The sequence below is a fragment of the Streptomyces sp. NPDC019443 genome, assembly GCF_044389785.1.
Classification (GTDB): domain Bacteria; phylum Actinomycetota; class Actinomycetes; order Streptomycetales; family Streptomycetaceae; genus Streptomyces.
Genome location: NZ_JBIRYJ010000015.1, coordinates 112,620 through 170,290 on the forward strand (window position 1 = coordinate 112,620; position 57,671 = coordinate 170,290).

Annotated in this window: 44 protein-coding genes and 3 pseudogenes (2 of these 47 cut by a window edge); 23 read left to right on the top strand and 24 right to left on the bottom strand. The window is 68.5% G+C overall.

Going from position 1 to position 57,671, the window contains the following annotated elements; all coding sequences use genetic code 11:
• Positions 1-636, bottom strand: the 5' end (the start) of a protein-coding gene (locus ACH492_RS32630; protein ID WP_398991865.1) for a hypothetical protein. Its footprint begins 744 nt before the window's first position; the window shows 636 of its 1,380 coding nt (coding positions 1-636); the start codon lies at positions 634-636; its stop codon lies off the left edge, out of view.
• Positions 637-1,390: 754 nt separating this feature from the next.
• On the opposite strand from ACH492_RS32630, the gene ACH492_RS32635 reads away from it, so the two are divergent.
• The 4 genes from ACH492_RS32635 to ACH492_RS32650 are packed head-to-tail and all read left to right on the top strand — an operon-like array spanning position 1,391 to position 4,804.
• Positions 1,391-1,729: an antibiotic biosynthesis monooxygenase family protein gene (locus ACH492_RS32635; RefSeq protein WP_398991867.1), complete on the top strand. Its 339-nt coding sequence runs from the start codon at positions 1,391-1,393 to the stop codon at positions 1,727-1,729.
• A complete protein-coding gene (locus tag ACH492_RS32640; protein WP_398991869.1) occupies positions 1,726-2,610 on the top strand; it encodes an NAD(P)-dependent oxidoreductase in 885 nt (294 codons plus the stop codon). Before ACH492_RS32635 ends, ACH492_RS32640 begins: the two co-directional genes overlap by 4 nt.
• On the top strand, positions 2,607-3,563 hold the full coding sequence (locus ACH492_RS32645; protein ID WP_398991871.1) for an amidohydrolase family protein: 957 nt from the start codon (positions 2,607-2,609) through the stop codon (positions 3,561-3,563). Before ACH492_RS32640 ends, ACH492_RS32645 begins: the two co-directional genes overlap by 4 nt.
• Positions 3,560-4,804, top strand: a complete 1,245-nt coding sequence (locus ACH492_RS32650) for a cytochrome P450 (RefSeq protein WP_398991873.1) — start codon at positions 3,560-3,562, stop codon at positions 4,802-4,804. The genes ACH492_RS32645 and ACH492_RS32650 overlap by 4 nt, the downstream gene beginning before the upstream one ends.
• A 280-nt stretch (positions 4,805-5,084) precedes the next feature.
• Here ACH492_RS32650 and ACH492_RS32655 read toward each other — a convergent pair whose 3' ends face one another.
• Both ACH492_RS32655 and ACH492_RS32660 read right to left on the bottom strand, forming a co-directional pair.
• Positions 5,085-5,543: an SRPBCC family protein gene (locus ACH492_RS32655; RefSeq protein ID WP_398991875.1), complete on the bottom strand. Its 459-nt coding sequence runs from the start codon at positions 5,541-5,543 to the stop codon at positions 5,085-5,087.
• A 105-nt stretch (positions 5,544-5,648) separates the two neighbouring features.
• Positions 5,649-6,314, bottom strand: coding sequence for a UdgX family uracil-DNA binding protein (locus ACH492_RS32660; protein WP_398991877.1), 666 nt, complete (start codon positions 6,312-6,314; stop codon positions 5,649-5,651).
• Between the two features lie 195 nt (positions 6,315-6,509).
• Here ACH492_RS32660 and ACH492_RS32665 point away from each other — a divergent pair, with 195 nt between their 5' ends.
• The 4 genes from ACH492_RS32665 to ACH492_RS32680 are packed head-to-tail and all read left to right on the top strand — an operon-like array spanning position 6,510 to position 8,749.
• A complete protein-coding gene (locus tag ACH492_RS32665) occupies positions 6,510-7,589 on the top strand; it encodes a YihY/virulence factor BrkB family protein (protein WP_398991879.1) in 1,080 nt (359 codons plus the stop codon).
• Between the two features lie 46 nt (positions 7,590-7,635).
• The gene (locus tag ACH492_RS32670; RefSeq protein ID WP_398991881.1) at positions 7,636-8,058 is read left to right on the top strand and encodes a phage holin family protein; all 423 of its coding nucleotides are present in this window, start codon (positions 7,636-7,638) and stop codon (positions 8,056-8,058) included.
• The gene (locus ACH492_RS32675; protein ID WP_398991883.1) at positions 8,055-8,483 is read left to right on the top strand and encodes a DUF3618 domain-containing protein; all 429 of its coding nucleotides are present in this window, start codon (positions 8,055-8,057) and stop codon (positions 8,481-8,483) included. Before ACH492_RS32670 ends, ACH492_RS32675 begins: the two co-directional genes overlap by 4 nt.
• Complete coding sequence (locus ACH492_RS32680; RefSeq protein WP_398991885.1) at positions 8,483-8,749, top strand: DUF4235 domain-containing protein; 267 nt, start codon at positions 8,483-8,485, stop codon at positions 8,747-8,749. Before ACH492_RS32675 ends, ACH492_RS32680 begins: the two co-directional genes overlap by 1 nt.
• A gap of 60 nt (positions 8,750-8,809) precedes the next feature.
• Here the strand turns inward: ACH492_RS32680 and ACH492_RS32685 are convergent, their stop codons facing one another.
• Positions 8,810-9,556: a TetR/AcrR family transcriptional regulator gene (locus ACH492_RS32685; RefSeq protein WP_398991887.1), complete on the bottom strand. Its 747-nt coding sequence runs from the start codon at positions 9,554-9,556 to the stop codon at positions 8,810-8,812.
• Between the two features lie 152 nt (positions 9,557-9,708).
• On the opposite strand from ACH492_RS32685, the gene ACH492_RS32690 reads away from it, so the two are divergent.
• Complete coding sequence (locus ACH492_RS32690; protein WP_398991889.1) at positions 9,709-10,932, top strand: saccharopine dehydrogenase family protein; 1,224 nt, start codon at positions 9,709-9,711, stop codon at positions 10,930-10,932.
• 19 nt (positions 10,933-10,951) lie between these two features.
• On the opposite strand, the gene ACH492_RS32695 is transcribed toward ACH492_RS32690, so the two are convergent.
• The gene (locus tag ACH492_RS32695; RefSeq protein WP_398991892.1) at positions 10,952-12,004 is read right to left on the bottom strand and encodes a chitinase; all 1,053 of its coding nucleotides are present in this window, start codon (positions 12,002-12,004) and stop codon (positions 10,952-10,954) included.
• Between the two features lie 239 nt (positions 12,005-12,243).
• On the opposite strand from ACH492_RS32695, the gene ACH492_RS32700 reads away from it, so the two are divergent.
• Positions 12,244-12,786 carry a hypothetical protein gene (locus tag ACH492_RS32700; protein ID WP_398991893.1) on the top strand — a complete coding sequence of 181 codons (543 nt, stop codon included), beginning with the start codon at positions 12,244-12,246 and terminating at the stop codon, positions 12,784-12,786.
• Positions 12,787-13,210: 424 nt separating this feature from the next.
• On the opposite strand, the gene ACH492_RS32705 is transcribed toward ACH492_RS32700, so the two are convergent.
• The 3 genes from ACH492_RS32705 to ACH492_RS32715 all read right to left on the bottom strand — a co-directional run bounded on the left by ACH492_RS32705 (position 13,211) and on the right by ACH492_RS32715 (position 16,331).
• Positions 13,211-13,636 carry a VOC family protein gene (locus ACH492_RS32705; protein ID WP_398991895.1) on the bottom strand — a complete coding sequence of 142 codons (426 nt, stop codon included), beginning with the start codon at positions 13,634-13,636 and terminating at the stop codon, positions 13,211-13,213.
• A gap of 43 nt (positions 13,637-13,679) precedes the next feature.
• Positions 13,680-15,782 (bottom strand): SpoIIE family protein phosphatase, encoded by a 2,103-nt coding sequence (locus tag ACH492_RS32710; RefSeq protein WP_398991897.1) that lies wholly within the window; start codon positions 15,780-15,782, stop codon positions 13,680-13,682.
• A 225-nt stretch (positions 15,783-16,007) separates the two neighbouring features.
• A complete protein-coding gene (locus tag ACH492_RS32715) occupies positions 16,008-16,331 on the bottom strand; it encodes a MerR family transcriptional regulator (RefSeq protein WP_398991899.1) in 324 nt (107 codons plus the stop codon).
• A gap of 112 nt (positions 16,332-16,443) precedes the next feature.
• Here ACH492_RS32715 and ACH492_RS32720 point away from each other — a divergent pair.
• Positions 16,444-16,875, top strand: a pseudogene (locus ACH492_RS32720) (excinuclease ABC subunit UvrA); the annotation flags it as partial.
• On the opposite strand, the pseudogene ACH492_RS32725 reads toward ACH492_RS32720, so the two are convergent.
• Positions 16,869-17,717 (bottom strand): annotated as a pseudogene (locus ACH492_RS32725) (FAD-dependent monooxygenase); the annotation flags it as partial. The pseudogenes ACH492_RS32720 and ACH492_RS32725 sit on opposite strands and share 7 nt — an antisense overlap.
• 272 nt (positions 17,718-17,989) lie before the next feature.
• Here ACH492_RS32725 and ACH492_RS32730 point away from each other — a divergent pair.
• A complete protein-coding gene (locus ACH492_RS32730) occupies positions 17,990-19,675 on the top strand; it encodes a lysyl oxidase family protein (protein WP_398991901.1) in 1,686 nt (561 codons plus the stop codon).
• A gap of 118 nt (positions 19,676-19,793) precedes the next feature.
• Here the strand turns inward: ACH492_RS32730 and ACH492_RS32735 are convergent, their stop codons facing one another.
• From ACH492_RS32735 to ACH492_RS32765, 7 genes are all read right to left on the bottom strand, one after another.
• A complete protein-coding gene (locus tag ACH492_RS32735; protein ID WP_398991903.1) occupies positions 19,794-20,822 on the bottom strand; it encodes an alpha/beta fold hydrolase in 1,029 nt (342 codons plus the stop codon).
• Between the two features lie 185 nt (positions 20,823-21,007).
• The gene (locus ACH492_RS32740) at positions 21,008-21,229 is read right to left on the bottom strand and encodes a hypothetical protein (protein ID WP_398991906.1); all 222 of its coding nucleotides are present in this window, start codon (positions 21,227-21,229) and stop codon (positions 21,008-21,010) included.
• Positions 21,229-21,630 carry a hypothetical protein gene (locus tag ACH492_RS32745; RefSeq protein WP_398991909.1) on the bottom strand — a complete coding sequence of 134 codons (402 nt, stop codon included), beginning with the start codon at positions 21,628-21,630 and terminating at the stop codon, positions 21,229-21,231. Before ACH492_RS32745 ends, ACH492_RS32740 begins: the two co-directional genes overlap by 1 nt.
• Positions 21,631-21,708: 78 nt before the next feature.
• Complete coding sequence (locus ACH492_RS32750; protein ID WP_398991912.1) at positions 21,709-23,202, bottom strand: sensor histidine kinase; 1,494 nt, start codon at positions 23,200-23,202, stop codon at positions 21,709-21,711.
• Positions 23,199-23,981, bottom strand: a complete 783-nt coding sequence (locus ACH492_RS32755) for a response regulator transcription factor (RefSeq protein ID WP_398991914.1) — start codon at positions 23,979-23,981, stop codon at positions 23,199-23,201. Before ACH492_RS32755 ends, ACH492_RS32750 begins: the two co-directional genes overlap by 4 nt.
• Positions 23,982-24,115: 134 nt before the next feature.
• Complete coding sequence (locus tag ACH492_RS32760; protein WP_398991916.1) at positions 24,116-25,078, bottom strand: DUF3048 domain-containing protein; 963 nt, start codon at positions 25,076-25,078, stop codon at positions 24,116-24,118.
• Between the two features lie 214 nt (positions 25,079-25,292).
• Positions 25,293-25,973 carry a DUF4389 domain-containing protein gene (locus ACH492_RS32765; RefSeq protein ID WP_398991918.1) on the bottom strand — a complete coding sequence of 227 codons (681 nt, stop codon included), beginning with the start codon at positions 25,971-25,973 and terminating at the stop codon, positions 25,293-25,295.
• Between the two features lie 335 nt (positions 25,974-26,308).
• On the opposite strand from ACH492_RS32765, the gene ACH492_RS32770 reads away from it, so the two are divergent.
• Positions 26,309-26,701: a hypothetical protein gene (locus ACH492_RS32770; RefSeq protein WP_398991920.1), complete on the top strand. Its 393-nt coding sequence runs from the start codon at positions 26,309-26,311 to the stop codon at positions 26,699-26,701.
• A 3-nt stretch (positions 26,702-26,704) separates the two neighbouring features.
• Here ACH492_RS32770 and ACH492_RS32775 read toward each other — a convergent pair whose 3' ends face one another.
• Positions 26,705-27,172, bottom strand: a complete 468-nt coding sequence (locus tag ACH492_RS32775; RefSeq protein WP_398991964.1) for an FAD:protein FMN transferase — start codon at positions 27,170-27,172, stop codon at positions 26,705-26,707.
• Between ACH492_RS32775 and ACH492_RS32780 the strand changes: the two are divergent.
• Together ACH492_RS32780 and ACH492_RS32785 are read left to right on the top strand one after the other, a co-directional pair.
• Positions 27,072-27,586 (top strand): annotated as a pseudogene (locus ACH492_RS32780) (sensor histidine kinase); the annotation flags it as partial. The gene ACH492_RS32775 and the pseudogene ACH492_RS32780 overlap by 101 nt on opposite strands.
• Before the next feature lie 70 nt (positions 27,587-27,656).
• Positions 27,657-27,815, top strand: a complete 159-nt coding sequence (locus tag ACH492_RS32785; protein ID WP_398991922.1) for a hypothetical protein — start codon at positions 27,657-27,659, stop codon at positions 27,813-27,815.
• Positions 27,816-27,967: 152 nt separating this feature from the next.
• On the opposite strand, the gene ACH492_RS32790 is transcribed toward ACH492_RS32785, so the two are convergent.
• Positions 27,968-28,990: an asparaginase gene (locus tag ACH492_RS32790; protein WP_398991924.1), complete on the bottom strand. Its 1,023-nt coding sequence runs from the start codon at positions 28,988-28,990 to the stop codon at positions 27,968-27,970.
• 208 nt (positions 28,991-29,198) lie between these two features.
• On the opposite strand from ACH492_RS32790, the gene ACH492_RS32795 reads away from it, so the two are divergent.
• Positions 29,199-29,654, top strand: coding sequence for an Lrp/AsnC family transcriptional regulator (locus ACH492_RS32795; RefSeq protein WP_398991926.1), 456 nt, complete (start codon positions 29,199-29,201; stop codon positions 29,652-29,654).
• A gap of 45 nt (positions 29,655-29,699) precedes the next feature.
• Here ACH492_RS32795 and ACH492_RS32800 read toward each other — a convergent pair whose 3' ends face one another.
• On the bottom strand, positions 29,700-30,863 hold the full coding sequence (locus ACH492_RS32800; RefSeq protein ID WP_398991928.1) for an acyltransferase family protein: 1,164 nt from the start codon (positions 30,861-30,863) through the stop codon (positions 29,700-29,702).
• 211 nt (positions 30,864-31,074) lie between these two features.
• On the opposite strand from ACH492_RS32800, the gene ACH492_RS32805 reads away from it, so the two are divergent.
• Entirely contained in the window at positions 31,075-31,527 is a 453-nt protein-coding gene (locus tag ACH492_RS32805) for a lamin tail domain-containing protein (protein ID WP_398991930.1), read from the top strand.
• A 78-nt stretch (positions 31,528-31,605) separates the two neighbouring features.
• On the opposite strand, the gene ACH492_RS32810 is transcribed toward ACH492_RS32805, so the two are convergent.
• Positions 31,606-31,791 carry a hypothetical protein gene (locus ACH492_RS32810; RefSeq protein ID WP_398991932.1) on the bottom strand — a complete coding sequence of 62 codons (186 nt, stop codon included), beginning with the start codon at positions 31,789-31,791 and terminating at the stop codon, positions 31,606-31,608.
• Positions 31,792-31,931: 140 nt separating this feature from the next.
• Between ACH492_RS32810 and ACH492_RS32815 the strand changes: the two genes are divergently transcribed.
• Both ACH492_RS32815 and helR read left to right on the top strand, forming a co-directional pair.
• On the top strand, positions 31,932-33,167 hold the full coding sequence (locus tag ACH492_RS32815; protein ID WP_398991934.1) for a glycosyltransferase: 1,236 nt from the start codon (positions 31,932-31,934) through the stop codon (positions 33,165-33,167).
• Between the two features lie 189 nt (positions 33,168-33,356).
• A complete protein-coding gene (gene helR, locus ACH492_RS32820; RefSeq protein ID WP_398991936.1) occupies positions 33,357-35,504 on the top strand; it encodes an RNA polymerase recycling motor ATPase HelR in 2,148 nt (715 codons plus the stop codon).
• On the opposite strand, the gene ACH492_RS32825 is transcribed toward helR, so the two are convergent.
• Positions 35,491-35,790, bottom strand: a complete 300-nt coding sequence (locus ACH492_RS32825; RefSeq protein WP_398991938.1) for a hypothetical protein — start codon at positions 35,788-35,790, stop codon at positions 35,491-35,493. The genes helR and ACH492_RS32825 overlap by 14 nt on opposite strands.
• Here ACH492_RS32825 and ACH492_RS32830 point away from each other — a divergent pair.
• Positions 35,789-36,367, top strand: a complete 579-nt coding sequence (locus ACH492_RS32830) for a hypothetical protein (protein ID WP_398991940.1) — start codon at positions 35,789-35,791, stop codon at positions 36,365-36,367. The two genes, ACH492_RS32825 and ACH492_RS32830, sit on opposite strands and share 2 nt — an antisense overlap.
• Positions 36,368-36,392: 25 nt before the next feature.
• Here the strand turns inward: ACH492_RS32830 and ACH492_RS32835 are convergent, their stop codons facing one another.
• Positions 36,393-38,243, bottom strand: coding sequence for a sulfatase (locus tag ACH492_RS32835; protein ID WP_398991942.1), 1,851 nt, complete (start codon positions 38,241-38,243; stop codon positions 36,393-36,395).
• A 401-nt stretch (positions 38,244-38,644) separates the two neighbouring features.
• Here ACH492_RS32835 and ACH492_RS32840 point away from each other — a divergent pair, with 401 nt between their 5' ends.
• Positions 38,645-39,223, top strand: a complete 579-nt coding sequence (locus ACH492_RS32840) for a hypothetical protein (protein ID WP_398991944.1) — start codon at positions 38,645-38,647, stop codon at positions 39,221-39,223.
• 436 nt (positions 39,224-39,659) lie between these two features.
• On the opposite strand, the gene ACH492_RS32845 is transcribed toward ACH492_RS32840, so the two are convergent.
• Positions 39,660-40,850 carry an ABC transporter permease gene (locus ACH492_RS32845; protein WP_398991946.1) on the bottom strand — a complete coding sequence of 397 codons (1,191 nt, stop codon included), beginning with the start codon at positions 40,848-40,850 and terminating at the stop codon, positions 39,660-39,662.
• The gene (locus ACH492_RS32850) at positions 40,847-41,776 is read right to left on the bottom strand and encodes an ABC transporter ATP-binding protein (protein WP_398991948.1); all 930 of its coding nucleotides are present in this window, start codon (positions 41,774-41,776) and stop codon (positions 40,847-40,849) included. The genes ACH492_RS32845 and ACH492_RS32850 overlap by 4 nt, the downstream gene beginning before the upstream one ends.
• A gap of 681 nt (positions 41,777-42,457) precedes the next feature.
• Between ACH492_RS32850 and ACH492_RS32855 the strand changes: the two genes are divergently transcribed.
• Positions 42,458-43,795: a cytochrome P450 gene (locus ACH492_RS32855; protein ID WP_398991950.1), complete on the top strand. Its 1,338-nt coding sequence runs from the start codon at positions 42,458-42,460 to the stop codon at positions 43,793-43,795.
• 182 nt (positions 43,796-43,977) lie between these two features.
• Positions 43,978-57,671 carry the 5' portion of an SDR family NAD(P)-dependent oxidoreductase gene (locus tag ACH492_RS32860; RefSeq protein ID WP_398991952.1) on the top strand. Its footprint extends 2,398 nt past the window's final position, so the window shows 13,694 of its 16,092 coding nt (coding positions 1-13,694); its start codon is at positions 43,978-43,980; its stop codon lies beyond the right edge, outside the window.

Here is a 57,671-nt window from a genome sequence, read left to right on the forward strand (position 1 = left end):
GATCCGCAGGCTGCCCAGGGGCACCTTCGCGCCCTCGGGGCCCACATGGATGTTCCCGGCCTTTGCCCAGGAGACCTTCACGCCCTGGACCAACGGCTCGACGTCGACGCTCGCCGGGTCCACCGGTACGGTCCCGTCTGCCTTGTCGTCGCCGAGCAGCGCGCCGAGCGTCGCAGGCTCGGTTCTGACCTCGGTGCCCTTCCCGGTCTTTCCGGCCACGTCGGTGACCTTGGCGAGCAGCCCGTTGGGAGCCCCGGGCGCGGGCCCGCTGGCGATGACGTCCCCGACGGCGGGGACGTCATCGGCGGAGGCGGTCGCGGATTGCGCCTTCTCCGCAACGGATATGACGGCCCGTCGGCTGCTGCGGTCGTAGGACGCGACCTTGAGCGGCGACTTCTTCGCCTTCCCGTCCTCGCCCGCACGGGCGACGGCGGTCGGCGCCCCCTTGCGCGTCCCGGCCACGGCGAGCTGCCGCGCGGGGTCGGGGGCGGAACTCACGATGCTGGTGGGACGCGGCGCATCGGCGCCGGCCGCGGCCGGGGACGAAGCCCCGGTCTCGGTCGAACACCCGGTGGTGAGCAGGGAAACGGTGGCCAGAGCCGCCAACAGGGCATGCCTGGCAGACAACTTACGCACGTGGGAAACCTCAGGGCGTGTGGTGGGGGGTACGCGCAACAGGAAGGAACTCGCGAATACCAGCGAGTAACAACTGGCCCTGACGATCCCACACGACCATGCCCACCGCGGAGACTCTCCACAACCTCGCCCATGACGTACGTCACACCGGCACCACGCTGTGAACGGACGGTCAGGGGACGCCGGTTGGGCATCGTCCGGGCAACTCGACGAGAGCTGCCCGTCGCCTGGAGAACGCCGCCTCCGTCATCTCGAGGACGCCGCCTCCGTCGTCTTGAGGGGCGGCGGAGGCGTTGTCTCGCTGATGGTGGGCGTGGCTCGACCGAGCGAATGAGCAGAGCTGCGGTCGACTGTCCGGCCTGAGTTCCTGGGGCGGCAGAGCCCGGCGCCGCGTCGGCAGAGCGCGCCGAGCTCGTCGCCGCGCCGCGCCGTGGTGACGCCGACCGTGGCGGACGCTCCGCGGTTCTAGGGGCGCAGCACGGCTGCCCCCGGGCTGCCGTTCTCCGGGACGCGCCGGCGTCGCAGCAGTGTGGCCGTTACCGATCCTCAAGGCCCAAGAGGCCCCCCGTTGGTGTGACGTGAGGCGTCCGGAATCACCTCCGAAAGGGGCCCTTCGACTCTCACCCGTACGGGCTAGCAAACGCGGCGGAGCCCTTGTCTCCATTGGGCTGTACCCACGTCGGAGTTGCGTGGCCACGGGAGCCATGAGTCGGTTGGAGTCGTGTTCTGCCAGATCTCACCATCAGGAGGAGACATGAGCACTGCGCAGAAGGGCCAAACGGCCGAGAGGCTGTCCGTGGTGTACGCAGTCCACGTCATCGAGGGCGGCGAGCAAGGGTTTCGGGATGTGTACGAGCGGATACGCAAGTCCGTCGCCCGTGTACCCGGACACCTCGTCGACCGACTGGGAGAACCCCTCGACGACTCCCGGCAGTGGGTGATCACCAGCGAGTGGGAGACGCCCGAGCACTTCTTCGCATGGCAGCAGGGCGAGGACCATCGCGCACTGGTGGCTCCGCTGCGCGAGTGGGTCGACCAGACCCAGTCGCTGCGGTTCCGGGTCATTCAGGAGACCGTGGGAGGGAAGGCATGACGCGCCCCAGCGGCCCTGTCGCCGTCCTCGGTCTCGGCACGATGGGCACCGGCCTGGCCACCCGCCTTCTGGACCAGGGCATTCAGGTACGGGTCTGGAACCGCACCGCGGAGCGGACCGGTCCGCTCACCAAGGCCGGCGCCTTCGCCGCAGCCCACCCGGCCGATGCCGTCGAGGGCACGAGCGCTGCCATCTGCACCGTTGCCGACGGCGAAGCCCTCGGCGCCGTGCTGCGGGGACCGGACGGGGTCCTGACCGGGGCCCCGTACCCCGGCGCCCTGGTCTGCGCCAGCACGGTCGCCCCCGAAGAGGTCGTCCGCCTCACCGGGAACACACACTCCGTTCTGGACGTCGGCATGCTGGGCAACCGGGAGCACGCCCGCACCGGCGAGCTGCGGCTGTTCGTCGGCGGCGAGGAGCGGGTCTTCACCGCGGGCCGGCCGCTGCTCGAACTGCTGGGCAAGGAGGTCGTCCACCTCGGCGAACTCGGTTCCGGCATGCGGATGAAGCTGCTCCTCAACCTGCTGATGGGGATTGAGGTGCAGGCTCTGGCCGAGGCCGTCGAGTTGGCGGCCGCCACCGGACTCGACCGGAAACTCGTCCTCAGCACGATCGCGGGCAGCGGCTTCGCCTCGCCGGTCATGGCTTTCAAGTCGAAGCGCCTGGCAGCCGGGCACTTCGACAAGCCGGACTTCCGGCTGCGCCTGATGGCCAAGGACCTCATGCTCGTCGCGGACCAGGCCGCCGCGGCCGGGCTGCGACTCCCGCTCGCAGTCGCAGCCGCGGAGACCCACGACCGCGCTACCGAACAGGGATTCGGCGACGAGGACTGTGTCGCGGTCACCCATGCCCTCACACCGAACCCGGGAGCTCACACGTGATCATCGACATCCACGGGCATCTGTCCCCACCGGAGGCCGCCCGACGTTTCCCCATGCCCCCCAGCCTGACCGACGTCGACGGAATGCTCGCCGCCCGCGCTCAGGCCGGGATCGACCTCACCATCATCGGCAGTCCGGTCGGCGCCGGCGCGATGGCGCGAGTCCCCGGCGTCGACAACTACGCGCAGCCACGAGACCGGCTGCGAGGCTTCCACGCCTGGATGTCGGGCCTGATCGCCTCGTTCCCGGACCAGTTGCGCGGGTACGTGTACGTCAACCCGTTCGGCGACGACGATCACCTGGAAGGAGTCCGGGAGACGCTGGCAGACCCTGCCTTCGTCGGCCTGATCACCACCTCCAGTGTCCACGGCGAGCTGCTCGGCTCTCCGCGAGCCGACTCCTTCTTCGCACTGGCCGCCGAGATGGGAGTGCCGGTCCTGGTGCACGCCCCGGCCGAACCGATCGGCACCGAGCGGGTCGACGACTTCGGCTTCGTCGAGCAGATCGGCCGGTTCGGCGACATCACCATGGGCATGGCCATGATCGCGTTCGCGGGATGGCTGGACAAGTATCCGGGCCTGCGACTGATCGGTGCCACCGGCGGCGGCGCCTTGGCACTGCTGCCGGAACGTCTGCAGACGGCGGCGCGTCCCCGGCACTGGGGCGGGGGCGCGCCGTCGGCGCCGCCCTCCGCCCCGCCGGCGGCCGACCCGGCCGCGGCGCTGCAGCGCATGTACGTCGACACCAGCACATTCAGCCCCGCGCACCTGGGCCTCAACGCGGAGGTACTGGGGCCGGAGCGGCTGCTCTTCGGCACCGACTCACCGCCGATGTCCGTGCCACTTGAGGAGTTCATGCGCATGATCGAGAAGCTGCCGATCGACAAGGCGTCCCGGCAGCTCATCCTCGGCGGCAACGCCGAGACCCTCTTCGACCTCAGGAGCCGTCCGTGACCACCGTGGAAGACCCTGTCGCCGCAGCCGCGCGGTGCACGCCCGAGTTCAGACGGAACCCGCACCCCGTCTACGCGCACCTCAGGGATGAGGCGCCCGTCTGCCCCATGCGGCCGCCGCACGGGATCGACACGTACCTGATCACGCGGTACGAGGACGCGCGGGCCGCCCTGTCGGATCCACGGCTGAGCAAAGACATGTACGGCGCCATGGACGCCTACCGAAGGATCTTCGGTGACTCGTCCGTGGCTCTGGACGACAACATGCTCAACTCCGACCCGCCGAAGCACACCCGGCTGCGCAAGCTGGTGAACTCCGAATTCACCCCGCGCCGCGTGGAGGCGCTGCGGCCCCGGATCCAGGACGTCGTCGAGAAGCTGCTGGATGGATGCCCGACCCGGGAACCGGTCGACCTGCTGCCCGCGTTCGCGTTCCCGCTGCCGATCACCGTGATCTGCGAACTGCTCGGCGTGCCGCCGGACGAGCGGTCTCAGGTGCAGGTCTGGTCCACCACGGTGGCCAACACCGGGTTCGGCGAGGAATCCAAGAAGGCCCAGCAGAAGGCGGAAGAGAGCCTGCACGCGTACTTCGCGGACCTCCTCGCGCGTAAGCGCAGCAGCCCGGGTGAGGACCTGCTCAGCGCCCTCACCGTAGCCCGGGACAATGACGGCGGGCTCACCGAGAGTGAGCTGATCTCGACAGCGTTTCTGCTGATGTTCGCCGGCCACAAGACGACCGCCTTGCTCATCGGCAACGCCGTCTACCACTTCCTCGCCAATCCTGCGCAGCTCCGCGCCGTTCAGGAGAACCCGGAGCTGGTCGGGCCGGCGGTGGAGGAGCTGGTGCGCTACGACGGCTCGGTGGAGAGCGCGACGTTCCGTTACGCAACCGAGGATGTAGAGATCGCCGGGACGCGGATTCCGAAGGGCGCGCTGGTTCAGATCGCGCTCACTTCGGCCAACCGCGACCCGCTGAAATTCGATTCCCCGGACCAGTTCGATGTGACGCGACCGGAGAACGGGCAAAGTGCCCATCTCGGGTTCGGGCACGGCAGTCACTACTGCCTGGGAGCGCCTCTGGCCAGACTGGAGATGCAACTCGCTCTCACCGGTCTGTTCAGCCGTTTCCCGAGGTTGGCCCTGGCCGACCCGGCGAGTGAGGCGCGCTGGATGGAGGTTCCGTTCCCCGCCTTCCGCGGTCTCGCGGAGCTGCCCGTCGTGCTCGATCCTGCTGTGCCGTGACCGACAGTGGGGGAATGTCGGGGTCCTACGCGGCCGCCCCGGGGCCCTGGGGCGGCCGCGACAGACTTCGGCTCCCATCAGCGCACGTAATTCCCCTGACGGGCGCGCCCTTGCGGTAGGCCCGGTCCGCGGGGCGGTTGGTGGTCTCGATCCTGCCGGTCAACGGACCGGCGGGTGCTTCGGCGGTGAGCTGCCCGGTTGCCTTGCCACCCCGCGCCGTGTCCAGCTCACCTGCCCTGAGCGTCAAAGCACGCGGCGCGGGGCGTGCGCGCGGCAGGTGTCATAGGGGCTTGACGCGGCCGCGCCATGCGCCGGTCTCGTCGCCCCTCTGCTCGATGTACTCCTTGAAGCGGCGCATGTCGCCCTTGACACGCCGGTCGATCAACCCGGCCATGTCCGCGGTCTTCTCCGCCGCCCCGCTCGGTTCGACGTCCATGACGAGCCGCACGCGTGTGTGCGTGTCGTCCAGTCGCTGGAAGCTGACGATGCCCTTCTGCTGGGTGTCGCCGCCAATGGTGCGCCAGGCGATGCGCTCGTCCGGGAGCTGGTCGACGATCTCGGTGTCGAACTCCCGTCGTACGCCTCCGATCTTGGTGGTCCAGTGGTTGTGTACGTCGTCTACCTGCCTGACCTCCTCGACGCCCTCCATGAAGTTCGGGAACTCCTCGAACTGCGTCCACTGGTTGTAGGCGGTGCGGACGGGGACTTCGACCTCGACCGTTTCCTGCACCGTGCTCATTACTGCGTCTCCTCTCACCGGATCCGCGGGGCAGCCTGTCTGCCGCGCGGGTATTCGGCGACTTGCAGGGGTACCCACTACCGGCCGGGTATCACCCCGGCCGGGTCATCGTGGCGCCCGGTGGAGTGCCTCGGCCGCCACCCGCAGGTCCGCGACGAGGCCGGTGTAGGCGGCTTCGCGGTCGTCCGAGCGCAGGACGGCCGAGGGATGAAGCGTCGCCACGACGTACGCCTTCGGCTGCTCGCCGGGGAGCGGGATGAGCCCGCCCCGCTCCTTGCTCACCCGGAACGACGTTCCCAGCAGGGCCTTACCGGCGGTCGCACCCAGCGCGACGACCACATCCGGGCCGACTATGCGCAGCTCCGCCGCCAGCCAGGGGCGGCAGGCGGTCATCTCACGCAGGTCCGGTGACTTGTGGATGCGGCGTTTGCCCCGCGCCTCGGTGAACTTGAAGTGCTTCACCGCATTGGTCACGTACGCCTCCTCCACGTCGATGCCCGCCTCCCGCAGCGCCTTCCTCAAGAGGCCCCCGGCGGGTCCGACGAACGGCTCGCCCTGCCGGTCCTCCTGATCGCCGGGCTGCTCCCCGACGAGCATGATCCGCGCCGCCGGGTTTCCCGCTCCGAACACGCTCTGCGTGGCGTTCTCGAACAGCGGGCAGCCCTGGCACTCCGCCGCGGCGCGTCGGTGTGCCGGAATGCCGCCATGGTCGGGCAGATAGGGGGTGGCGTCGTACTGCTGTCCAGGGCTCTCGGTGTCGGTGCGGCTCATTGACGTCACCTCCTGGGGGCGACGGACCACCTTCACTGCTTCGGGGTACCCCGCCGACCCCGAACATCACGCAAATCCTTGAAGGCCTGCAATTCGGGCACCCGCTTGAGTGTGAATAATCCGGCGGCGCGCCCGAAATGATTTACAGCCTTACATGGCGTTTCGTGACGTGGGCTTGCGGCTACCCGCAATGTCATGGCAGGGATTCAGCGACGCAGGCGCGAGGATGCGCACCCCCAGGATGGCCGGCATGAGCCCGGAGCCGGGGGAGCGGGCGCCCGGACGGACAGGGATGTGGGGCCCGATCCGCAGGTGGAGCGGGATGCGCCGAGCGAACCAACCGATATGCCCAAGAAGTCGTGGTGGGCGGTGCTTCGGCGGACGGTGGCGGAGTTCAAGGACGACGAGCTGACCGACCGGGCGGCCGCGCTGACCTACTACGGGGTGCTGGCACTCTTCCCCGCACTGCTGGTGCTGGTCTCGCTGGTGGGGATCGCGGGTGAGTCGGCAACAAAGAGCATCCTCGACAACCTCAAGCAGCTCACCCCCGGCTCAGCCCGCGACATCATCACAGGCGCGGTCGAGCAGCTGCAGGCCAGCAGCGGCACCGGATCCATCCTGGCGATTGTCGGTCTGCTGATTGCGCTGTGGTCGGCGTCGGGGTACGTGGCCGCGTTCATACGCTCCTCCAACGCCGTCTACGACATCCCCGAGGGACGGCCGGTGTGGAAGGTCACGCCCCTGCGCCTGGCTCTGACGCTGGTGCTGATGATCATGGCGTGCGTCAGCGCGCTGCTCGTCGTGTTCACCGGCGCTCTTGCCAAGCAGGTGGGTACGGCGATCGGGATGGGGGACACGGCGCTGACGGTGTGGTCGATCGCCAAGTGGCCGGTCCTGGTCCTGCTGGTCACCATCATGATCGCGATCCTGTACTGGGCGTCGCCGAACGCGAGGGGCCGTGGCTTCAAGTGGGTCACCCCGGGCAGTTTCCTGGCCCTGGTGATCTGGATGATCGCCTCGGCCGGCTTCGCGCTGTACGTGGCGAACTTCGCCTCCTACAACAAGACCTACGGCACCCTGGCCGGGGTGATCGTCTTCCTGGTCTGGTTGTGGATCACGAATCTGGCGATCCTGCTGGGTCTGGAATTCGACGCGGAGTTGGCCCGTGAACGCGCGATCATCGGCGGCCACCCCGAGGGCGAGGAGCCCTACGTCCAGCCCCGTGACACCCGCAAATGGAGTGAGGAGGAGCGCAAGGAGATGGGCAGCGACTGAGCCGGGATGTGGATGCCGGTCGAGCAACGAAAGGCGGGTCACGACGATGAGCAGGTCAGTGGACCATCCGCCGCTGCGGCAGGACACCGAGGCCTCGGTGAGCGATCTGGTCAAGCAGGCGTCTGAGCAGATCTCTCAGTTGATGCGGCAGGAGTTGCGGCTTGCGCAGGCGGAGATGAGGCAAAAGGGTAAGCGGTTCGGGATCGGCGGAGGTCTGTTCAGCGGAGCCGGAGTGATCGGCTTCATCGCCCTGCAGGCGCTTGCGGCCACCGCGATCGTGGCGCTGGACCTGGTCTGGCCGCTGTGGCTAGCGGCGCTTGTCGTAGCCGCCGTCCTGATTGCGGTGGCGGCCGTGCTCGCCGCCGTGGGCAAGAAGCAGGTGAGCCAGGCCGTCCCGCCCGCCCCCGAGCAGGCCATCGACAGTGTCAAGGCCGACGTGGCCGAGATCAAGGAGAGGGCACACCGATGACGGACAAGTCCCAGAACGACTCCACGCCCACCACTGAGGAACTGCGTGAGCAGGTGGAGGTCACCCGCGAGGAGCTTGGTCAGACGGTCGAAGCGCTGGCCGGCAAGGCGGATGTCAAAGCACAGGCACAGCAGAAGGCGGCGAAGGTGAAGAGCCAGGTGCAGGACAAGGCCGCCCACGCTCTGCACAGGGCCCAGGACAAGACCCCCGAGCCGGTGCGTGAGAAGGCCGCGCACGCAAAGCAGCACCTGACCGAGACCGCCCACGTCCTGGGAGAGAAGATCGAGGACAGCACTCCGGCGCCGGTGCAAGCAAGGGCGGGTCAGGCGGCCGAACTGGCGCGCGGTAACCGGATCCTGCTCATCACCGCCGGCGTCGCCGCGCTCGGCGTGATGGTCCTCGTCCGACGCAGCAGGAGGAATTGATGCAAGCGTCGAAGGTTGCCTACAAGCCGGTCGGCTTTGCGATGGGCGCCGTGAGCGGTGCGGTCGCCAGCGCGGTCTTCAAGCAAGTGTGGAAGGCCATCGGTCATGACGAAGATGCCCCGGACGCCACCGACCAGGACCGCAGCTGGCCGGAAGTTCTGATCGCCGCCACGCTGCAAGGCGCGATCTTCGCCGCGGTCAAGGCTGCGGTCGACCGCGGCGGTGCCAGCACCGTGCACCGCCTGACCGGAACCTGGCCCGGCTGACCAGGGCCTGCGGGTGCGGCCGGGGGCCCAGCGCAGGCTCAGCCGCCCCCGCCCCCGCCCCTACCTCCGCCCCGGCTCGCGCCTCCGCCGCCGTTCGTTCCCGCGTTGTGCCTGGCTGAGCTGGGCTGATGCGCTGTCCAGCAGCATCTCCAGCGCGGTGGGATACGCGCTCTGGTTCATCCGGACGACCAGCAGGTGGGCGGTCGCTGCGATGTGCGGATGGGTCGCGGCGGGCAGCCTGGCGTAGGTGGCCTGCCAGACCTCCTCGTCCGCCGCGCGTGCCGCCGCCGGCAGCGCCAGTGAGGCTGCGTCCAGCGCGGCGAATGCCAGGCTCTGGTCGATGAACGCCTGATAGATCCGGACCGCGTCGGCGTCCGCGAAGCCGGCTGTGCGCAGCAGCCCCAGGATCGTCTCGTCAGCCGCCACCTCCCAGCCCTTGCCGCTCACCCGGCTGGCGGTCAGCACAGCCGCCTGGGGATGTCCGAGATACGCGGTGTGGATGCGCAGCCCCAGCTCCCACAGGTCGGCACGCCAGTCGCCAGTGCCCCGCCACCCCGCCAGCGCACGTCCCACGAGCACGTTCCCGATGGCGAGCGTCAGGTCGTCGATGCCGCTGAAGTACCGGTACAGCGTGCTCGGGTCCGCCCCCAGGGCAGTGCCGAGGCGGCGGACGGTCAGGCCCGCGCTCCCGTGCTCCCGCAGCATGCGCAGCGCGGTCTCCACGATCAGCTGTTCCGAGAGCACCGCGCCGTTCTTCGTGGGACGCCGCCGTCTCCGGGACTCCTCCGGTACCACGGGCTTGGGCACGGCACGCTCCTTCCACGACCATCGCCATGACCCCATCGACCTTATGCCAACAGCATTGACGTTAACAATGGTGTACGCGTTGGATCGGGTCCAACAGGCACCGCGCCCATCAGCAGCGCCCTGCACGCCGTGCCTGGAAATGGAGTTTGGCCATGCGTGTTCTTCTCGTGGGGGCCGGCGGCGTCGGCACCGCAATTACCCGGATCGCGGCCCGCCGGTCCTTCTTCGACCACGTGGTCGTTGCCGACTATGACCTCTCCCGCGCCGAAGCCGCCGTCGCGGCACTGGAGCCGGACGGCCGCTTCAGCGCCGAACGGATCGACGCGAGCGACGAGGCCGCCGTCACCTCTCTGCTGCACCGGCAGCGCTGCAACATCCTGCTCAACGCCACCGACCCCCGCTTCGTGATGCCGCTGTTCCAGGCGGCCCTGGCCGCCGGGGCGCACTACCTGGACATGGCGATGTCGCTGTCCCGCCCGCACCCGGAGCGCCCCTACGAGCTCTGCGGCGTCAAGCTCGGCGACACCCAGTTCGAGCGCGCCGCGGACTGGGAGAAGGCCGGATCCCTCGCCCTCGTCGGCATCGGCGTCGAGCCGGGACTGTCCGACGTCTTCGCCCGGCACGCCGCCGATGAACTCTTCGACGAGATCGAGGAGATCGGCATCCGTGACGGTGCGAACCTCACGGTCGACGGCTACGACTTCGCGCCCTCGTTCAGCATCTGGACCACCATCGAGGAATGCCTCAATGCGCCCGTCGTCCACGAGGCCGGCCGTGGCTGGTTCACCACCGCCCCCTTCAGCGAGCCCGAGGTCTTCGACTTCCCCGAGGGGATCGGACCCGTCGAGTGCGTCAACGTCGAGCACGAGGAGGTCCTGCTCGTGCCGCGCTGGGTGGACGCGGGACGCGTCACCTTCAAGTACGGCCTCGGCGAGGACTTCATCCGTACGCTGCAGACGCTGCACCTACTGGGCCTCGATCGCACAGATCCGGTGCCGGTGCCCGCGGCGGACGGACCGGGCACGGTCCACGTCTCCCCGCGCGACGTGGTCGCCGCCTGCCTGCCGGACCCGGCAGCCCTCGGAGAGCGCATGCACGGCAAGACCTGCGCGGGCACTTGGGTCAAGGGCACCAAGGACGGCCGCCCGCGCGAGGTTTACCTGTATCACGTGGTCGACAACCAGTGGTCCATGCGCGAGTACGGCTGCCAGGCGGTCGTGTGGCAGACCGCCATCAACCCCGTCGTGGCCCTGGAACTGATCGCCTCCGGCACCTGGTCCGGCAGCGGCGTCCTCGGCCCCGAGGCCCTCCCCGCCCGGCCTTTCCTGGACTTGCTGACCGAGTACGGCTCACCCTGGGGCATGCGCGAGCAGTGAACCCTGAGATCGGCACACTTCAGCGGCGCTGCAGAGCCTTGACGTTGTTCCCGAACGTCCATCCCTTCGACCCGTCCCAGTTGATCGACCAGGTCATCAGGCCCTTCAACCCGTTGTTGTAGTTGTTCCAGGCCTGCGACACCAGGTTCGGCGACATGTAGCCGCCTCCGGCGCCTGGTTGTGCCGGCAAACCCGGAACCTGCTTGTCGTAGGGGACCCTGATCGTGGTCCCCTGGACGACCAGTCCCTTGTTCAGGCAGTCCGTCTGGGCGGTGAAACCTTGGACCGTGCCGGCCGAGTACGAGTCGCCGGAGCATCCGTACATGCTGCCGTTGTAGTACTGCATGTTCAGCCACCAGAGCCGGCCGTTGTCCGCGTACTTCTTCACAATTGGCAGGTACGCGCCCCAGATCGAGCCGTATGCCACGCTGCCGCCGGTGACGTAGGCCGTCTCGGGCGCCATCGTCAGGCCGAAGTTGGGGGGCATCTGGGCGAGCACGCCGTCGATGATGCGAATGAGGTTGGCCTGCGATGTCGACAGCTGGTTGATGTTGCCGCTGCCAATGAGGCCTGTCTCGAGGTCGATGTCGATGCCGTCGAAGTTGTACGCCTTCAGGATCGGCACCACCGTCCGGACGAAACGGTCGGCGACGGTGCTGGAGCTGAGGTCGATACCGGCCGTCGCACCGCCGATGGACATCAGGATGGTGAGACCGGCCGCCTTGGCCTGGCACATTTCGGCCGGGGTTGCGACCTTCACCGTCGTGTCCATCCCGTCCTCCCACAGGACAGTGCCGTCCGAGCGAATGACCGGGAATGCCGCATTGACGGCGTTGTAGCCGTGATCGCGGATGCGGGTGTCGGTGATCGGTGTCCATCCGAACGGCGGGTGAACGCCGTTCGCCGCGCCGTCCCAGTTCTCCCAGTACCCCTGGAGCACCTTGCCCGAGGGCTTCGACTTGACCGCGCATGTGTCAGCCCGCGGTGCACTTGGCGCCGCGGCGACCAGCATCTGCACGAGGCAGGCCACCCCCAGGCCGACCGCCAGCAGACGTAACCAACGACCGATCATGCTGTGCTCCCTCCCCGCGATGTCTGGCTGTCACCGAGTCGGCAAAGGTTCGGGATCGATCCCGATGGTCCGTCGTTTCGGCACCCGGTACCCGGCAACGTAAAGTGGTCCAGACCTGCCGTCAATAAGTCTGGACCAATGTGGTCGTGGATATACGGCTGCACTCCGCCCGTTCGGCTACCGTTTGTTCCTGAGATGTGCGTTTTGGGTACGTGGTTTCACGGCGGAAGGGTGCACGCATGACTCCGGACCCCGAGCCGCGACCGGTCGCCCCCAAGTCGCAGTCCACCGCCGCACGCGCCGGCGACACCGCGGCCGCGCGACTCAAGGAACGGATCTACGCGACCATCACCCTCACCGCTGTCGTGGTCACCCTCGCCGAGGCGGAAGCGACCGACCACGCCGAAGCGTCGCTCACGGTGACTGTGACAGCGCTCGGGGTCTGGCTGGCCACGATCGTCGCGGACGAGCAGGCGCACCGGGCCATGAGCGGACGCGGCGCGAACCGGGCGGAGATCCGGACGGCAATGCATGTCTCCAGCCCTTTGCTGCTGAGCGCCGTGGGGCCACTGGTGCTGATCGGAATGTCGGCACTGGGCCTGATGGTGCTGGTCACCGCGCTGCTGATCAGCGCCGGGGTGGGAGTGGCGGGCCTGTTCCTGTTGGGCTGGCGGACCGGCCTGCGGATGGGCAACGGGCCGCTGAGCGCACTCACCTCAGGCCTTCTGGACACTGCGATCGGCGCAGGGGTCGTGGCCGTGAAGCTCCTCGCGGGTCACTGAGATACGTCAACGCGTCATCTCCATGAGGACGATGACGCGCTTGCCCGCCGCGAACGGGAGCGGTGCGGCGCACCGTCCGGTATGCCGCGCGGCGTGCGGGTTTCGTCCTGACGGAACTCCCATCACCTGCAGTCCGGCAGCGCCAGGGTGCATCGCCCGCGCAGGAGCTGAGGGGTCGCCAAATGTGCCGCTGTGCAGGTGAGTTCACCGCGGCCGGACCTCGGACATCTTCATCTCCATCGGGTACGGACGCAATGCGTGGGACCTGACGCACTACAAGGCCGTGCTCGCGCCGTCCGGTTTCTGAGCTTGTCCTTTGTCCTCGGGATCCTTGACGTGCGATGAGGCTGGGTTCGCGTTTGACGGTCTTGCCCACGTCGTAGCGGGGTGCGGGCCGCCCGGTTCTCCGAGCCGGGCGGCCCGCTCAGACGACCGGCTCTCCGACACCCAGCATGTTCCCCTCGCTGTCGCGGAACCAGGCGCCGCGTTCACCCCTTGCGCCCTTGCTCGGGTAGTTCCCGTCGATCTCGGCGATCCCATCCCTGGTCCGCAGCCCGGGCAGGTCGACCTCCTCGAACACCACGCCGCGCCGTTCGAGTTCCGACACGACCGCCTCGATGTCGTCGACCTCCCACCCCATCTGAGTGAAGGTGCCGGGTGACTCTCCCGCCGATTGGAACAGGGCGAAGTCCACGCCTCCGCAGCGATACAGCAGCCCACCGGGCCGCTCGTCCACCGGCTCGAGACCGAGCTGTTCGGAGTAGAACCGCCGTGCTCGCTCCAGGTCCTGGGCGGGCAGCCTGGTCGCGACGCGTGCGCTGTCCAGGATGCTCCTGTCGTCTGTGCTCATACCCCCACTGTGAGCAATGGCGAGGGCTCGCGCGCGGCGGGCGTCAGGTCGGCGTCGTCTCCCCGGTCACGGCACTGGGGCGCGCTCGGGCGATGAGCAGGGCCACGTCGTCGTGGTCTCCCGGCCGGCGCAACGCATGCAGCAGCACGTCGCAGGTCTCCTCGAGGGATCGCTGGGGCTTTGCGAGGAGGGCAAGGAGAGCGTCCAGGCGTTCATCGATGGCCTGGTCGCGTGTCTCGACGAGGCCATCGGTGTAGAGGACCAGTTCGTCGCCGGGGTGCAGTGTGACTGTCGTGGTGTGGAAGGCGACCTCGCCCACGCCCAGCGGGGCGCCGGTCGGCAGGTCGAGCAGTTCGGGGGGACGGCCGGGGCGTACCAGGGCGGGCGGGAGGTGTCCGGCGCTGGAGATGAGGCACTGGCCCTGGTGCGGGTCGTAGACGGCGTAGATGCAGGTGGTGATGGTCTGCCCCATGCGGTCGGTGATGCGGTCGAGGTGGCGCTGCACCTCGGCAGGGTCGAGGTCGAGTTCGGCCAGCGTGCGGGTCGCGGTGCGGAGTTGACCCATCGTGGCGGCCGCGCTGATGCCGCTGCCCATGACGTCGCCGACGACGAGTGCGGTCTTGTCGCCCGTCAGTGGGATGACGTCGAACCAGTCGCCGCCGACCTCAATCGCGGCCTCGGCGGGCTGGTAGCGGTAGGCAATCTCCAGACCGGGCTGGTCCGGTGGCTGCTGTGGGAGAAGGCTTTGCTGGAGGGTGAGAGCGGTGTTGCGCACCTGCCGGTACCAGCGGGCGTTGTCGATGCACACGGCAGCCCGAGCGGCGAGCTCGCCGGCCAGGACCTCGTCGTCAGCGTTGAACGGCTCCGGGTTGCGGGTGCGCTTCAGGTCCAGGGCGCCAAGGACTTCGCCGCGAGCGATCAGTGGCACGGCCAGGTAAGAGTGCACGCCGGCGTCGGCCAGCAACCCGGCGGCTTCGGGGCTGCTGGCGATACGCGACAGATCGTCGCGCTGCACCCGGGACACGCGGACCGGGCGACCGGTATTCACACAGTGGGTGACCAGCCGGTCGGCCTCGTACCGGGCAACCTCACCGGGCTGATCAGCTGCGCGTACGGCATCGGTGGGTTCCGAGGCGGCCACGGCGAGCGCGCGGAATACCGCGGGACCTTCGTGTATCACGACGGGCGAGCGGCCGTTCAGGACGCTGTCGAGCACATCCACCGCGGCTACGTCGGCCAGCTCGGGTACCGACACCGCGGCGAGTTCACGGGCAGTCTGGTCAAGGTCGAGCGTGGTGCCGATACGTATGGATGCGTCGGCGACGAGCGAGAGGCGCTGCCGAGCCTGGGCAGCCTCGGACGTGGCGCGGTGCCGCTCGGTGACGTCGACGACTGATTTGGCCAGCCCAAGTACTCTCCCGTTGGAGGACTCCAGTCGGTAGAACGAGACTGACCAGGCGTGCTCTCGGTCCGGGTCGGCCGGGGTGCGCGCGACGAACTCCCGGTCAAGGATCGGAATGCCGGTGGCGAGGACCTCGCGCATTGCGGACTCGATGGCCTCGGTGTCCAAGAACGGCACGGCCTCACGGACATGCCGGCCAACATGCTCGGCAGCGGGCAGACCGTTGATGCGCTCAAGCGCCGGGTTGACCATGACGTACCGCAGATCCGTGTCCACGACCGCCAGCCCGATCGGGGACTGAGAGATCAGCCGGGTGGACAGCGCCAGGTCTCGCTCCACGCTCCGCAGCGTCGTCTGCTCGGTGGCCAGGCCGAGGGCATAGTGGTCTTTCTGGTCGTCCTCCAGCCGCATGTTGCGGAACTCCACCAGCAGCGTGCTGCCGTCCTTGTGCCGCACGGGAAAGACGCCTGCCCAGCCCCCATGGCCTGCCATGACCTCGGCGAACAGGCGGCGCACCAGTTCCAGGTGCTGCTCATGCACCAGCAAGCGGCCTGCGTACCGGCCGAGTGCCTCGTCGGCGGTGTACCCGAACAACTTCGCGGCCTGCGGGCTCCACAGCACGATCCGGCCGTCCGCATCCAGCACCACGGCGGCGACGCTCAATACATCCAACAGGCCGCCCGGCTGGGACGTGCTTCCCGCCGGCCGGGCGGGGTCGCCCGGGAAGGATTCGATCGCACACATCCCAGGCCCTCCGTCCGTCTGCCGCCAGCTTTGCCCAGTCCCGAGCTCCGCCCCGTGCGGACGCCCGCAGCTGCCGATCCTTCCCAACGTCTCCAGTGTCCTCGCCGAGGCAGCAGCGGTGCGGCCCCCGTACCTCCCGCGTGCCCGCTCGAGCCGAAAATATGGCTCAGAAACGCGACCGCCACGGACCGGGCTCCTCTCCGCCATCCTGGCGGCGCTGCTCCCTCAGCGCGGCTCGGTGCCCGTTCGGGGTGGCCGGCGCGCCCGCTCTTGAGCGAGCTCGGCCTCGAGCTCGACCACTCGTGCCTGTAGCTCGATCACCCGGCGGACACCGGCCAGGGTCAGCCCCTCACCCATCAGGGTCCGCACCTCGGCCACCTGATCGATCTGATGGCGGCTGTACCGGCGCTGTCGGCCTTGGGATCGCGCCGGGCGCACGACATCCTGCTGATCGAGGCGCCGCAGGAATGCCTGCTCGACGCTGAGCATGTCCGACACCTGCCCGATGGTGAACAAGGGGGCGTGTGCGTCGTCGATCGTGAGTTTCACAGGGGCTACCTCACTGTTTCGCGGAAACCGGGCTCTGAGGCGACACAGAACATGTATCTCACAGTAGATAGAACGTAGAACTCTAGCGACAGGTTTTCTCATAGGGATGTCCGAGACACACACGATTCTCGGGCGGCTCGCCGACGTCGGTCTGAGCTGTCTGCGCCTCGGTCAGCCGCTGAACACGCTCTCCGGTGGTGAGGGGCAGCGGCTCAAGCCGGCCATTCACATGGCCGAGAAGTCCTCGACGTACATCCTCGACGAGCCGACCACAGGCCTGCACCTGTCCGACGTGGACAAACTGCTCGCCCCGCTGGACCGGCTGGTCGACGAGGGCAACACGGTCGTCGTCATCGAGCACCATCAGGCCGTGATGGCGTACGCAGACTGGCTGATCGACCTCGGTCCGGGCGGTCGCCACGACGGCGGGCGTGTGGTCTGCACCGGTACGCCCGCCGATCTCGTGGCCTCGTCGGACACTCTGACGGCACAGCACCTGCGCCAGTACGTGGGTGCCCAGCCAGTCCGCGGGGGGAGTCAGTAGTCGGTGTCCTTGCCGATGTACAACTCGGCGAAGGTGGCCGCGGCGGCGGGCGAACCGAGGATCCGCCGCAGCCGGGCGGCCGCGGAGCCCGCCCGGAACGGGTCGCCCGACGAGGCCCCGTGCAGCACCTCGGAGAGCCACTGCGAGAACTCCTGGTACTGCCACACGCGCCGCAGGCAGGCCGTTGAGTAGCCGCGCAGACCGCTCTCGTCGCCCTTGCCGCAGTACGCGACGAGCGCGTCGCCGAGCAGCAGCGCATCGTGCAGCGCGAGGTTCATGCCCTTCGCGGCGATCGGCGCCGCAAGGTGGGCCGAGTCGCCCGCCAGATACAGCCGTCCGTATGCCATCGGCTCGACAACGTAGTTGTGCATGTCCAGTACCCGCTTCTCGATGAGCCGTCCCTCGGCGAGCGGCCCGGCCCCGTCCACCGACAGCCGGGTGTGGAGCTCGGACCACACGCGCTCGTGCGGCCAGTTGTCCGGGTCGTCGCCGGGCGGGCACTCGAGGTAGTAGCGGGTGACGTGGGGGCTTCGGGCCATATGGGCGGCGAAGCCGCGCGGATGGACGCCGAAGACGACGCAGTCGGAGGACGGCGGTGCCTCGGCGAGGAGAGCCAGCCAGCCGATGCCGTAGTCGTGCCGGGCGACGGTGATGTGCTCCGGCGGCAGGCAGGCGCGCGTCACGCCGTGTGCGCCGTCGCAGCCCGCGATGACATCGCAGTCGATGCGTCGGCGCTCGCCCGTCTCCGGGTCCCTATAGGACACCGAGGGCCGCTCCGAGTCGATGGCGTGCAGTTCGACATCGCGTACGCCGAAGCGGATGTCGCCACCCGAGTCGTCGGCCCCGCCACTTCATTCGCGGCTGTGCTGTACCACAACCGAGCGTCCACGGGGCGGAAATGGCGCTCGGACGGCTTGATCCGCGATCCGCGATCTGTTTCCGGACAACGATCAGGAACTTGCGAGTCGGCAGGCAACCCGTGGAGGTTTCCCCCGATCTCACAGGCCGGCCCACGATTCCGCACAGCACCCGTCGGACCGTAGCCGGTCGATGGTCTGCCCGTGCGCCGCCTGTTCAGCCTCATGTCCAAGTGGCACTCGCAAACGAGGAACTGATGACCAGACAGCACCGCAGTCGTTTATGGCGTTCGGCGCTCGCCGCCACCGCAGCCTTCACCGTGGTCGCAGGGGTGGCTGGCGCCGCGCCCGTCGGCAAAGCGGCGGAGTCCTCACCCAAGCTGCGTCTGATTGCCGCGTCCACCTCGGTGACCCTCGACCGGTGGGAAGGCGAATCGGGGGTGTACCTGGACCTTGGTACGTACATCACAGCCGATGGCAGTCCCCTTGAGTTCAACGTGACGCGTAAGTCCTACAAGGACCCCGTCGTCGCCAAGCAGATCATCCGGGAGGGGAAGAAGACCCGGACCAGGACGCTTCCGGCGGGTCTGGTGAAGGACTTCTCCGGCCTGCCGGGCTTCGTCCAGGTCACCCTCACCGACGGGCGCGGCAAGGTGGTGGCGAAGCGGACGGAGACCTTCTGTCCCAACAATGCGTCCGGCCGGATCCGCCCCGACGCCCCGGCCAACTCGAAATATCCCGAAAGCTGTCCCACGAACCCCTTCACACTGGGCTCGGTGTGGGGTGTGGAGAAGGGCTGGGCGTCCAACACCTATGCGGGTTACTACTCCAGCCCGGTGGACGTGCCGGCCGGGGTGTACACCGCCAAGGTGTCCGTGACGAAACGCTACCGCGACCTGTTCAAACTGCCGGACGAGCCCAAGACGCTCAAGGTGACCGTACGCGAACGCAAGCCTGAGGAGGGAGGCGCAGGCGCATCGGCCGGGGGCCCGCACGATTCCAAGGCGTCCGGACACTCCGGCCACGGAGCGGGGTCACCCGGGCAGGCGACGAGCGGGTCAGGTCACGCCTACCACGAGGGCCGGGGTGCCGACGCCCCCGCGCCGCCCGCGCTGCCGTACGCGCTCAAGTCCGGCCGTACGATGCCGCATCTGGGCGACGGCCCCGGGCACACCGACGGCTCCCGGATCGCGCCCGCGCTGAAGGCGAACGCCAAGCGCCCCACCGGCCGGGCGAGCGTGCCGAACGTACCCAAGCCCGACCTCCGTTCGCTGCCCGCCTGGGACATCGGTATCTCTGACGGAGAGGACGGGGACGTCCCGGGCAAGGACTACATGGTCTTCAGTGCCAATGTGTGGAACGCGGGCCCGGCACCGCTGGTCGTGGACGGCTTCCGCAGCCCGGGCAAGGACCTGATGGACGCGTATCAGTACTTCTACGACGCCGCCGGAAAGCAGGTCGGCTACTCGCCCACAGGCACCATGGAGTGGGACCCGCGCGTGGGCCACGAGCACTGGCACTTCACCGACTTCGCCAGCTACCGCCTGCTCCGCGCCGACCAGAAGGAGATCGTGCGCAGCGGCAAGGAAGCCTTCTGCCTCGCCAACACCGATGCCGTCGACTACACGGTGAAGAACGCCAACTGGCACCCGGACAACACGGACCTGTCCACCGCCTGCGGCCAGCAGAGCTCGCTTTCCGTGCGGGAAGTGCTTGACGTCGGCTCCGGTGACACGTACACGCAGTACCGTCCCGGCCAGTCCTTCGACGTCACCGATCTGCCGAACGGCACGTACTACATCCAGGTGATCGCCAACCCCGAAAAGCGGCTCTACGAGACCAACCTGAACAACAACGTCGCGCTCCGCAAGGTCGTACTGAGCGGCACGAAGGGCGCCCGTAAGGTGACCGTCCCTCCGCATGAGCTGATCAACGCCCCCTGACATCCCGGTTGTCAGAGTGACGTGAGGTCACGGGCCCGGTCGCGCTCTGGCGTGACCGGGCCCGTGACATGTGACCGCTGTGGGGACAGGGGCGTGCGTCCCAGGATCAGGGGCAGTCTCAGGACGACGCGTGCAGCGGCGGTGCGTAGGCGGGCAGGGACTGGAGCCAGTCGACCAGGAGCCGGTTGACCTCGTCGGCCCGTTCCTGTTGCACCCAGTGCCCGCAGCCTTCAAGGATGTGCGAGGAGACCAGGCCGGGGAGGGTCGTCGGGTAGGCCTTGATGGCGTCGGCCATCCAGGTGGTGGGGGCGTCGAGGTCTCCGCCGATGAACAGCGAGGGCTGGGTGATCGGTGCCCCGTCCCATGCGGCGAGGTCCTCCCAGTCCCGGTCGACGTTGCGGTAGCGGTTGAGCGGCCCCGTCAGTCCGGTCCGCTCGAACTCGGCTGCGTAGAAGTCGAGGTCGGCCTCTGTGAGCCAGGAGGGCAGGGTGTCGCTGACGAAGCGGTCGGAGAGCTTTGCGCCTTCGGGGACGAAGAAGAGACTGCCTTCGCCGGCCGGTGGCATCGTGTCGGCGGAGAGCCCGGCGTAGAACCCCGCCAGCCAGGCGCGGACATCGAGCTCGATCTCCGTCTCGGCCCGACCGGGCGCCTGGAAGTAACTGACGTAGAACTCCTCGCTCCCGCCGATCCGGGCGAACGTCTCGGTGGGCCGGAGCCCGTTCCGCGGCGCGTAAGGAACGCCCAGCAGTCCGACGGCGGTGAAGATGTCGGGCAATAGCAGCGCCGAGTTGGCGGCGATCGGTGAACCCCAGTCATGGCCCACGACCACCGCCGTCTGTGCGCCGAGCGCGTTCACGACGCCGACGTTGTCGGCGACGTGGGCCAGCATCCGGTACGCCTCCACCTCGCGAGGCTTCGATGAGCGGCCGTAACCGCGGACGTCGATGGCGACCGCATGGAAGCCTGCCGCGGCGAGAGCCGGGAGCTGGTGGCGCCACGAATACCACGACTCCGGAAATCCATGGACCAGGAGGACCAGAGGGCCGCTGCCCTGCTCCACCAGATGGATACGACCACCCGGGACCTCCAGCAATCGGTGCTTTGCCTCCGGCACCGGGGCAGAAGCCGAAGGGGCGGGCTGCGACATGTGTCCTCCTGGAAGCTTTGGTGGCGTCGTGCGGGCCATGGAGGGCACCCTCGTCGCCGGGACCTGTGTCGCGCCCTCCACCACGATCATGAGTGTGCGCCGTGGCGGTCGCGAGAAACGTTGCCGGTTCGGCAAACCGGGCAGAGACGGGACTGGTGCGCCCGGCCGGATACTGAGCCGCCGGGTCAGTCCTGCCCTTCTTCCGCCGCCGCGGATTCCGCTGCGGCGGCGGCCGATTCGGCGGCATCCACGAGCTTCTTCATCTCGGTGACATCCGACGGTCCGGTGGTCACGGTGCCGTCCGTCGTTCCGCTGCCCTTCCCGGTCCCGTCCTGCCCGCAGCCGGTGAGGGCCGTGAGGAGCAGAAGGGCGGTCGCGACGGCCGTAGCCGTACGTCGGCGGGGCATTACTTCTCGCTCCCGTTGTTGTTCGCCTTGCACCAGGTCTTGACTGCGGTCAGTTCCTTCTGGCGCTTCTCGAGGGTGGGAACGAGGGAGCGGCGGAAGGTGAGTTTGTCGTTGAGGAAAGTCTCGATCTCGGTGTGACCGGCTGCCTTGGCGTTCTCGACCCGCTTCGCCAGCCGGGCGATGGAGCCGCGCTGCGTCGCATCCCCTTCGAGGCGGTCCAGTGCCCGCTCAAGACGCTTCTCGATCTTTGGTACCCGCTTGCACAGGGCTTGCGCGCCGTCACCGGTGGGCGCGGTGTCCGGCGACGATGTGCCCCCGCCGGCGAAGGCTGTGCCTGCTGCGGCGGTGAGCAGTGCTGTGACGCTGGTCAGAGCCAGGGCAGCGGTCCTTGCGATCCTCATAACGGTGTCTCCTCCGGGAACGGGAACGGCAACGGGAACGAACGGGGCGAGGCCCGGTTGCCTGCGCGTGCCCAGAAGTTAGGGGCTGTCCTTGTGGAAACCTTGTGGGTGCTCTGCAGTTCCGATCAGCCAGTCCCGCTCGGCCGGCAAGGGGATCTCGGTCTGCCTGCTCTCTCGGAGGGGGAGCCGTACCTCGATCCGCGCGCCACTGCCGCCGGGCCGGTCCTGGACCCGGACGCGGCCTGCGTGCAGGGCGGTCTGCTGCGCGACGAGGGTGAGGCCGAGCCCTGAGCCGGGGCTGTCGGGCCTGCGCTCGAAGCGATGGAACACCGCTTCACGGCGTGACGGCGGGATGCCGGGCCCGCGGTCGTCCACCGTCAGCACCGCGGCCGACCCCGTGGGATGTCCGCCCGCTCGCAGGCCCAGCTCTATCCGGGCCCGTCCGTCGCTGTCCCGCCCGTGAACCAGGGCATTGGCCAGCAGGTTGTCGATGATCGTCCGTACTCCCGGCTCCCAACCATGCACGCTCAGGCGTGGCATGACCGGCACAGTGATCTCCACCGCGGAATGCCGGCGCCGGGCGTCGGCGACCGACGCGTCGATCACCTCCGCGAGGTCCACCGGGCCGAACGCGTCGGCCTCGATCAGATCGCCCCGCCCGAGTTCCCTCAGCATCACGAGCAGGCCAAGCAGCCGGGAGTGCTCACTGTGCAGATCGTCCAGCACCTCGGCCCGGTCCGCCGGTCCGAGGCCGGGGTGCTCGGTGAGGATCTCCAGGTTGGTCTGCATGCTCATCAGCGGGGTGCGCAGTTCATGCGCCGCGGCGGCCGCGAACGACCGGGCGGTGGCCAGGGCACCCGTGGTCCGGGCGGCCTGTTCGTCGTAGCGGGCAAGCACCGTCTGCAGCGTCCGGGCGAGATCGTCGACCTCGGTGACCCCGGTCCGTGTGTGGTCGAGCCTCGCCGTATCCGCCCTCGGGTCAAGACCGTTCGTGCGTTGCTGCAGCCGGCGCAGCGGGCGGCTCGCCCGTGAGGCGACAGCCAGAGCCAGCAGGCCGGAAACCGGAGCGGCCAGCAGCGCCACCATCACCACGCGCCGACGTACGAGAGCCAACTGGTCCTCACTCGCGGTATCGGGGGAGAACAGCCACAGCGTGCCATCGACACCAGGACGCGAGCCCTGCACGCGGACCACCAGCACCCGCCAGTTCCTGGCACCGTCGTCGACGGTGACCGGCCCCCGTGTGCTGTCCGGGAGGGGCACGGAAGCATCGGGCTGCGGTCCGCCCGAGACGGTGCCCTGCGGTCCGGTCAGCCGGATGCCGACATCCAGGCCTGAGGCGTACAACTGCCGCTCACGTGCCTGCTCGACCACCGCAGGACGGTCGGCGGCGGTGGCCCGCAGCAGCCGCCGGGCATCCTTGGCCACCACGACCGCGCGCTCGCGCAGATGCGCGTCCTGCTCGGCATGAAGATCACGGGCGACCAGCTGGAGCAGCAACCATCCCGCCGCCAGCACCATGACGGGCACGGTGACGCCAACGGCGAGAGCGATACGCGTGGACAGCTTCACGTGCTCCGGCCCCCGTTGTCCGAGCGATCGTTGTCCCAGCGATGGTCCGAGCGATGGTTGTCCGAGCGATCGTTGTCCGAGTGGTCGTTGTCCGAGCGCAGGACGAAGCCGACTCCCCGCACGGTATGGATCATGCGTGCCCTGCCGCCGCTCTCCAGCTTGCGCCGCAAGTAGCTGACGAAGGTGTCGACGGCATCCGTGCGCACGTCGAAGTCGTACCCCCAGACCCGCTCCAGCAACTGGCTCCGGGTGAGCACGATCCCTGCATTGCGTGCCAGAACCCCCAGCAGCTCGAACTCCCGCCGGGTCAGCGTCAGCGACTCATCGCCCAGCCGCGCCTCGCGCGCCGCGGGATCCAGCACCAGATGGCCGATGCGCACCACGTCCGTGGCCCTCGGCGGCCGCCGACGCAACAGCGCTTCCAGCCGCAGCACCAACTCCTGCAACGCGAAAGGCTTGACCAGATAGTCGTCGCCACCCGCCTGCAGCCCGGCAATCCGGTCCGTCGTCTCATCCAGCGCCGAAAGCATCAGCACAGGCACGTCGTTACCGTCGTCGCGCAGCGCCCGGCACACCTGAATTCCGCTGAGATCGGGCATGGAAATGTCCAGCACGACCACATCCGTCGGCTCCCGGCGCGCATGGACGAGGGCGAGCCGCCCTCCCTCTGCCAGGGCCACCGTGAAACCGGCCAACCGCAGTCCACGCGCCAGCGAACGCCGGATCGCCGGATCGTCATCCACCACCAGCACCCGTCCCCGGCCAACGTCACCAGCCATCCGCCCCTCCCGCCCTCTCAGTACTCTGCGCCACGCCGGTACCTGCCCCATCGTGCGTTACCCGGGACGACCCGCGGGCCCGCACCGTTGTAGGCGTACAGGATGGCAAGCACCGAGCTGTGGCCGGCCCCGAGTCAGCGAGGCGCGTACACGATCCAGATCTGTCCCGAGACGAAGGCCATGGACCTGCCGTCAGGCGTCGTGAATGCTGTCCCGGACTCGGCGGTGCCCCGTTCCCATTCGGCCTCGTGTGCTTTGCCGTTGCGCAGGACGAGCGCGGTGCCGGAGCCCACGGTCTCGGTGTACGGAGACGTGTTTCCGCCTCGGTCGTGGAAGCGCGACGGGCGCACGGCCACGTACTGCACGACCACGGTGGCCGCACCCAACTGCTGCCCTGCCGGTGTGCGGGAGGGGGTCCCGTCCATCGCCACCAGCCACTGTTGCCGGGCTGCCGACCAGGTGAAGCCGAAGTGTGCGGCGGGATAGCGGACGCTGTACTCGGTCACTGGTCTGCCGCCCGGCGGCGGGGGACCGAACCCGAAGCCGGCGTACTTGGCGGCGTTGACTCCGGGCGGGTCGCGCAGGGCGCGCTCGGGTCGTAGATAGAGGTTGTGCGGGGCGGCTCTGTCCCGGCTGCGGAAGTACGCGTCCGGTGCCTTCTCCGGTGGGAGTGCGTCCACGGGGGCTGCCTCGATGAGCGGCAGGAGCTTGGTCTGTGCCCCGGAGAAGGCGAGGGTCGGCCGGTCGAACTGCCGGAGCAGCTCCAGGTCGCTTTCACGGGCGCTGCGCACCGGGCCGACGACGGGCGGCAGCTGGGAGGAGTAGACGGCGAGTATCCGGCTGAGCCCCGCCTCGACTTGCTCGACGTAGACGATGTCCGCCGTTTCGAGTCCTGTCTGGGGTCGGGCCGGCGCGACGTTGTCGATTTTGACCGCGAGGATGTGGGAGCCGGGCGCGGATTCGCCGGTGGACGGGGAGCGGCCGTCGGGCGTCTGTGAACCCTCGCCGCCCTGGCACCCCGACACGGCAAGGGTGAGTGCGGCCGTCAGCATCGCGAGTGTGGCTGTAGCCGATCTCTTCTTCGTTTTCGCGGGCATGGCCGACGCCCTCGGGGAGCACTACGAATGGGTGGCACCTTCATACACCCTCGAACGCCCATCCGAACAGGTGTTGCGGGACGGCTGGGGCGGGCAGCGGGCTTCCACGGCGCGGCGTCGCCCGGCTGAGCAGGCAGCGCCACCCGGACGGCCAGGTGCAGCAGCTCATGGCCGATCAGAAGGGCCGATCAGAAACGCCGATCAGAAGGGCCGATCAGAAAGGCCGCCCACCAGTGCCGCGGTCATGGCCGACAGCCGGATCAGAACCGCCCATGTCCAACCTGAAGGGCGGGTACGCGTCAGTCATGAGGCCCGCGTAGGCAGCAACCCGCAGCACCCAGCGGTTGAGCCCGATGATGAGGTCGAACAGGTCCTTGGGGTACTTCTCGGTGAAGGCGAGGATGACGGCGGCGATGATGGCCAGCACGAAGACAAGCCCACCGCCGCACGAGCCGGAACCGTACCCGCCGACGAAGAAGCCGATCACGATGTAGTGCGGGATGGCGAGCAGCCACCACTTCACCAGGACAAGGCCGCGCGACAGCCGCTCCGGGTAGGTGATGTCCAGCCGGGCCGGGTAGTCGGGCTCCGCGCCGAGACTGAACGGCGGGTAGCGGTCGGTGGCCAGCGCTCCGTACCCGTAGTAAGAGACCCGCCAGGTCCAGCGCAGCACCCCGACATTGAAGTCGAACAGCGGCCGCGGATAGCGCTCCGTGATCAGGATGGCGAAGAACGCGACCACGCTGACCAGCATGAAGGCGATCCACAGGAAGATCAGCACAACGTAGTGGGGGATCAGGAGCAGCCATTTCACCAGCCACAACCAGCGCGACAGCGGTGCTTCCAGCGCCGCATCCACTCTCACCGGGTCGTATGCCGCTGGAGTCGTCGTCATGGCTGTCAGCTCCTTCGTGCACGAGGCCTCGTAGATCGAGGGGCTGATTCCAGATTGGGCCGGATCCGGGCCCGGCGCGAGCTCTGGACGGGCACATGGTGTTGGCCGTTCCAAGTCGAAGGCGGTGTTGAGGAATTCTCGTAGACGTCGATATCGGACGTATCGCGGTGACTGTGTAACGCGTCATCCGCGTGCGACGCAGTTCCAAATAGGGAAGCGGACAGCGACCCCCTTATGCGGCCACGGCCGGGATTTCTCCTGTGGGGGAGGTAACGCCGTGCGGTGGCCGCTCTTCCGTGCCGTCGAGGCGGTGTACGCGTGAGATTGGGACTCCAGTGAGTAATACCGAACCCCTGCCGGAAAACCAGCGATACGACGTCAACCAGGGCGGCAACCAGCGATACGACCTCAACCAGGGCGCCAACCACCGCTACGCACGCGACGGGGACGGCTCCGCCGCACGGCGGGCAGCCCTGGTCATCCACACAATCGCGGATATCGCCGCCGTGTTCCTTGGCATGTGGATCCTGCTCTACCTACTCGAAGCCAACCAGGCGAACGTCTTTGTCGAGTTTGTGGAGGGAATGGCGGACTGGTTGGCCTGGTGGTCACAGGATATTTTCACAATGGACACAGATGGCCTTCGCGTCCTCCTTAATTACGGCCTGCCCGCAGCGATTTACCTGCTGGTCGGACACGGAATCGCCGCACGGCTACGCCGCCTCTGACTGTCAGCCGCGGGCCGGAATCAGGCCGTGTTCCGCGAAGCCGGGCGTCCACCAGACGCGGACGTCCGCCGTGACCGCGAACGCCTCGATGCCGTCGAGCGACTGGATCCATCCGCGGGCGTCGTGGCCCATCGCGAACGCGGCGGTGGCCATGGCGTCCACCTCGGTGAGGTGCCATCCGACCAGGGTGATCGAGACCGGCCCGCTCGCAGGCCGTCCGCTGTGCGGGTCCACGATGTGGTGGCCCCGCTCGGCGGTGCCGGATGTTGCGCCCCCCAGGTCACGACCGCGGACCAGGGTGGTGAGGTCGCCGGGGTGCAGAGGATGGGCGACACCGACACTCCAGGGGCGACCGGGCGCGGCCTCACCAGGCGAACTGGTGGACGACCTGCTGCTGGCCGGGCTGGACGCCGGCCGCCCGCTGGCCGGCGAACCGGTGGACCTGACCCGACTGGTGCTCGACGCAGTCAGTGACGCCCGCGCCGCCGGGCGGGACCACCGCTGGATCATGGAACTGCCGGGGGAACCGGTGGTGCTGCGGGGCGACGAGCGGGGGCTGCAGCAGGTGCTCACCAATCTGCTCGCCAACGCCCGTACGCACACACCGGCGGGTACCCAGGTCACCGTCCGCCTCGTGGAGCGGGAGGACGAGGTGGAATCCTCGTCCAGGACGATGGGCCAGGTGTGCCCGAGGGGCTGCAGTCCGCGGTCTTCGACCGGTTCGTACGGACCGATGACGGCCGGGCGAGAAGCGCCGGCGGTACGGGCCTGGGGCTGGCGATCACCCACGCGGTGGCCACCGCACACGGCGGGCGGGTCGATCTGACCAGCCGCCCCAGCCACACGGCCTTCCGGGTGTGCCTTCCGCGACTGGTGGAACCGTAGCGCCGCAGACCGGATTTGGGCCGCCGTGGGTGTGGCCAGGAGCGCCGGTTGTCTGACGGAGGAGGAACGCATGGACATGAACGCCGGTTACCGGCTGGCCGGGTCGCTGGTCGAGCAGGGCCGCGTCGAGGAGGCCATGGCCGTGGCGCAGGCCCGCGCCGACGCCGGTGACCAGGATGCGGCTGCCTGGGTAGTCCGGCTACGGTCCGTCGAAGGTCTCGCCGACTGAGATCGGCCACCGCAACCGATCCCCGGTGTTCCATCCGGTGGGATCGAAGAGCAGATGAAGGACTTCTACCTCGGCTACCGCCTCGAGCACCAGCGGAATCCGTCAGCCCTGACGGTCTGTCAACGGCGTCCGGCGACGGCCGAGCGCACCGTCTATGCCTGGACCAGTTCGGCCGACGGGTTGGCGCCGCGGGACACGGCCTCGCCGAGCGCGTGGCGCAGTACCCGTTCCCGCTCCCGCGGATCGGTGGCGGCGAGCAGTGCGGTGAGCACAGCGATCCGAGCCTGGCCGGCCCGCAGCGTGCCGGTCGGCACGGCACCCGCGGCCACGAGGTCGACCGCGCCGCCGTGGGTGTAGATCTCCGTGACCGGCCCGGCCTGGACCCGGGTGGTCAGGGCGACGAGCACACCGCGGGAGGTGGCGGCGGAGACGGCATCGACGATCTCGGGGGTGGCGTTGCCGGCGCCGGTGGCCACCAGGACGACTCCCTGGGCCCCCGCGTGCACGGCTGCGTTCAGCAGCAGCGGGTCGGCGTCGGCGTGGTGCATCACCATGTCGACGCGGGGCAGGGTGTCCGGGATGCCGGGCAGGGCCAGCGCGGCCGGGCGCTGGGGGCGGCGCAGTACGGAGATCCGGCCGAATCCGACGTTTCCGATGCGGGGGCCGGACGGGTCGCCGAAGGCGTCGGAGGCGAGCGTCTGCGTCTTGACGGTGCCGCGGGCGGAGTGCACCTTGCCGTCGAAGGCGACCAGCACCCCGAGACCGCGCGTCGTCGCGGCGGTCAGCAGCGCGTCGTGGAGGTTGCCGGGTCCGTCGCCGTCGGCCGCGTCGAGCGGAAGCTGGGCGCCGGTGAAGACGACCGGGCGCGGGTCGTCGTGGTGGAGGTCGACCAGGAACGCCGACTCCTCCAGGGTGTCGGTGCCGTGGGTGACGACGATGCCTTGCACGCCGGGGTCGGTGAGCACCTCGTGCACCGTGTGGAGCAGGGTGAGTTGGTGACCGGTCGTGAGACGCGGACTGTTCACGCTGAACAGATCGACGACCTCGACGGCGACGCCCTCGGGCAACGGGGCGGTCGCCATGACCTCTTGGCCACCCGCGTCGGCGGCGAACCCTGAACCTTGCCAGCGGCTGGCTATCGTCCCGCCGGTGCTGATGACGACGATCCGTCCCACAGCGCCTCATTCCTTGTTCGTGCCGCAGGTGTGGCGGCGAATTTTGGCGAGGCACGCTGCCCGGCCTCGCTCGTGGCCCTGGCCGGGCTGCGCCCCGTGGCTGACCCGGGGATGCCGGAGCAGTCGAACGCAATGATAGGAGCCTTGCTCCGCAATATGATCGCTCATTTTGGCTTCGTTGCAACATGAGCCGGGGGATAATTGCGCCATGGACGGAATTGACCGAGGTATCTTGCGTGAGCTTCAGAATGATGGACGGCTGAGCAATCAGGAGCTGGCGCAGCGGGTGGGTCTGACCCCCTCGCCGTGCATGCGCCGTGTCCGGCAACTGGAACAGGACGGCGTGATCCAGGGCTATCGCGCGGTGATCGACCCGGAGGCGGTCGGCCGGAGCTTCGAAGTCCTCGTCTCCATCGAGGTGAAGCGCGACCGCAAGGTGGTCGAGGCCTTCGAGGCCGGCCTCCAGGACATCCCCGACGTCATCGAGGCGTACCGGCTTTTCGGGAGCCCGGGATGCCTGCTGCGTATCGCGGTCGCGGATCTGCGCGCGTACGAGCGGCTGTGGATCGAGCAGCTGACCGCGTTGTCCGGCGTCACAGAGGTCAACTCGCAGATCGTCATGAAGCGGATCAAGGAGCCTCGCGGTCTGCCCGTGGACGGCTGACGCCTCGCGCTCCGGTCCGCCGGTTCTGATGGGGGCGAGAACACGTCATGCCATCCCGGCACCGGCCCGCGGTTCGGGAACGCGGCTGTCCCCTGTGGGAACACGCGGGCCGGCACTGCGGAGCAAGCGCTCGAGCGGGTGCTCCACCCAGTGATAGGCGCATGCGGAAAGGGCCAGACTGGCCACGATCACCACCAACCACACCTGGGCCGTGTCGAGTACGTCCTCCGGGCGTCCGTACCTCCCCAACCACACCCGGATGACGACCTCGTGGATGAGGTACCAGGCGAACGACCAATGCCCCAGCCGCACTGCCCACGCTCCGCCGAGACCGGTCCTCCGGCCGTCCTGGTCCGCGCGGGCGGCGGCTGCCACAAGCAGCGCGAAGACGGGCGCGGAAAGCAGTTGCGAGGCCTGGTACGGGCTGTACCAGAGGGCGTCGGGAACGGCCTGCGACCAGGGCACCAGCGCGAGGTGCCAGCCGATGGTCAGCACCACGGCCGGCCACAGACCGATGGGCGGCCGCCGGCCGCGGGCCACCGCGAGGCCGGCCACGACACCGAGGAGGAACTGCAGCGTGCGGGTCAACGGCAGATAGTCGAGGGCCCAGACCCGCAGGCTCGGGTCGCCGATCAGGGATCCGCTCAGCCACACGAGGAGGGTGCCCACACAGACCATGACCCAGATCCGGCGGCGGCCGCGGCCTGAACGCAGGGCCGGGAGAGCCATCAGCAACGGGAAGATCAGGTAGAACCATGCCTCGTCGCTGAGTGACCAAGCGGCAGGATTTCCACCCTTCAGCACGGTGTTGTCCGGTATCCAGGCATGGACGAGGAGCAGCGACGCGACCACGGCCTTGGCCGAGACCGCCTTGCCCAGCGCGACCCAAACCCCGACGGACAGCACAGTCGTGGCCGCGAGGAGCGGCCAGATACGGGCGAAGCGCCGCCAGAGAAAGACCCGCGCGGGTACCTGCTTGCCGTCGTACGTCCATGCCATGACGAATCCGGACAGTACAAAGAAGAAGGTCACTCCGCTGCGTCCGTACCAGACGGCCTCGCTGGCCCCGGGTATCTGGCCGACCTGCCGGGACAGGTGGTACAGCACCACCAGCAGAGCCGCCCAGAAACGCAGCCCGGTCAGGGAGGCCAGCCTGTCCCTGCCGGACAGGTCGGCGGAAGATCGGCGGGGGCGGGGCCTGTGTCGCATCGAGTGATTATCGCCAGCGATCAGAGCCCTCTTCACGCAGGCCTGCCCTGCCCGCGCTCGCCTTGCCGGGCGACTTCTCCCGCCTCACCTCACGGGTCCGTAGCGTGTCCCGATTTTTCAACTCCCGCCACAGACGGGCTGGATAGTCCTATTATTGGCGCCTTGCCGGGCCCAATTTGGGGGGTGCCCGGCCTGACCCCGAGGGACGTTCATGCTCCGTACGCGCTCCATAGCCGCTGCCTCGACCATCGTGGCCTTCGCCGGCCTCATCGCCCTGCCTTCGCCTGCGCAGGCGGCCGGCTCGGTCCATCTGTACAAGATCTACTACGACAGCCCCGGCTCGGACCGTGGCGCCAACTCGAGCCTGAACGCCGAGTACGTGCAGATCCGCAACACCACCGGCGGTGCGGTCAGCCTGAAGGGCTGGGTGCTGGTCGATGCGAAGAACCACAAGTACACCTTCGGCACCTTCACGCTCGCCAAGGGCAAGACGGTTACGGTGCGCACCGGCAAGGGCACCAACACTGCGGCCAACCGCTACCAGGGCCGCTCGTGGTACGTGTGGAACAACGACAAGGACACCGCCACCCTGAAGAGGGCGAACGGGACCAAGGTCGACACCTGCTCCTACAACTCGACCCGGGTCGACTACAAGATGTGCTGACCGGCGGCCGGGCGCCGCAGCGGCCGATGGGCTCCGCCCCGAGGGAAGCCGTCGGCCGCAGTCGGGCGGCGTCGCCCGTCAGGGCGTCAAGGTCGCTGATTCAGGCTCGCCCGCGTCCTTCGCCATCTGCGCCTGCAGCCGCGAGTGGTGGCGGCTGTACAGCACATACACCGCCAGGGCCACAGCAATCCAGCAGGCGAACATGGCGTACGCCCGCCGTACGCGGCGGCGTGCCGCCGCTTCGCGAGGAGGCTGTCCGTCCACAGCGGACGATGAAGGGAAAGGGGAGTACCCACTCCTTTCCACTCTCAACGTATAGCGCACCGGGGGGCTTGCGGCAAGACCCGGGTCGTGCCGCAGAATCGCGGGCCGAGGCCAGAATCTACGGAAACGAGAGTCACGAAATGCGTGTGTTGTTGTCGACGTACGGGTCGCGCGGGGACGTCGAACCGATGGTGGGACTCGCGGTGCAGTTGCGGGCACTCGGCGCGGAGGTGCGGGTGTGCGCGCCGCAGGACGAGGAGTTCGCGGCGCGGCTGGCCGCTGTCGGCGTGGAGATGGTGCCGGTCGGCTCGCCGGTGCGCGCGATGGTGACCGCGGCGCCGTCGGCGGCGGGCATGCCACAGCGCGCGGCCGCGTTGGTCGCCGCGCAGTTCGACGCGGTCGCCGTGGCGGCCGAGGGGTGTGATGCGGTGGTGGCGACCGGCTTGATTCCGGCCGCGGCCGCCGCGCGGTCTGTGGCCGAGAAGCTGGGCATCCCCTACGTGTTCGCGGCCTTCTTTCCGTCCTACCTGCCGTCGCCGCACCACCCGCCGCTCGCGTGGCCGGGCCGGCCGCTCCCACCGGACGTGACCGACAACCGGGAGCTGTGGGACCTGAACACCGAGAACATGAACGCGTTGTTCGGCGAGGCGATCAACACCCACCGGGCGTCGATCGGCCTGCCACCGGTGGACAACGTCCGCGACCACGTCTTCACCGACCAGCCGTGGCTGGCGGCGGACCCGACCCTGGGTCCGTGGCTGGAGCCGGCGGACCTCGACGTGGTGCAGACCGGCGCGTGGATCCGGCCGGACGAACGCCCGCTCCCGGCAGGGTTGGTGGCGTTCCTGGACGCCGGCGCACCACCGGTGTACGTGGGCTTCGGCAGCATGCCCATGCGCGACTCGGAGGATGTCGCCGGGGTGGCCATCGAGGCGGTACGCGCGCAGGGCCGCCGCGCACTGGTCGGGCGCGGCTGGGCCGACCTGGCCCTGATCGACGACCAGGACGACTGCTTCGTCGTCGGCGAGGTCAACCAGCAGGCACTGTTCCGTCGGGTGGCTGCCGTCGTGCACCACGGCGGCGCGGGTACGACGACGACGGCCGCCCGGGCCGGCGCGCCTCAGGTGGTGGTACCCCAGATGGCGGACCAGCCGTACTGGGCCGGCCGGGTGGCGGACCTGGGCATCGGCGCGGCACACGAGGGTCCGACTCCGACTTTCGAGTCCCTGTCGGCCGCGCTCAGGACGGCCCTGGCCCCCGAGACCCGCGCACGGGCGACCGCCGTGGCCGGCGCGATCCGCACCGACGGGACGACGGTGGCCGCGGAGCTGCTGCTCGACGCGATCAGCCGGGAAAGGCCGCCCGTGTTCGCGTGAACCACACGGGATCGTCGAGCCAGGACCCAGAACGCGAGAACCTGCAAACCCTGGCGACCTGAACCGACAACGGCCACGGGGTCCACGTCAGGCGGAGCGTTGCTCGTCATGGCCACCAGGTTCGTCACGCTGTCCAGGCGTCTTGCTGCGCGCAATGGTCGCAAGCGGCCTCAGATCGGAGCCTATGAAGTGAACCCCCTGACTACCAGCGCGTTTGACCTTCCCGACCACCTCTCTCCCAAAGCCGACCCGACGCTGATCGCCGGCGATGAGCGGCACTTCGCGGCCATCGCGGATTGCCTCGAGCAGTCGATCGCCGATCTGTCCGACCGCCTCGATGCCGAGCTCAAGGCGCCCGGCGGCGTAGGCCGGCAGGCGATGGACCGGGACATGGAGATCCACCGGCTGACCGCTCGCCTGCGCGCACTGCGTCGCTTCGGTCTGGATCTGTGCCTCGGACACATGGTCGGCGCAGACAACCCCGAGCCCGTGTACGTCGGACGGCTTGGCCTCAAGGACAGCGCGGGTCGTCGGCTGCTGCTCGACTGGCGTTCCCCCGCGGCTGAACCGTTCTTCGGAGCCACCCACGCCAACCCGATGGGTCTGGCAAGCCGTCGCAGGTATCGCTGGACCCGCGGCCGGACCAGCGACTACTGGGACGAGGTGTTCACCTCGGACGGGTTCGTCGGGCACGCCGCGCTCGACGACCAGTCCGCCTTCATCGCCAGCCTGGGCAGCAACCGGTCGCCACGGATGCGAGACGTGCTCGGCACCATCCAGGCCGACCAGGACGCCATCATCCGCGCGGGATCCCGCGGCGCTCTCGTCGTCGACGGCGGTCCGGGTACGGGGAAGACCGTCGTCGCTCTGCACCGCTCCGCCTACCTCCTCTACTCCGACCCTCACCTCGGTCACCGCCGGGGCGGCGTGCTGTTCGTCGGTCCGCACCAGCCCTACCTGGGCTACGTCGCCGACGTCCTTCCCAGCCTCGGAGAGGAGGGCGTGCAGACCTGCACCCTGCGGGACCTCGTCGCCGAGGGAGCCGGAGCAGCGATCGAAGCCGACCCGAACGTGGCCCTCCTGAAGTCGTCCGCGAACCTGGTGAAGGCGATCGAGCCGGCCGTCGGGTTCTACGAGGAGCCGCCCACCAAGGGGATGACGGTCACGACCCACTGGTCCGACATCTGGCTGAGCGCCGACGACTGGGCCGCGGCGTTCGAAGCAGCAGACCCTGGTACTCCGCACAACGAGGCGCGCGACCAGATCTGGGAGGAGCTGGTCACGATCCTGGTGGACAAGCACGACGGCGACGCCCCGGCCGACCTGCTCCGCACGTCGCTGCTGCAGAACAGGGAGCTGCTCACGACCTTCAACCGCGCGTGGCCGCTGCTCGAAGCGGCTGACCTCGTCGGAGACCTGTGGTCGGTACCCGCCTACCTGCGGAAGTGCGCTCCCTGGCTCAGCCCCGATGACGTGTCGCAGCTGCAGCGGGGGGATGCCCAGGCCTGGACGGTGTCCGACCTGCCGCTCCTGGACGCAGCACGGCAGCGGCTCGGCGACCCGGAGGCGTCACGACGTAAGCGTCGGCACAACGCCTCTGTCGCCGCCGAACGCGAGCACATGGCCAACGTCATCGACGCCCTGCTTGAGGCCGATGCCGACGGTGAAGGTGCGGTGACGATGCTGCGCGGACAGGACCTGCAGGACACCCTGGTCGACGAGACCGCATCGCCCGGCACCGAACCGGACCTGCTCGCCGGCCCGTTCGCGCACATCGTCGTGGACGAGGCTCAGGAACTGACCGACGCAGAGTGGCAGATGCTGCTGCTCCGGTGCCCGTCCCGGAGCTTCACCATCGTCGGGGATCGTGCCCAGGCCAGGCACGGGTTCACGGAGTCGTGGCAGGAACGGCTCGAGCGGATCGGGCTCGACCGGATCAGCCTGGCCACCCTGAGCATCAACTACCGGACGCCGGAGGAAATCATGGCGGAAGCCGAGCCGGTCATCCGGGCCGTGCTACCGGACGCCAACGTGCCGATCTCCATCCGCAGCAACGACGTCCCTGTCGTACACGGATCTGCTTCGGATCTGAGCTCGATCCTCGACACCTGGCTCGCCGCACATGCCGACGGGATCGCCTGCGTCATCGGCGATCCCACATTCCGGGCGACGTCCCGCGTCCGGTCGCTGACCCCGGAGCTGTCGAAGGGGCTCGAGTTCGACCTGGTCGTCCTCATCGACCCAGATGCGTTCGGCAAGGGCATCGAAGGAGCGGTCGACCGCTATGTCGCGATGACCCGAGCGACCCAGCAACTCGTCATCCTCACGGGCTCCTGAGCTCGCGCAGCAATTCCTCGGCGATCCTCAGGTGCCGGTGGCCCGGCTCCAGGATGCGGCGCGCGCTCTCCGCTTCGCCCATGAAGAAGGCGAGTTGGTGCCGGGCGGCCAGGGTGTCGAGGTGGCCCGGCCCCAGGGCGGCGCTCCGCTGCCGGGTGATGCGCTCCAGTGCCGCGACCGCCCGACGTGGCTGCCCCGGTCGCCGCCGCCCCGTCCGTCCAGGTACGGCGTATGCAGGTCGCGCAGCCAGTCCCGGGTCAGTTGTACAAGGAAGGTGAGCTGTCATGCCCGAGGGCAATCCCACTGTGCAGTCCCAATATGCCAAGCAGGTCGATGCCGATGTGGAGCGCAACAGCAGAGAACAAGAACACATCAGGTCCGAGGCCGCCGCTTTGCAGGCCCAGCTTGAGGCACTCCAGAAAGACCACGAGCTGCTGGTGAGTTTGCAGGCGACCCTGGGCACTCCACCCGTGAAGCAGGCCAAGGCGGCCAAGACGGCGACGGTTCCAAGGGCACGGCGCACAAAGACAAGCACCGACACCGACAAGCGCCCCAGGAAGACGGCAAAGCCGAAGACCGAAGCGAAGGCGAACAAGACCGCGCCTCCACTGCGGGAACTCGTCGTCGCCGTCCTTGCCCGGCACCAGGAGCCCCGGTCGGCAGCCGAAGTCGCCCAAGAGCTGGCACAGACACATCCCGAACGCACGCAGAGCGTCACGGTAGTTCGCAACGCCCTCGAAGCATCAGTGGCCAAGAACCAAAGCGAGCGAAGCAAGCAGCAGAAGTCCGTCTACTACAGCACCATCAAGAAGGAGTCTGCAGCGGAAGAGCCGGCTGCTGCGCGGAGCACGGTGGACGCGTAGCCGCCCCTTGGTGTGCCCCCGGCGGTTACGGCCTCGGCGGGGACGGGCTGGGGCCGGGCTGCGGGCCGTAGGCAGTGAGGAAGCGGTCGCGGAAGGTGTCCATCCGCCAGACCGGGGCCTTCGGGCCGGGCTTCAGGCCGTCCTGCCAGCCCCAGCTGGAAATCTGGTTCATGACGGCCGGATCGTGGGCGACGATCGCGATCGGTACGTCCCGGCTGGCGTCCTCGCCGGTGACTATCGGGGCGGGCTGGTGGTCGCCGAGGAAGACGAGGACGGTGTCGTCGTCGCCGTACTTCTCCACGTAGGAGATGAGGCTGTTCAGTGAGTACTCGATGGAACGCCGGTACTCGGTCCGCACCTTTTTGGGGTCCTTCCACACCTCTTTGGGGTCCTTGCCCGCCTTGTTGATGGCGTCGTAGACCGAGCCGTCACCGACCTCGTCCCAGCCGATCATCTTGGGGATGGGCGCCCAGGGGTTGTGGCTGGAGACGAGGATGATCTCCGCCATCATCGGCTCGCGGCCCGGCTTGCCGTGCTCCAGGCGTTCGAAGGCGGACAGGCTGTACTGGTCGGGTACGGGTGCCCAGCTGAAGTTCGGGCCTTTGTACCCGAGGTACCGGGAGTCGTAGATGCTGTCGAGGCCGTAGAACTGCCCTTCCGGCCAGGCCCGGGTGACGCCCGGCATGATGCCGACCGTCCGCCAGGCGCCTGCGCGCTGGAAGGCGCCGGTGAGGGCCATGCGGTCGCTTGAGGTGACGCTGTCGTAGCGCTTCTGGTTCTTGATCCACAGGCCGGACATGAAGGTGGAGTGGGCCAGCCAGCTGCCGCCGCCCGCCGTCGGAGAGGTGAGGAAGGCGCTTTGGGAAGAGAACCCTGCCGCGCGCAGCCGACTGGTCCCGTCCGCGAGCAACGCGCCGACCTGGGATGCCATCCGCGGGTCCTCGACCGCGCTGCGGCCGTAGCTCTCGATGAAGGCAAAGATGACGTCCTTGCCGCGCAGCCCGGTCAGCAGCTGGTCGGCCGGGGTGTCGCGGAAGTCGTCGGCGGCGGCCTCCTTGGCGAACTCCCGCTCGTCCTTCAGGCCCGCACTCACCTGGCGCGCACGGTCGTGGACGAGCTCGGCCGTGCTTCTGGAAGCGAGCGGTGCGCCGGCTATCTGCACGCCGAGCGCCGCGCAGGTGATCCAGACGGTCCCGAGTACCAGGAGGGTACGGGTCGCAGCGGCTCTGAGCCGGACGATGAGGTGGCTCAGCCGGACAACCGCCAGCGTCATGAGGACGAGCAAGGCGAGGACGAGGACCACGACCCCGATGACGGCACCGATCGCGCCTGCCTGGCCGACCGAGTCCCCGAGGAACGCCTCGGCGTCGTCGAACAGGATCCAGTCGAGCATCGGGTCGAAAGGCCGGTCGAGAGCCGAGTGGAAGCCGATGTCGAGGAACTTCAGGATGGTCAACAGGCCGAGTCCCACCCCGGCGAGCACAGCCACCACCTTTTTCGCCTTCGGGGGCAGGACGAGCAGCAACGCGGCGCCGAAGATTCCCTCCACCGGGATGCGTGCGAACGCGCTGGGCGTGAGGCGGGTGGGCTCGTTCGGCAGGAGGAGGGCGAAGAGCACAAGCACGGCGGCCAGGGCAGTGGTCACCCAGGTCATGGTCCGAGCCGCGGTCGGGTGCTTGCCCCGCCAACCGCCGCCTGCGACAGCCTCGTCCGCGTCGTCACCGGCGGCGTCACCTGCGGTGGTGTCCTCACCAGCGCCGGTGCCGTCACTCGCGGCGGCGTCCTGACCCGCGGCGGTGTCCCCCGACGGCAGGCCCTCCTCCGTGGGTGCCTTGTCCGTATTCGGCAGCTGACGAGAGCGCGTGAAGAGCGACAACCCGAAGGTCCTTCCGTGCGAAGCCCGGTGGTGGCACGACGGACCAGGCTCGGGAGGTCGGGGCCGCCGTTATCAGTACGGCTTGCAGGCGGCTTCAGTTCAATCACCAGGGTCGCCCGCGCGGGGAGCGTACGCCGGTGAGGGTCAACCCGGCCACCGGCGAGTGCCCCGCGACCGCGAGGTGGCGGGTCGTGGTCGACACCGACGACGAGTGCCCCGATCTGCCGCTCCCCGACGAGCAATTCGGCAGGCTGGACACGCTACGGGGGACTGGGCGCCGACGGCACTTCACTCGTGCCGGCCGGACAGTACGAGACTGACCAGCTACTTCACCGTTCTATAAACGAGGTAAGTGTGGGTAGCATCCGGCATCAACACACCCACGAGGAAAGAGAGCTGTCGTGCCGGAGGACAACCCCACCCTGAAATCCCAATACGCGAAGCAAGTCACTGCCGACATCGAGGCCAACACGAGGGAACAAGAACGCCTCAAGTCCGAGGCCGCCGCACTGCAGGACCAACTCGAGGCGCTGCAGCAGGATCACGAGCTGCTGGTGAGCATGCAGGCGGCCCTGGGGACCGTCCCCGCAAAGGAGACCACGGCGGCAACGACCTCAGTGGTTCCCGGCGCGCGGCGCGCCAACACGGTTGCCGGCAAGGGAAAGCGCCCCAAGAATGCGCCAAAGCCGAAGGCACATGCGAAGACAGATGCGAAGGCACAACCTGCCGGGCCGCCGCTGCGCGAACTCGTCGTCGCCTTGCTCGCCGAGCACCAGGAACCGCGGTCAGCGGCCGAAGTCACCAAGGAGCTGGCGCAGGCACACCCGAAGCGCACGGTCAACGTCACACTGGTGCGCAACGCCCTGGAAGCATCGGTCGCAAAGAACCAAAGCGAGCGCACCAAGCAGCAAAAGTCCGTCTATTACAGCGCTCTCACCGGCAATCGCTCCGCGGAACAACCGGCTCCTTCGGCTGGGTGAGACCTGGGTTGCGTTTGGGCTTGAGGTCCCGTCGGAGTTTCGCAGACACGGGCCTGCGTCGCGGCAGCCAGTGCAGTGCGGCATGGTCCGAGCGGACACGTTCACGGGCCCGAGGTGCCAGGGGTTTTCGTGCTGCGGGTGTGGTAAGTCGCCAGCCCCCACTGGTGATCGACGATGAGTATCAGTCCGTGGTGGGTGAAGACGGGCAGTAGCCGTTGGATTCGGGCTTTGAGTGCCCGAAGTGTCATGGGGAGGCAGGGTGTTCCCGGGAGCAGTCCGAGGCGGTGGCAGCAGAGGGAGGCCTGCGTTTTAACTCGTTGCCTCTGCCGGGCGCTGCGGGGCGCTGCCGGGCACCGACCATCTCGGCCCAACGGCACGGAGCCGTACGCCAGACCTGCGCGTACGGCTCCGTGTGTGTTGCCTGTTGCGTGCGGGGTTACGTGTCGTCCCAGCTGAAGAAGCGCCAGGCGATCGCGGTCACTACGGCACCGAAGAGCAGCATGCCGCCCATCGTCGGCAGCACGTCCATGACTCCGCCGCCACGACTGAGCACGGATTCGCTGCCCGTCACCAGGTACCGCAGGGGCATCACGGAAGCGATCCCCTGCAACCAGCCCGGGGAGTCGTCGAGCGAGAAGAACGAGCCGGACAGAAACGACATCGGCAGCACCAGCAACTGCGCGAGGCCGCCGGCCGACTCTTCGGTCTTCGTGACCGCACCGACCAACAGGCCCATCGACATGAGGGAAAGGGTGGCGCAGGCGATCAGTGGCAGGATGAGCCACCAGTTGCCGGTGAGCTGGAGCCCGAAGAAGGGCAGCGTGGACACGCCGAGGAAGAGCGCCGTCTGGCTGAAGGCGATGAACAAGGTCACGCCGACCCGGGAAGCCACGACCGATCCCGCGCTGATCGGGGACAGTCTCATCCGTCGTAGCACCTGCTTGCGGCGCAGGGACACCAGCGTCAGTGCCGTGCTGAACACCGCGCCCGAGGCGATCGCCCAGCCCAGCAGCCCCGGGGTGATGTACTGGATGGGCTTGAGGGACTCGTCCTCGACCTTCTGACTGCTCAGGGTATAGGTCGGCGGCTTGCCGGTGGCGGCCACATTGGCCCGCTCCAGCAGCGTGTTGACGGCTCCCCGGACCGTACCCGCCTTGACCTGGTCGGTGGCGCTGTAGTGGAGCACGACCGTGCCACCGGGACCCTGTTTGATCAGTGCGTCGTAGTCGCCCTTCTTGACCTTGGCCAGCGCTTTTGCCTCGTCCGTCACGCGAGTAATGCTGAGCACCTTGTCCAGCTCTGCGCGGTCCTTGCCCCGCACGGCGTCCAGCACCTGCACGGTGCCGACTTCCGCGACCTTGGCGTGCCCGGTCGTTTCTCCTCTGAAGAGGGTGCCGAAGAGCAGCAGGAACAGCACAGGAAAGACGATCAGGAAGAAGACCGCTCCCTTGTCCCGGGCGAAGACCAGGTACATCACGCGGGACAGCTCACGGAAGGCGCTGAGCCGCTCGGCCTTCTTCCGGTCCGACCCCGATCCCCGCCCCGGCGCTGTACGCCTCTCCGGCGCCAGGTCCGCCTGCCCCTGCGTTCCCTCGGCGGTCGCCTCCTCGGTGTGATCGATGCTCACGTGCGCAACTCCCGTCCGGTCAGCTGGAGGAAGACGTCCTCCAGGGTTGCGCCGCGTACCTGCAGGCCCCGCAGCGCGCCCTGGGCGGCCAGGACCGACAGCACCGGCCCGGGCACCCGGGTGGACAGCGTCAGTGACACGCCGTCGTCCTCCACCGCCGAGATCTCGGCGTTGCCCGCGGCGAGGAGTTCACGCACGGCATCGGTGGAGACCAGTCCGGACTCCACGCTCACGCGCACCGTGTCGTCCAGCTCCCGGACCAGGGCGGCCGGGGGGCCGGTCCTGAGCACCTTGCCGTGGTCCATCACCGACACCCGGTCGCAGAGGATCTCTGCCTCATCCATGTAGTGCGTGGTGAGGACCACGGTGCGGCCCTCCCGGTTGATGTCGCGCAGGAGATCCCACAGGTTGCGGCGGGACTGGGGGTCCAGGCCGGCGGTGGGCTCGTCGAGGAAGACGAGTTCCGGGTTGTGCACCAGACCGCAGGCGATGGACAGCCGCTGAGCCTGCCCGCCGGAGAGTTTCTCGGCGTGGATCCCGGCGAACTCCGAGAGCCCCACCCGCTCCAGCCACATGTCGGCCTCGCGGGCGCTGATGCGGTAGAAGGAGGCGAAGAGGCGGATGGTCTCGCGTGTGGTGAGCCGTTCGTAGAACGACGAGGCCTGGAACTGCACACCGATACGCGGCAGCAGCTTGGTGTTGCGGGGCCAGGGGCTGAGACCGAAGAGCTCGATACGGCCCTCGTCGGGTTCGCGGACGCCTTCGAGTATCTCCAGGGTGGTGGTCTTGCCCGCGCCGTTGGGGCCGAGAATGCCGTAGAACTCACCGGTCTCGATCGTCAGTGACACCCCGTCGACGGCCTGGATGTGCCCGTAGCGTTTCTTGAGATCCTCCGCCTTGATCGCCGCTTTGACCGCGGCTGTCATGACGCGCCGACCGGAACGGGGCAGTCGTGCTCCGCAGGACGGTCCGAGAGTTTCTGCAGGTCCATCACTCGACGTCGCTCTCTTCGTGGTCGGTGGGGTTCGGCTGCCGGCGAACCAGGGCGTCCGTCCGAGTGCCGGCTTCCGGTGGGCCAAGCCGAGGCGAGGAGCCGATCGGCGGTGGGACGGCCCCAGCCCAGCACGGTTCGCGGAACTCCGGCCAGCGGCAGCCACGAACTCTAGGGAATTGCTGGAACGCCATCGGCCCGTCGAACCGGGCCGGGCCGCACCGGCATCCGTCGGCTCATCAGGCCCGGCCCGGTTCTCACGTCGACCTTGGCCGGGGGCGCCCGAGGGCGCGATGGAGCCACCGCCGGGCGCGATGTAGCCACTGCCGGTGCTTCGTTGCCCGGATTTCCCTAGACAACCCCGGACGGCATACGCCGCGTCAGGACGGCGGTGCTAGCGTCCGAACCCGTTCGGCCGCGCGAATCTCCGATTCCCGGTCGTGGCTGCCAGACCTACGTCTTTCCGCATGCCCGTTCCGGCGCATCGAGGGCCGCCCCGGTCTGCCTCCGTCAACATCAGGAGACACCTGTGACTGATGTCCAGCCCGCTCCCGACATTCCCGCTGCCACCGAGCCGGTTCCTATCGGCAAGGTGAGGCTCAGGGACTTGCGCAGAATGACGGCTCATGTACCGCGCTTCCTCACTGGTTTGCGTGAGGAGTACGGGCCGATCATGCGCATCCCGTTCGGGAATCAGTACGCCTTCGTAGTCAGCGACCCCGACGTGGTCCAGGACGTGATCATCGCGTCCAGTCGTAGGTTCGACAAGGATGCCCAGAAGGTCGGACCGGGTCCCGACGACTGGGGATCGACCCTGGAGAGGGTCCTGGGCAAGGGATTGGTCACCAGCGCGGGCGACTATCATCGCAAGCAGCGCCGGCTCATTCAGCCGGTTTTCCATCGGCAGCGGATCGCGGGGTACGGCGAATCGTTTGCCAAAGTTGCTTCGGAGGCCGTCGACAAGTTCTCCGACGGAAAGCAACTGGACTTTCAGGAGGCGATGTACGAGCTGGCTCTGGGCATGGTGACCAGGACCCTCTTCGATGTATCACTCGACAGCAATGTCGCATCGACCATCCGCACGGCGTTCCCCCGCAAAGGCGGGCCCCTGCGGTGGGAGATGAGCCCCATCTGGAAGTTCCTGCTGTACCTGCCGCTGCCGGCGAACCGTCAGTTCAAGCGCGGCCTGAGCAACGTCGACGCCATCCTCTACGAAATGATCGAGGAACGTCGCCGAGGATCCGGCGACGGCGAGGATCTGCTGTCAGTGCTCCTCACCGTGCAGGATGCCGACACCGGCGAGAAGCTGGACGACAAGGAGCTGCGCGACGAGGCGATGACCCTGCTGATGGCCGGGCACGAGACCTCGTCCGGAGCCCTCACCTGGGCCTACTACCTGCTGGGCACCAATCCCGAGGCGAGGGAGCGGCTGCACGCGGAACTGGACGAGGTGCTCGGAGACAGGCTGCCCGAGGTCTCCGACCTGCCACGGCTGAAGTGGACCGATGCGGTGTTCACGGAGGCGCTGCGGCTGTATCCCCCCGCCTGGATCCTTGTCCGGCGCGCGGTGACCGAGTTCACCGCTCACGGATACCGGATTCCGAAGAACAGCGTGATCATGGTGAGTCCCTACATCGTGCACCGCGACCCGCAATGGTGGCCGGAGGCCGAGCGCTTCGCCCCGCAGCGGTGGGTCGACTCCGATGACGGTGACCCGCTGAGTGGCCACGCGACAGCTCCCGGACGGCCCAAAATGAGCTACCTGCCCTACGGCGCCGGACCCCGGCAGTGCATCGGCAACTCCTTCGCGCAAATGGAAGGTGTCATGGCGCTGGCCACGCTCAGCAGGAAGTGGGAATTCGAGCCGGTCGGCCCGCCCCCCACCCGGGTGACGAGCGACATCACCCTCCAACCCCGGGGCGGCCTGCAGATGATCCCGCGGCGCCGGCGCTGACCGAAAGCCGTCCGGCCACGTCAAACAGTAGGGGTACCCCTAGATGCCCCGGGGCCTGCGGGACGAAGGCCGCAATCAAGCTCCAGTATGGAAAAGATCAGAGCATCGATCGTTTCGCAGCCGCGCGGCAGTCGGACCCGGCCGGAATGCGCAGTCGGCGGTGAGTCGGATCCGTCCGTAAGGTGGAGGCTGTGGCCGTGTTGCCAGAATGCGGAATTTCTTCGGAAGAAGCCGTGGCGGTTGTCGGAATCTCCTGCCGACTTCCCAAAGCGCCCGATCCTGCTACGTTCTGGCAACTGCTCCGGCATGGCGAAAGCGCCGTGACCGAGACACCGGGAAACCGGGCCATGATGGAGACACCCGGAATCCGGTGGGACACGGATTCACTCGACGATCCGGCCGTTTCGTCGGTGGACCATACGCACACGCGACGGGGCGGGTTCCTCGACCACGTCGATCGATTCGATCCCGGCTTCTTCGGCATATCGCCCCGCGAGGCCATGGTGATGGACCCTCAGCAGCGGCTGATTCTGGAACTCGGCTGGGAGGCACTGGAAGAGGGCGGAATTGTTCCCCGAAGGCTCCGGGGAAGCAGGACCGGCGTATTCGTCGGAGCGATCTGGGACGACTACGCCACGTTGGCGCGCAGGCTCGGACTGGAGGCCATCGGCCAGTACACCCTCACCGGGCTCAACCGGGGCATCATCGCCAACCGGCTGTCGTACCTCCTGGGTCTGCGCGGTCCCAGCCTCACGCTGGACACCGGTCAGTCCTCTTCGCTGGTCGCCGTTCACATGGCATGCGAGAGCCTGCGCCGAGGCGAGTCCGACCTCGCGCTCGCGGGCGGCGTCAACCTGACTCTCGCACCCGACAGTGTGGTCGCCTCGGCCAAGTTCGGCGGGCTTTCCCCGGACGGCCGCTGTCACACATTCGACGCCCGCGCGAACGGCTACGTCCGCGGTGAGGGCGGCGGCCTCGTCGTCCTCAAGACACTCTCTCGCGCCATCGCCGACGACGACCCGATCCACTGCGTGATCCGCGGCACCGCGATGAACAACGACGGTGGTGGTGAAGGCCTGACCGCGCCCGACGGCGCCGCTCAGGAGGACGTCCTGCGGGAGGCCTACCGCAGGGCCGGTGTGAACCCCGCCGATGTGCAGTACGTGGAACTGCACGGCACCGGAACGAAGTTGGGCGACCCCATCGAAGCGGCGGCCCTCGGTGCGGTGCTCGGCCATGCCCGGCCCGCGGACTCCCCGCTGCTCGTCGGATCCGTCAAGACCAACCTGGGGCACCTGGAGGGCGCGGCCGGTATCGCCGGACTCATCAAGGCGATCCTGTCCGTCAGCAGGAGAGAGATCCCGCCCAGCCTGAATTTCCGGACGCCCAACCCGGACATCCCGCTCGACAGCCTGAACCTGCGGGTCGGCACTTCGCTGAGCCCATGGCCGCGGGCGGACGAATCCCTGCTGGCCGGGGTCAGTTCGTTCGGTATGGGCGGCACCAACTGTCATGTGGTGCTGTCGGACTGGACCACCCCGCAACCGGCCGTCGGCTTCGACGCTGCCGCCGGCGACAGATCGCAAACCGGGGGGCTGCTCGCCCGTCGACCCGGGGCGGCCGACGACCCGAAGATGCTGTGGGCGCTGTCGGGCCGCAACGAACCTGCCCTGAGGGCCCAGGCCGGTCGGCTGCTGGCTCATGTGACGGCGGATCCGGGTCTGTTGCCCGCCGACGTGGGTTTCTCGCTGGCCACAAGCAGGACCGCCTTCGAGTATCGCGGCATCGTGCTGGGCCGGAACCGCGACGAACTCCTGCACGGCCTGGAAGCCCTGGCTGAAGGCGCGGGCGCCCCCGGCCTCGTGGAGGGGCGCCCTGGCGCCGACGTCGCCCAGGGTGATGACGCCCGTGGTCCGGTGTTCGTCTTCCCGGGACAGGGGGCGCAATGGGCCGGAATGGGACGGGAGTTGCTTGACTCCTCGCCGGTCTTCTCCGCCTCGATGCAGGCATGCGCGGAGGCGCTGGATCCATTCATTGAGTGGTCTCTGCTGGACGTGGTGCGGGGCGTTTCCGGTGCCCCTTCCCTGGACCGCGTCGACGTGGTCCAGCCGGTGTCCTGGGCCGTGACGGTGTCGCTGGCGGCCGTATGGCAGGCATGCGGAGTGGTGCCGTCCGCGGTGGTGGGGCATTCGCAGGGTGAGATCGCGGCAGCGTGCGTGGCCGGTGGGCTGTCGTTGGAGGACGGCGCCCGGGTGATGGCGCTGCGCAGCCGCGCGCTGACGGCGGTTGCTGGCCAGGGCGGAATGGTGTCGGTGGCATTGCCTGCGGGGGAGGTGGAGCGCGAACTCGCCGAGCGATGGCCGGACCGTGTATCGGTGGCGGCGGTGAACGGCCCCGGGGCGGTTGTGGTGTCCGGTGACACGGACGCCCTGGAGGAACTGCTGGCCTGGTGCGAGCAGCGCGGGGCCCGGTCGCGGCGGGTGCCGGTGGACTACGCGTCGCACTCGGCACACGTCGAGGCGATCGAGAGCGAGCTCGTCGACGTACTGGCCGCAGTGGCGCCGCAGTCCGGGCAGGTCCCGTTCTTTTCCACGGTGGAGGCGGCTGTCGTGGACACCGCCACGCTCGACGCCGGCTACTGGTATCGCAATCTGCGCCGACCGGTCCGCTTCGACGAAGCGGTCCGTGGACTGCTGGAAGACGGCCACAGCGTCTTCGTCGAGGTCAGTCCACACCCCGTACTGATCGGCGCGCTCATGGAGACCGCCGATGACGCAGGCACCGACGCCGTGGCGATCGGGTCGCTACGCCGGGACGAGGGCGGTAGCGATCGACTGCTCACCTCGCTTGCCGAGGCGCACGCCTCCGGTGTCGCCCTGGACTGGTCGGCGCTGTTCGCCGGAACCGGTGCGCGACGGGTGGACTTGCCTACCTACGCCTTCCAACGCCGTCGGTACTGGCTGGAGGGTGCTTCCGGTGACATCGTCCCGGAAGCGCACCTGTCGCTGTCCACGGCGGGGGACGACCTGACCGAAGCTCAGGACACCGATCGCCTCGACGAACAGCCGCAACTGCTGAGCCGTCTGGCCGACGCCTCGGACAGCGAGCGGCGTAGCGCGATGCTCCATGAGATACGTACGCACGCCGCGGCCATCCTGAGTCACGCGTCCCCGGATCAGGTCGAGCCGCGATGGACGTTCAAGGGCCTCGGGTTCGACTCTTTGACCTCCGTGGACCTCCGCAACCGCCTCAAGACGGCGACCGGACTGAGCCTGCCGACTTCACTGCTCTTCGACTACCCGACCCCGGCAGCGCTGGCCGGCTACCTGGCCGACGAGGTGGTGGGCCGCGAGCAGGATGAATCCGGATCCATACTGCCCGCCGTGTCCGGGGTGGAAGACGATCCGGCGGTGATCGTGGGGATGGCATGCCGGTTCCCGGGTGGAGTGGAGTCTCCTGAGGATCTGTGGCAGCTGGTCGTGGACGGCGGTGAGGGAATCGGCGGGTTCCCGGCGGATCGTGGGTGGGATCTGGAAGGGGTGTTCGACCCCGATCCGGGGAAGCTCGGCAAGACGTACGTACAGAAGGGCGGGTTCCTCTACGACGCGGGATCGTTCGACGCGGGGGTGTTCGGGATTTCGCCGCGTGAGGCGTTGGCAATGGATCCTCAGCAGCGGCTGTTGCTGGAGACCTCCTGGGAGGTCTTCGAGCGGGCCGGGATCGGTCTGGAATCGCTGCGGGGGAGTCGGACCGGTGTCTTCGCGGGGGCGATGGGGCAGGAGTACGGGTCGTGTCTGCGGGGGTCTTCTGACGGCGCCGACGGGTACGTCCTGACGGGAAATCACGCCAGTGTCGCGTCGGGCCGGATCTCCTACACCTTCGGTCTTGAGGGGCCGGCGGTGACGGTGGACACCGCGTGCTCGTCATCGTTGGTGGCGTTGCATATGGCTGTGCAGGCGTTGCGGTCGGGTGAGTGCGATCTGGCGCTGGCGGGTGGTGTGACCGTGATGTCGACCCCCAACACCTTCGTCGACTTCAGCCAGCAGCAAGGGCTGGCCACCGATGGGCGGTGCAAGGCGTTCTCGGATGCCGCGGACGGCACGGCGTGGTCCGAGGGCGTGGGTGTGCTGCTGGTGGAGCGGCTGTCGGACGCCCGGCGCAACGGTCACCAGGTGCTGGCGGTGGTGCGTGGCAGTGCGGTGAATCAGGATGGTGCGTCGAATGGTCTGACGGCGCCGAACGGTCCGTCGCAGCAGCGGGTGATCCGTCAGGCGCTGGCTGGTGCGGGCCTGTCGGCGGCGGATGTGGACGCGGTTGAAGCCCATGGGACCGGCACGCCGCTCGGGGATCCGATCGAGGCGCAGGCGTTGCTGGCGACGTACGGGCAGGACCGGCCGGAGGGACGCCCGCTTCTGCTCGGCTCGTTCAAGTCGAACATTGGGCACTCTCAGGCGGCTGCGGGTGTGGGCGGCGTGATCAAGATGATCATGGCGATGCGGCACGGGGTGCTGCCGCGCACCTTGCACGCGGAAGTGCCTTCTTCGCGCGTGGACTGGTCTGCCGGTGCGGTGGAGCTGCTGGCGGAGAACACGGGGTGGCCGGAGGTGGATCGGCCGCGCAGGGCGGGTGTGTCCTCGTTCGGGATCAGCGGGACGAACGCGCACGTGATCCTGGAGCAGGCTCCGCCGGTGGAGGCTGTTGCGGGCGAGGGCACTGGGTCCGGCGAGGGTGAGGGGCGCGAGCTGCCGGTGGTGCCGGTGGTGGTTTCGGCGGTGAGCCCTGATGGTCTTCGGGGGCAGGCGGAGCGGTTGCTGTCGTTCGTGGAGGCCGACGCCGAACTGCCGCTGGGTGATGTCGGTCTGTCGTCGGTGACGACGCGGTCTCCGTTGGAGCACCGGGCAGTCGTGCTCGCCTCGGACTGGAACGAGCTGCGCGCGGGTCTGACGGCGCTGGCGGCCACCGAACCCTGGCCGGGTGTGATCACCGGTCGCGCAGTGGCCGAGGGTCGTACGGCGTTTTTGTTTGCGGGTCAGGGTTCGCAGCGGTTGGGGATGGGGCGGGAGTTGTACGGGGTGTTCCCCGCGTTTGCCCGGTCGTTCGATGAGGTTTGTGAGCGGTTCGAGGGTGGGTTGGGTTGTTCGTTGCGGGGGGTGGTGTTCGGTGATGATGCGGAGCTGTTGAACCGGACGGAGTTCGCTCAGCCTGCGTTGTTCGCGATCGAGGTCGCCTTGTTCCGGTTGGTGGAGTCGTGGGGTGTGCGGCCGGATGTGTTGTTGGGGCATTCGGTCGGTGAGTTGGCGGCGGCGTTCGTGGCGGGGGTGTGGTCGCTGGAGGATGCGTGTCGTCTGGTGGCCGCGCGTGGCCGGTTGATGCAGGGTCTTCCGCCGGGCGGGGCGATGGTCGCTGTCCAGGCGTCGGAGGCGGAGGTGCTGCCCCTCCTCGCGGGCCGGGAGAGCGAGGTCGGCCTGGCAGCGGTCAACGGTCCGGATGCGGTGGTGATCTCCGGTGCCGATGAGGCGGTTGCGGAGATCGCCGAGTACTTCCGTGCTCTGGAGCGCAAGACGACGTCGCTGCGGGTGAGTCATGCGTTCCACTCGCCGCTGATGGACCCGATGCTGGAGGACTTCCGGCAGATCGCGGAGAGCATTTCGTACGAGCCACCGCGGATCGCGATCGTGTCCAATGTGACCGGCGAGCCGGCCACATCGGAGGAACTCACCTCGCCCGAATACTGGGTGGGGCATGTCCGCCACGCGGTGCGGTTCGCCGACGGCATTCAGCGCCTCGAGGAGCAGGGCGTCAGCCGGTTCCTCGAGTTGGGCCCCGACGGCACGCTGACCGCCATCGCCCAAGGATGCGTGTCCGGCGACGACGAAGTGCTGGTTCCCACACTGCGCAAGGACCGCACCGAACTCGACTCGGTGATGGCAGCCGTGGCCGCCGTGTTCGCGCACGGGGGCGAAGCGGACTGGGCCTCGCTGTTCATGGGGACACGAGCACGCCGGTCTGATCTGCCGACGTACGCATTCCAGAGGCGTAACTTCTGGCCGACACCTGGGACGGCCTCGGGGGGCAGCGTGGTCAGCCTGGGCCTTTCGGCTCCGGGGCATCCGTTGTTGGGTGCGGCGGTGGAGTTGGCGGGGGCTGATGGTGTTCTGCTGACGGGCAGATTGTCGTTGCAGTCGCATCCGTGGCTGCGGGATCACATGGTCGCGGGCAGGGTGTTGTTCCCGGGGACGGGTTTCCTGGAGCTGGCGGTGCGGGCCGGTGATCAGGTGGGCTGTGATCGGGTGGAGGAGTTGACGATCGCGGCGCCGCTGGTGATCCCGGAACTCGGTGGCGTGCGGGTTCAGGTGGTGGTCGGTGGGCGGGATGAGTCCGCTGTGCGCGAGTGCCTCTTCTATTCGCGTGCGGAGGGTGCGGCGGATGTTGATCCGTGGGTGCTGAATGCCAGTGGTGTGCTGGCGGTGGCTCCTTTGGTGGAGTCCGGGGGGTTTGATTTTGGTGTGTGGCCGCCGCGGGGTGCGGTGGCGGTGCCGGTGGAGGGTGTGTACGGGCTGTTCGCCGAGGCGGGGTTTGCCTATGGCCCGGTGTTTCAGGGGTTGCGGGCGGTATGGCGGCGGGGCGAGGAGGTGTTCGCCGAGGTCGGCCTTCCCGAGGAGCACGAGGCCCAGGCCGGTGGGTTCGGTGTGCACCCGGCGCTGCTGGACTCGGCACTCCACGCCGTGCTTCTCAGTCTGTTCGACAGTGGTGAGAGTTCACTGCGGTTGCCGTTCTCCTGGGGCGGTGTGTCGTTGGTGGCTTCGGGTGCGCGGGCGCTGCGGGTGCGGGTGGTGAAGGCCGGGCCGGAAGCGGTTTCGCTTCAGCTGGCCGACTCCGCCGGCCGCGCTGTGGCCTCGGTCGATTCGCTGGTCCTGCGAGAGGTCTCGGGTGAACTGGCCGCAGGCGCTCATGGCGAACATCGGGACTTGTTCCAGGTGGACTGGGTGGAGAAGCCGGCAGTCGGCGAGCCGGTCTCTCCGATGGACCGCTGGGCTGTGGTCGGGGAGGGTGCAGAAGCGCCGACTGCGGGTTCGATCGATGCAGACGTGTACGCCGACCTGGCCGGGCTGAGTGCGGACGTCCCGCAGCTGGTGCTGTTCCCGTGTGGCACGAGCCCATCCGATGGCGCTGATGTGCCCGGGGCGACGCGTTTGGTGTCGGCTCGGGTGTTGGGTTTGGTGCAGGAGTGGTTGGCGGGGGAGCGTTTCGCAGGTTCGCGGTTGGTGGTGGTCACCGAGGGGGCGGTGGCGGTTGATCACGGTGTGCCGGATCCGGTGTTGGCGGCGGTGTGGGGTCTGGTGAGGGCGGCGAGGGCGGAGAATCCTGGCCGGTTCGTGCTGGTGGATGTGGATGGCACGGCAGAGTCCTGGTCCGAGCTCGGGGGTGCGCTGGCCTCGGACGAGCCCGAGTTCGCGCTGCGCAGGGGTGCGGTGTTCGTACCCCGCCTGGACCGGGTGGCATCCAGGGGAACTGGTTTGGAGCCACCCGAGGGGTCTGCCGACTGGCGCTTGGACATTGCCGAGAAGGGGACCTTGGACGGTCTGGTCACTGCGGCTTGCCCTGAGGTGAGGGGTGAGCTGGGGGCAGGCCAGATTCGGATCGCGGTGCGGGCTGCCGGGGTGAACTTCCGTGATGTGCTGAACGTGCTCGGCATGTATCCGGGTGACGCGGGGCCTTTGGGTCTGGAAGGTGCGGGCGTGGTCACCGAGACGGGCCCCGGTGTCGTCGGGTTTGCCCCGGGTGACCGGGTGATGGGGTTGTTCTCGCATGCGTTCGGGCCGGTGGCGGTGGCCGACGAACGCACCGTCATCCGTATCCCGGAGGGGTGGTCGTTCGCGCAGGCGGCGGCCGCGCCGGTGGTGTTCCTGACGGCGTATTACGCGTTGGTGGATCTGGGCGGGTTGCAGGCGGGTGAGTCGGTGCTGATTCATGCTGCCGCGGGTGGGGTTGGTATGGCTGCGGTGCAGTTGGCGCGGCATCTGGGTGCTGAGGTGTTCGGTACGGCGAGTCCCGGCAAGTGGGGAACATTGCGCGGGTCGGGTCTGGATGGGTCGCATATCGCGTCCTCGCGTGATCTGGGCTTCGAGCGGTCGTTCCTGGAATCGACCGGTGGCCGGGGCATGGACGTGGTCCTGGACTCCCTGGCGCGGGAGTTCGTTGACGCGTCACTGCGATTGCTGCCGCGGGGCGGCCGGTTTGTGGAGATGGGCAAGACCGACATCCGTGAGCCCGGGCAGGTGGCCGCTGATCACGCGGGCGTGCGCTACCAGGCGTTCGACCTGATCGAGGCGGGGCCCGACCGGATCGCGGAGATGCTGAGCGTGCTCCTCGATCTGTTCGAGCGGGGTGTGCTGGAGCCGTTGCCGGTTACGGTCTGGGATGTGGGGCGGGCACCGGATGCGTTCCGATTCCTGAGTCAGGCGCGGCATGTGGGCAAGGTCGTCCTCACGATGCCTGTCGCTCTCGACCCGCAGGGCACGGTTCTGGTCACGGGTGGTACGGGTGGTCTGGGTGCTCTGGTGGCTCGGCGTCTGGTGGTTGAGCACGGGGTGCGGCATCTGGTGCTGGCGAGTCGGCGTGGGGTGGATGCGCCGGGGGCGGGTGAGTTGGTGGCGGAGCTGGCCGTTCTGGGTGCTCAGGTGGAGGTTGCGGCGGTTGATGTCGGTGATCGGGAGGCTGTGAGGGGGCTGTTGGCGGCGGTTCCGGTTGTGCATCCGTTGACTGCGGTGGTGCATACGGCGGGTGTGCTGGATGACGGTGTTGTTTTGTCGCTGACGCCGGAGCGGTTTGATGCGGTGCTGCGTCCGAAGGCGGATGCGGCCGTGTATTTGCATGAGTTGACGGGTGGGCTGGATCTGGCGGCGTTTGTGGTGTTCTCGTCGGTGGCGGGGACGTTCGGCAGTGCGGGTCAGGCCAACTACGGGGCGGCGAATGCGTTCTTGGATGCTCTGGCGGAGTCCCGGCGTGCGGGGGGTCTGCCGGCGGCGTCGTTGGCGTGGGGTCCGTGGGCGCCGGGTGCGGGGATGACCAGTGAGTTGAGTGAGGCGGACCTGCGGCGTATGGCCAGGTCGGGCATGCTCCCGCTCTCCGCCGAACAAGCACTCAGGCTGCTCGATGACGCTCTTGAGCGCGGATCCGAGCTGGAGCGGGCCGCCGTACTGCCGGTGAACCTCGATGTGAAGGCGCTGCGTGGCCAGTCCGAGACCGCCCCGCCGCTGCTGCGCAACCTGATCCGTACTCCGGTACGCCGCAGCGTGCAGGTCACCACGAGTGGAAGCGGTCAGCCCGATCTCCAGCAGCGGCTTCTCGCTCTGGCGTCGGCCGATCGCGAGCGGTTTCTGTTCGACATGCTCTGCGGTCAAGCGGCGGCAGTATTGGGACACGCGTCCGCGGCGGGCATCGATGCGGACCAGACGTTCCGGGGTCTCGGGTTTGATTCGTTGACATCGGTGGAGTTGCGCAACAGGGTGAATACGGTGACGGGGCTGCGGCTGTCGGCCACGCTGATCTTCGACTATCCGACTCCTGCGGCTCTCGCCCGCCACATCCAGTCCCAGGTGCTCGGCAGCGAGGACGCTTCTGGACGTTTGCTGCCTGCGTTGGTGGGGGTGGAAGACGATCCGGTGGTGATCGTGGGGATGGCATGCCGGTTCCCGGGCGGGGTGGAACTTCCCGAGGATCTGTGGCAGTTGGTCGTTGACGGCGGTGAGGGAATCGGCGGGTTCCCGGCCGACCGTGGGTGGGATCTTGACGGTCTGTTCGACCCGGATCCGGGGAAGGTCGGCAAGTCGTATGTGCGGGAAGGTGGTTTCCTCTACGACGCGGCGTCGTTCGATGCGGGGTTGTTCGGGATTTCGCCGCGGGAGGCGCTGGCGATGGATCCGCAGCAGCGGCTGCTGTTGGAGACGTCGTGGGAGGCCTTCGAGCGGGTCGGCATTGCTCCCGAGTCGTTGCGGGGCAGTCGGACGGGTGTCTTCGCGGGAGTTATAGCCCAGGACTACGGGTCGTGTCTGCGGGAGGCCGCGGACGGGACCGATGCCTATGCGCTGACCGGGAATACGGGCAGCGTCGCCTCCGGCCGGGTTTCCTACGCGTTTGGTCTGGAAGGCCCGGCGGTGACGGTGGACACGGCGTGTTCGTCGTCTCTGGTGGCGTTGCATCTGGCGGTGCAGTCGTTGCGGTCGGTCGAGTGTGATCTGGCGCTGGCCGGTGGCGTGACGGTGATGTCGACGCCCGACATGTTCATCGGCTTCAGCCAGCAGCGCGGATTGGCTGCGGACGGTAGGTGCAAGGCGTTCGCGGATGCTGCGGATGGTACGGCGTGGTCCGAGGGTGTGGGTGTGCTCGTGATGGAGCGTTTGTCGGACGCCCGGCGGAACGGTCACCAGGTGCTGGCGGTGGTGCGTGGCAGTGCGGTGAATCAGGACGGCGCGTCGAATGGTCTGACGGCGCCGAACGGTCCGTCGCAGCAGCGGGTGATCCGTCAGGCGCTGGCAGGGGCGGGCCTGTCGGCGGCGGACGTGGACGCGGTTGAAGCCCATGGCACGGGTACCGTGCTCGGCGACCCGATCGAGGCGCAGGCGTTGCTGGCGACGTACGGGCAGGACCGGCCGGAGCGGCGTCCGCTTCTGCTGGGGTCGTTGAAGTCGAACATTGGGCACTCTCAGGCCGCTGCGGGTGTGGGTGGCGTGATCAAGATGATCATGGCGATGCGGCACGGCATACTGCCGCGAACCCTGCACGCGGATATGCCGTCCTCGCATGTGGACTGGTCCGCCGGTGCGGTGGAGCTGCTGGCGGAGAACACGGAGTGGCCGGAGGTGGACCGGCCGCGCAGGGCGGGTGTGTCGTCGTTCGGGATCAGCGGGACGAACGCACACATGATCCTGGAGCAGGCGACGTCGGACGAGAGTACTGACGGGACAGACCGTTTCGTGACTGACGGCGGTGCTTCCGCTGGGGCCGCGGGCGTGGTCCCCCTGACTGTGTCGGCAGCCGGACCCGATGGTCTACGGGGGCAGGCGGAGCGGTTGCTGTCGTTCGTGGAGGCCGACCCCGAACTGGCGCTGGGCGACCTGGCCTTGTCGTTGGTGACGACGCGGTCGGCGTTGGAGCACCGGGCAGTCGTGCTCGCCTCGGAGCGACAGGAACTCCTGCTGGGCCTACGGGCTCTGGCGGATGGTGTGCCGGCCCTCAACGTCATCACCGGTATGTCGGGTGGGGCTGGGAAGACGGCGTTTTTGTTTGCGGGTCAGGGTTCGCAGCGGTTGGGGATGGGGCGGGAGTTGTACGGGGTGTTCCCCGCGTTTGCCCGGTCGTTCGATGAGGTCTGTGACCGGTTCGAGGGTGAGTTGGGATATTCGCTGCGTGAGGTGGTGTTCGGTGATGATGCGGAGCTGTTGAACCGGACGGAGTTTGCGCAGCCTGCGTTGTTCGCTCTCGAGGTCGCTCTGTTCCGGTTGGTGGAGTCGTGGGGTGTGCGGCCGGATGTGTTGTTGGGGCATTCGGTCGGTGAGTTGGCGGCGGCCTATGTGGCGGGGGTGTGGTCGCTGGAGGATGCGTGTCGTCTCGTGGCCGCGCGTGGCCGGTTGATGCAGGCTCTTCCGCCGGGCGGGGCGATGGTCGCTGTCCAGGCGTCGGAGGCGGAGGTGCTGCCCCTCCTCGCGGGCCGGGAGAGCGAGGTCGGCCTGGCGGCGGTCAACGGTCCGGATGCGGTGGTGATCTCCGGCGTTGAGGAGGCGGTCGGGGAGATCGCCGAGTACTTCCGTGCTCTGGAGCGCAAGACGACGTCGCTGCGGGTGAGTCATGCGTTCCACTCGCCGTTGATGGACCCGATGCTGGAGGACTTCCGGCAGATCGCGGAGAGCATTTCGTACGAGTCGCCGCGGATCGCGGTCGTGTCGAATGTGACCGGTGAGCCGGCCACGTCGGAGGAACTCGCCTCGGCGGAGTACTGGGTGGGGCATGTCCGCCACGCGGTGCGGTTCGCCGATGGCATTCAGCGCTTGGAGGAGCAGGGCGTCAGCCGGTTCCTGGAGTTGGGCCCCGACGGCACGCTGACCGCCATGGCTCAAGGATGCCTGCAGGCCGACGGGCGCCAGTTCGTATCCGTACTGCGCAAGGACCGTCCCGAGGCCGAAGCGTTCATGGCCGCTGCGGCAGCCGTATTCACGCGGGGGATCTCGGTGAACTGGTCCGCCGCACTGGACGGGATCGGCGCGAGGCGCATCGATCTTCCGACGTACGCCTTCGCGCGGCAGAAGTTCTGGCCACGCGCGACCAGAGCCGGATCCGGTGATGCCACCGGCCTCGGGCTGGCGCCGGCGGAGCACCCGTTGCTGGGCGCGGAAGTCGGTCTGGCCGATGGAGAAGGGGCCTTGTTCACCGGGAGGCTGTCGCTGCAGTCGCATCCCTGGCTGCGGGACCACATGGTCGCGGGCACCGTGCTCTTCCCCGGCACCGGCTTCCTTGAACTGGTGCTGCAGTCCGGCACCCGGCTGGGCTGCGGTCGCGTAGAGGAACTGACGATCGAGGCGCCCCTGGTGGTGGCCGAGAGCGGCGCGGTACAGCTCCAGGTGATGGTCGGTGGACCGGACGAGTCCGGCCGACGGACGGTAAGGGTCTATTCGCGCCCGAGCGGTGCCACCGTCGACGAGACGTGGACCCGCCACGCCGATGGGTTCCTCGTCCCGGACCACTCCTCGGACAGGGCCGGACTGGACGTATGGCCGCCCTCCGGCGCGAAGCCGGTGGAACTGGCCGGTTTCTACGAGAAGTTGGCCGGAGGCGGCTACGCCTACGGTCCGGCCTTCCAGGGACTTCAGGCAGTGTGGCGGCGGGGCGAGGAGGTGTTCGCCGAGGTCGCATTGGCCGAGGAGCAGAGCCGCGACGCCGGACTGTTCGGTCTGCATCCGGCGCTGCTGGACGCGGCGTTGCACGCCTGGCTGGCCACGGCAGGGGAGACGGAGCCCGTGCGGGTACGGCTGCCGTTCTCCTGGAGCGGCGTCTCGCTCGCTGCGGTAGGGGCGTCAGTGGTGCGGGTGCGGTTGTCGCCGGTGGACGAGGACTCGATCTCGCTGACCGTGTCCGATGCCGGTGGCCGACCGGTGGCATCCGTCGACTCATTGATCATGCGAGAGCTGAACGAGGCTTCCCTCGACGCCTCCCGCGGGGCGCGGAACGACTCGCTGTTCCGTGTTGACTGGACGGCGCTGGCCCCTGCGGCAGGGTCCGAAGCACCTGCCTCGTCTTGGGCCGTGTTGGGTCCGACTGCCGATCTGCCCGACGCTCCGGCCGGAGCCTTCGAGGACCTGGCCGCTCTGCGGGCGGCCGTGGAGGCGGGTACGACGCTGCCCGACGCGGTACTCGTGGACTGCGTGTCGGCAAACAGCGACGGCAAGGCGAGCGGCGACGGCGGGGGCGCGGCCATCGGCGTTGGCGTGGTCGACGGCGTTGGCGTGGTCGACGGTGCACGGGCAGGCCTGCACCGGACGCTCTTCCTGCTCCAGGAGTGGCTGGCGGAAGAGCGCTTCGCCACATCCCGGCTCGTCCTGGTGACCCGTGGCGCGGTCGCCGTCGCGGACGAAGGGGCCGACATCGACTTGGCCGCCGCCCCGGTATGGGGTCTGGCACGCTCGGCGGAGTCGGAGAACCCGGGACGGATCCTCCTGCTGGACCTCGCGCCGGATCAGGACGGGCCGGCGACGAGTGCCGAGTTGCTCGGCTCTGCGCTCGCCTCCGGAGAGCCGCAGCTCGCCCTGCGGAAAGGAACCGCCCACGCGCCTCGACTGGTCCGGGCCGGAACCGACGGACCGCTGCTGCCGCCCTCCGGAGC

Coding starts and splice junctions, on each gene's coding strand:
- ACH492_RS32635 (WP_398991867.1), top strand. CDS start 1,391: ATGAGCACTGCGCAGAAGGGCCAAACGGCCGAGAGGCTGTCCGTGGTG.
- ACH492_RS32640 (WP_398991869.1), top strand. CDS start 1,726: ATGACGCGCCCCAGCGGCCCTGTCGCCGTCCTCGGTCTCGGCACGATG.
- ACH492_RS32655 (WP_398991875.1), bottom strand. CDS start 5,543: ATGAGCACGGTGCAGGAAACGGTCGAGGTCGAAGTCCCCGTCCGCACC.
- ACH492_RS32660 (WP_398991877.1), bottom strand. CDS start 6,314: ATGAGCCGCACCGACACCGAGAGCCCTGGACAGCAGTACGACGCCACC.
- ACH492_RS32665 (WP_398991879.1), top strand. CDS start 6,510: ATGGCAGGGATTCAGCGACGCAGGCGCGAGGATGCGCACCCCCAGGAT.
- ACH492_RS32670 (WP_398991881.1), top strand. CDS start 7,636: ATGAGCAGGTCAGTGGACCATCCGCCGCTGCGGCAGGACACCGAGGCC.
- ACH492_RS32675 (WP_398991883.1), top strand. CDS start 8,055: ATGACGGACAAGTCCCAGAACGACTCCACGCCCACCACTGAGGAACTG.
- ACH492_RS32680 (WP_398991885.1), top strand. CDS start 8,483: ATGCAAGCGTCGAAGGTTGCCTACAAGCCGGTCGGCTTTGCGATGGGC.
- ACH492_RS32690 (WP_398991889.1), top strand. CDS start 9,709: ATGCGTGTTCTTCTCGTGGGGGCCGGCGGCGTCGGCACCGCAATTACC.
- ACH492_RS32695 (WP_398991892.1), bottom strand. CDS start 12,004: ATGATCGGTCGTTGGTTACGTCTGCTGGCGGTCGGCCTGGGGGTGGCC.
- ACH492_RS32700 (WP_398991893.1), top strand. CDS start 12,244: ATGACTCCGGACCCCGAGCCGCGACCGGTCGCCCCCAAGTCGCAGTCC.
- ACH492_RS32705 (WP_398991895.1), bottom strand. CDS start 13,636: ATGAGCACAGACGACAGGAGCATCCTGGACAGCGCACGCGTCGCGACC.
- ACH492_RS32710 (WP_398991897.1), bottom strand. CDS start 15,782: ATGTGTGCGATCGAATCCTTCCCGGGCGACCCCGCCCGGCCGGCGGGA.
- ACH492_RS32730 (WP_398991901.1), top strand. CDS start 17,990: ATGACCAGACAGCACCGCAGTCGTTTATGGCGTTCGGCGCTCGCCGCC.
- ACH492_RS32735 (WP_398991903.1), bottom strand. CDS start 20,822: ATGTCGCAGCCCGCCCCTTCGGCTTCTGCCCCGGTGCCGGAGGCAAAG.
- ACH492_RS32740 (WP_398991906.1), bottom strand. CDS start 21,229: ATGCCCCGCCGACGTACGGCTACGGCCGTCGCGACCGCCCTTCTGCTC.
- ACH492_RS32745 (WP_398991909.1), bottom strand. CDS start 21,630: ATGAGGATCGCAAGGACCGCTGCCCTGGCTCTGACCAGCGTCACAGCA.
- ACH492_RS32755 (WP_398991914.1), bottom strand. CDS start 23,981: ATGGCTGGTGACGTTGGCCGGGGACGGGTGCTGGTGGTGGATGACGAT.
- ACH492_RS32760 (WP_398991916.1), bottom strand. CDS start 25,078: ATGCCCGCGAAAACGAAGAAGAGATCGGCTACAGCCACACTCGCGATG.
- ACH492_RS32765 (WP_398991918.1), bottom strand. CDS start 25,973: ATGACGACGACTCCAGCGGCATACGACCCGGTGAGAGTGGATGCGGCG.
- ACH492_RS32785 (WP_398991922.1), top strand. CDS start 27,657: ATGGACATGAACGCCGGTTACCGGCTGGCCGGGTCGCTGGTCGAGCAG.
- ACH492_RS32795 (WP_398991926.1), top strand. CDS start 29,199: ATGGACGGAATTGACCGAGGTATCTTGCGTGAGCTTCAGAATGATGGA.
- ACH492_RS32800 (WP_398991928.1), bottom strand. CDS start 30,863: ATGCGACACAGGCCCCGCCCCCGCCGATCTTCCGCCGACCTGTCCGGC.
- ACH492_RS32805 (WP_398991930.1), top strand. CDS start 31,075: ATGCTCCGTACGCGCTCCATAGCCGCTGCCTCGACCATCGTGGCCTTC.
- ACH492_RS32815 (WP_398991934.1), top strand. CDS start 31,932: ATGCGTGTGTTGTTGTCGACGTACGGGTCGCGCGGGGACGTCGAACCG.
- ACH492_RS32830 (WP_398991940.1), top strand. CDS start 35,789: ATGCCCGAGGGCAATCCCACTGTGCAGTCCCAATATGCCAAGCAGGTC.
- ACH492_RS32825 (WP_398991938.1), bottom strand. CDS start 35,790: ATGACAGCTCACCTTCCTTGTACAACTGACCCGGGACTGGCTGCGCGA.
- ACH492_RS32850 (WP_398991948.1), bottom strand. CDS start 41,776: ATGACAGCCGCGGTCAAAGCGGCGATCAAGGCGGAGGATCTCAAGAAA.
- ACH492_RS32855 (WP_398991950.1), top strand. CDS start 42,458: ATGACGGCTCATGTACCGCGCTTCCTCACTGGTTTGCGTGAGGAGTAC.